Origin of the sequence: Vineibacter terrae (assembly GCF_008039615.1) — a bacterium.
GTDB classification, from domain to species: Bacteria; Pseudomonadota; Alphaproteobacteria; order Reyranellales; family Reyranellaceae; genus Vineibacter; species Vineibacter terrae.
Genome location: NZ_VDUZ01000035.1, coordinates 54,166 through 101,357, shown reverse-complemented (window position 1 = coordinate 101,357; position 47,192 = coordinate 54,166). Strand labels below are relative to the sequence as shown.

43 protein-coding genes (1 of these 43 running past the window's edge) are annotated in these 47,192 nt (G+C 68.2%); 26 read left to right on the top strand and 17 right to left on the bottom strand.

All coding sequences use genetic code 11. From position 1 onward, the window contains the following. Positions 1–116: 116 nt before the first annotated feature. Positions 117–1,208 carry a redoxin domain-containing protein gene (locus tag FHP25_RS26930; protein ID WP_147850071.1) on the bottom strand — a complete coding sequence of 364 codons (1,092 nt, stop codon included), beginning with the start codon at positions 1,206–1,208 and terminating at the stop codon, positions 117–119. Between the two features lie 23 nt (positions 1,209–1,231). Then, on the bottom strand, positions 1,232–1,660 hold the full coding sequence (locus FHP25_RS26925; protein WP_147850070.1) for an organic hydroperoxide resistance protein: 429 nt from the start codon (positions 1,658–1,660) through the stop codon (positions 1,232–1,234). Positions 1,661–1,883: 223 nt separating this feature from the next. Between FHP25_RS26925 and FHP25_RS26920 the strand changes: the two genes are divergently transcribed. The 6 genes from FHP25_RS26920 to FHP25_RS26895 all read left to right on the top strand — a co-directional run bounded on the left by FHP25_RS26920 (position 1,884) and on the right by FHP25_RS26895 (position 9,654). Beyond that, a complete protein-coding gene (locus FHP25_RS26920; protein ID WP_147850069.1) occupies positions 1,884–4,733 on the top strand; it encodes an ATP-binding protein in 2,850 nt (949 codons plus the stop codon). A gap of 165 nt (positions 4,734–4,898) precedes the next feature. Further along, complete coding sequence (locus FHP25_RS26915; protein WP_147850068.1) at positions 4,899–5,411, top strand: MaoC family dehydratase; 513 nt, start codon at positions 4,899–4,901, stop codon at positions 5,409–5,411. Further along, complete coding sequence (locus tag FHP25_RS26910) at positions 5,408–6,151, top strand: hypothetical protein (protein WP_147850067.1); 744 nt, start codon at positions 5,408–5,410, stop codon at positions 6,149–6,151. The genes FHP25_RS26915 and FHP25_RS26910 overlap by 4 nt, the downstream gene beginning before the upstream one ends. Positions 6,152–6,645: 494 nt before the next feature. Continuing rightward, positions 6,646–7,683, top strand: coding sequence for an alpha/beta fold hydrolase (locus FHP25_RS26905; protein WP_147850066.1), 1,038 nt, complete (start codon positions 6,646–6,648; stop codon positions 7,681–7,683). Between the two features lie 17 nt (positions 7,684–7,700). Beyond that, positions 7,701–8,171, top strand: coding sequence for a hypothetical protein (locus tag FHP25_RS26900; RefSeq protein ID WP_147850065.1), 471 nt, complete (start codon positions 7,701–7,703; stop codon positions 8,169–8,171). A 157-nt stretch (positions 8,172–8,328) separates the two neighbouring features. Continuing rightward, entirely contained in the window at positions 8,329–9,654 is a 1,326-nt protein-coding gene (locus tag FHP25_RS26895; protein WP_147850078.1) for an epoxide hydrolase family protein, read from the top strand. A gap of 42 nt (positions 9,655–9,696) precedes the next feature. Here FHP25_RS26895 and FHP25_RS26890 read toward each other — a convergent pair whose 3' ends face one another. The 4 genes from FHP25_RS26890 to FHP25_RS26875 form a co-directional block, all read right to left on the bottom strand. Next, entirely contained in the window at positions 9,697–10,500 is an 804-nt protein-coding gene (locus tag FHP25_RS26890) for an ABC transporter permease (protein ID WP_147850064.1), read from the bottom strand. Positions 10,501–10,693: 193 nt separating this feature from the next. Beyond that, complete coding sequence (locus tag FHP25_RS26885; RefSeq protein ID WP_147850063.1) at positions 10,694–11,482, bottom strand: ABC transporter ATP-binding protein; 789 nt, start codon at positions 11,480–11,482, stop codon at positions 10,694–10,696. Beyond that, complete coding sequence (locus FHP25_RS26880) at positions 11,479–12,444, bottom strand: PQQ-dependent catabolism-associated beta-propeller protein (RefSeq protein WP_147850062.1); 966 nt, start codon at positions 12,442–12,444, stop codon at positions 11,479–11,481. Before FHP25_RS26880 ends, FHP25_RS26885 begins: the two co-directional genes overlap by 4 nt. A 243-nt stretch (positions 12,445–12,687) precedes the next feature. Continuing rightward, positions 12,688–13,878: an ABC transporter substrate-binding protein gene (locus FHP25_RS26875; protein ID WP_408068551.1), complete on the bottom strand. Its 1,191-nt coding sequence runs from the start codon at positions 13,876–13,878 to the stop codon at positions 12,688–12,690. Positions 13,879–14,040: 162 nt separating this feature from the next. Between FHP25_RS26875 and FHP25_RS26870 the strand changes: the two genes are divergently transcribed. Both FHP25_RS26870 and FHP25_RS26865 read left to right on the top strand, forming a co-directional pair. Then, the gene (locus tag FHP25_RS26870; protein ID WP_147850060.1) at positions 14,041–15,057 is read left to right on the top strand and encodes an aldo/keto reductase; all 1,017 of its coding nucleotides are present in this window, start codon (positions 14,041–14,043) and stop codon (positions 15,055–15,057) included. Between the two features lie 209 nt (positions 15,058–15,266). After that, entirely contained in the window at positions 15,267–16,673 is a 1,407-nt protein-coding gene (locus FHP25_RS26865; RefSeq protein ID WP_147850059.1) for an adenylate/guanylate cyclase domain-containing protein, read from the top strand. 148 nt (positions 16,674–16,821) lie between these two features. Here FHP25_RS26865 and FHP25_RS26860 read toward each other — a convergent pair whose 3' ends face one another. The 6 genes from FHP25_RS26860 to FHP25_RS26835 all read right to left on the bottom strand — a co-directional run bounded on the left by FHP25_RS26860 (position 16,822) and on the right by FHP25_RS26835 (position 23,688). After that, complete coding sequence (locus tag FHP25_RS26860; RefSeq protein WP_147850058.1) at positions 16,822–17,952, bottom strand: glutathionylspermidine synthase family protein; 1,131 nt, start codon at positions 17,950–17,952, stop codon at positions 16,822–16,824. 10 nt (positions 17,953–17,962) lie between these two features. Next, positions 17,963–18,427 (bottom strand): hypothetical protein, encoded by a 465-nt coding sequence (locus FHP25_RS26855; RefSeq protein WP_147850057.1) that lies wholly within the window; start codon positions 18,425–18,427, stop codon positions 17,963–17,965. 9 nt (positions 18,428–18,436) lie between these two features. Next, the gene (locus FHP25_RS26850) at positions 18,437–18,850 is read right to left on the bottom strand and encodes a DUF350 domain-containing protein (protein WP_147850056.1); all 414 of its coding nucleotides are present in this window, start codon (positions 18,848–18,850) and stop codon (positions 18,437–18,439) included. Between the two features lie 245 nt (positions 18,851–19,095). Then, complete coding sequence (locus FHP25_RS26845; protein WP_147850055.1) at positions 19,096–19,908, bottom strand: enoyl-CoA hydratase/isomerase family protein; 813 nt, start codon at positions 19,906–19,908, stop codon at positions 19,096–19,098. Positions 19,909–20,041: 133 nt separating this feature from the next. After that, a complete protein-coding gene (gene trpE, locus FHP25_RS26840; RefSeq protein WP_147850054.1) occupies positions 20,042–21,550 on the bottom strand; it encodes an anthranilate synthase component I in 1,509 nt (502 codons plus the stop codon). 209 nt (positions 21,551–21,759) lie between these two features. Next, the gene (locus FHP25_RS26835) at positions 21,760–23,688 is read right to left on the bottom strand and encodes a peptidylprolyl isomerase (protein WP_147850053.1); all 1,929 of its coding nucleotides are present in this window, start codon (positions 23,686–23,688) and stop codon (positions 21,760–21,762) included. Positions 23,689–23,907: 219 nt separating this feature from the next. Between FHP25_RS26835 and tpiA the strand changes: the two genes are divergently transcribed. From tpiA to FHP25_RS26820, 3 genes are all read left to right on the top strand, one after another. Continuing rightward, positions 23,908–24,654: a triose-phosphate isomerase gene (gene tpiA, locus FHP25_RS26830; protein ID WP_147850052.1), complete on the top strand. Its 747-nt coding sequence runs from the start codon at positions 23,908–23,910 to the stop codon at positions 24,652–24,654. Between the two features lie 327 nt (positions 24,655–24,981). After that, positions 24,982–25,329 carry a preprotein translocase subunit SecG gene (secG, locus tag FHP25_RS26825; RefSeq protein WP_231712486.1) on the top strand — a complete coding sequence of 116 codons (348 nt, stop codon included), beginning with the start codon at positions 24,982–24,984 and terminating at the stop codon, positions 25,327–25,329. A gap of 151 nt (positions 25,330–25,480) precedes the next feature. Further along, positions 25,481–27,109: a CTP synthase gene (locus FHP25_RS26820; RefSeq protein ID WP_147850051.1), complete on the top strand. Its 1,629-nt coding sequence runs from the start codon at positions 25,481–25,483 to the stop codon at positions 27,107–27,109. Positions 27,110–27,592: 483 nt separating this feature from the next. On the opposite strand, the gene FHP25_RS26815 is transcribed toward FHP25_RS26820, so the two are convergent. Continuing rightward, a complete protein-coding gene (locus FHP25_RS26815; protein WP_147850050.1) occupies positions 27,593–28,081 on the bottom strand; it encodes a DUF6306 domain-containing protein in 489 nt (162 codons plus the stop codon). A 112-nt stretch (positions 28,082–28,193) separates the two neighbouring features. On the opposite strand from FHP25_RS26815, the gene kdsA reads away from it, so the two are divergent. The 3 genes from kdsA to FHP25_RS40935 all read left to right on the top strand — a co-directional run bounded on the left by kdsA (position 28,194) and on the right by FHP25_RS40935 (position 31,529). Further along, on the top strand, positions 28,194–29,048 hold the full coding sequence (gene kdsA / locus FHP25_RS26810) for a 3-deoxy-8-phosphooctulonate synthase (RefSeq protein WP_147850049.1): 855 nt from the start codon (positions 28,194–28,196) through the stop codon (positions 29,046–29,048). A 137-nt stretch (positions 29,049–29,185) separates the two neighbouring features. Next, on the top strand, positions 29,186–29,935 hold the full coding sequence (locus FHP25_RS26805) for a hypothetical protein (RefSeq protein WP_147850048.1): 750 nt from the start codon (positions 29,186–29,188) through the stop codon (positions 29,933–29,935). 7 nt (positions 29,936–29,942) lie between these two features. Next, positions 29,943–31,529 (top strand): hypothetical protein, encoded by a 1,587-nt coding sequence (locus tag FHP25_RS40935; protein ID WP_178133803.1) that lies wholly within the window; start codon positions 29,943–29,945, stop codon positions 31,527–31,529. Positions 31,530–31,685: 156 nt separating this feature from the next. Here the strand turns inward: FHP25_RS40935 and nthA are convergent, their stop codons facing one another. From nthA to FHP25_RS42490, 3 genes are read right to left on the bottom strand one after another with little or no spacing between them, the layout of a single operon-like run. Further along, the gene (gene nthA, locus FHP25_RS26795; protein ID WP_147850047.1) at positions 31,686–32,363 is read right to left on the bottom strand and encodes a nitrile hydratase subunit alpha; all 678 of its coding nucleotides are present in this window, start codon (positions 32,361–32,363) and stop codon (positions 31,686–31,688) included. Positions 32,364–32,376: 13 nt separating this feature from the next. Next, complete coding sequence (locus FHP25_RS42495) at positions 32,377–32,661, bottom strand: SH3-like domain-containing protein (RefSeq protein WP_178133802.1); 285 nt, start codon at positions 32,659–32,661, stop codon at positions 32,377–32,379. Beyond that, the gene (locus tag FHP25_RS42490) at positions 32,661–32,981 is read right to left on the bottom strand and encodes an SH3-like domain-containing protein (RefSeq protein WP_147850045.1); all 321 of its coding nucleotides are present in this window, start codon (positions 32,979–32,981) and stop codon (positions 32,661–32,663) included. The genes FHP25_RS42495 and FHP25_RS42490 overlap by 1 nt, the downstream gene beginning before the upstream one ends. A gap of 185 nt (positions 32,982–33,166) precedes the next feature. Here FHP25_RS42490 and eno point away from each other — a divergent pair, with 185 nt between their 5' ends. Further along, positions 33,167–34,450: a phosphopyruvate hydratase gene (gene eno / locus FHP25_RS26780; protein ID WP_147850044.1), complete on the top strand. Its 1,284-nt coding sequence runs from the start codon at positions 33,167–33,169 to the stop codon at positions 34,448–34,450. A gap of 94 nt (positions 34,451–34,544) precedes the next feature. Here the strand turns inward: eno and FHP25_RS26775 are convergent, their stop codons facing one another. Further along, complete coding sequence (locus FHP25_RS26775) at positions 34,545–35,060, bottom strand: cupin domain-containing protein (RefSeq protein WP_147850043.1); 516 nt, start codon at positions 35,058–35,060, stop codon at positions 34,545–34,547. 178 nt (positions 35,061–35,238) lie between these two features. Between FHP25_RS26775 and FHP25_RS26770 the strand changes: the two genes are divergently transcribed. The 11 genes from FHP25_RS26770 to lipA all read left to right on the top strand — a co-directional run. Further along, on the top strand, positions 35,239–35,535 hold the full coding sequence (locus FHP25_RS26770; protein ID WP_147850042.1) for an FtsB family cell division protein: 297 nt from the start codon (positions 35,239–35,241) through the stop codon (positions 35,533–35,535). Between the two features lie 223 nt (positions 35,536–35,758). After that, entirely contained in the window at positions 35,759–36,724 is a 966-nt protein-coding gene (locus FHP25_RS26765; protein ID WP_147850041.1) for a TAXI family TRAP transporter solute-binding subunit, read from the top strand. Positions 36,725–36,857: 133 nt separating this feature from the next. Further along, entirely contained in the window at positions 36,858–38,906 is a 2,049-nt protein-coding gene (locus FHP25_RS26760) for a TRAP transporter permease (RefSeq protein WP_147850040.1), read from the top strand. A gap of 199 nt (positions 38,907–39,105) precedes the next feature. After that, positions 39,106–40,155 carry a pyruvate dehydrogenase (acetyl-transferring) E1 component subunit alpha gene (pdhA, locus tag FHP25_RS26755; RefSeq protein ID WP_147850039.1) on the top strand — a complete coding sequence of 350 codons (1,050 nt, stop codon included), beginning with the start codon at positions 39,106–39,108 and terminating at the stop codon, positions 40,153–40,155. 56 nt (positions 40,156–40,211) lie between these two features. Then, complete coding sequence (locus FHP25_RS26750; RefSeq protein ID WP_147850038.1) at positions 40,212–41,615, top strand: pyruvate dehydrogenase complex E1 component subunit beta; 1,404 nt, start codon at positions 40,212–40,214, stop codon at positions 41,613–41,615. A gap of 22 nt (positions 41,616–41,637) precedes the next feature. Beyond that, on the top strand, positions 41,638–42,924 hold the full coding sequence (locus FHP25_RS26745; RefSeq protein WP_147850037.1) for a pyruvate dehydrogenase complex dihydrolipoamide acetyltransferase: 1,287 nt from the start codon (positions 41,638–41,640) through the stop codon (positions 42,922–42,924). 155 nt (positions 42,925–43,079) lie between these two features. Continuing rightward, entirely contained in the window at positions 43,080–44,492 is a 1,413-nt protein-coding gene (gene lpdA, locus FHP25_RS26740; protein WP_147850036.1) for a dihydrolipoyl dehydrogenase, read from the top strand. A 128-nt stretch (positions 44,493–44,620) separates the two neighbouring features. Further along, a complete protein-coding gene (locus tag FHP25_RS26735) occupies positions 44,621–45,109 on the top strand; it encodes a hypothetical protein (RefSeq protein ID WP_147850035.1) in 489 nt (162 codons plus the stop codon). A gap of 226 nt (positions 45,110–45,335) precedes the next feature. Continuing rightward, complete coding sequence (locus FHP25_RS26730; protein WP_147850034.1) at positions 45,336–45,575, top strand: FitA-like ribbon-helix-helix domain-containing protein; 240 nt, start codon at positions 45,336–45,338, stop codon at positions 45,573–45,575. Beyond that, positions 45,572–45,994, top strand: coding sequence for a type II toxin-antitoxin system VapC family toxin (locus FHP25_RS26725; protein ID WP_147850033.1), 423 nt, complete (start codon positions 45,572–45,574; stop codon positions 45,992–45,994). Before FHP25_RS26730 ends, FHP25_RS26725 begins: the two co-directional genes overlap by 4 nt. 338 nt (positions 45,995–46,332) lie before the next feature. Continuing rightward, positions 46,333–47,192, top strand: the 5' portion of a protein-coding gene (gene lipA / locus FHP25_RS26720; RefSeq protein WP_147850032.1) for a lipoyl synthase. The gene runs 106 nt beyond the window's last position; only the first 860 of its 966 coding nucleotides appear in the window; the start codon lies at positions 46,333–46,335; its stop codon lies off the right edge, out of view.

The following is a 47,192-nucleotide window of genomic DNA, read 5'->3' as shown; positions in this document are numbered from 1 at the left end:
CCGCCGGTGCCCTCGACCGCCAGCCCGAGCCCGCCATGTAGTGAAGACCTTTCACGAGCCGCCGTTGATTCGATTACACTTTCTGCCTTCGCTACTCGCCAGTAGGGAAAGTTGGGCTAGCCGAACGTGAAGGCATAGGCCCGGATGCCGGCATCGAGGAACGTGATCTCGAAGGTCCGGTCCGCGATCGCCCCGGACTGGCGCACGAGCTGATAGAGGCGCGGCTCCTGAGCCGTTCCCCATCCTTCGGCATCGACGTCCGAGCCGTGGTCCGCCTGCGGCGGCACGCCGTCGATCGTGACGCGGAAGCGGACGGGCCGGGCTTGCGCGCCCATCACGAGGTGAAGGTCGCGGGCGTGGAAGCGATAGGAGATCCGCCCCTCGGCCGCATCGAGCGCGGCAAGCCCGCCCTCGATCGTCCAATCGCCCGAAAGCGCCCAGTGATTGAGGGGCAGGCGTGGCGGCACCGTGTAGTGGCGGCTCCTGCCCAGGACCGCGCCGCCGGGAGACGCGAAATTTTCCGCCTGCTCGTAGCCCACGTAGGTCTCGAGGCTTTTCAGGTTGGCCCAATCGGCGGCCGCCTCGGCGCCGCGGCCAGCCACCGGAACCGCTTCCCGGGCGATGCCGCGCGCCCCGGCCTCTTCCAGCAGGCGCTGGATGACCAGCTCCGACTGCGCGTAGCCACCCTCGCCGAACTGATGATGGCGGATGCGTCCCAGCGCATCGACGATGTAGAACGCCGGCCAGTACTGGTTGTCGAACGCACGCCAGATCGCGTGGTCGCTGTCGACCGCGATCGGATAGCCGATCTGCATGTCGCGCGCGGCGCGCCGCACGTTGTCGATGTCGCCTTCGAACGGGAATTCGGGTGTATGGACGCCGACCACCACCAGGCCCTGGTCCTGGTATTTCTTGGACCAGGCGCGGACGTAAGGATGGGCCCGCAACCAGTTGATGCAGGTGTAGGTCCAGAACTGCACGAGGACGACCTTGCCGCGCAGGTCTGCCGGCGCCAGCGCAGCGCTGTTGATCCAGCCGGTGGCGCCGGTGAAAGGCGGCAGCCTGCCTTCGACAGGCAGGTCTGCCGGCCGCGTCCGCCCGGGCTGCTGCGCGTCGGCGGCCATGCCCAGCCCGCCGGCCAAGGTCCCGGCGGCCGCCGCGATGAAACGGCGCCGGTTGATCGGCGCGGGTGTCTCGACCGGAGCCATGGGAGTCTCCTTCGCCGATCCGGCTAGACCAGCCTGACGGTCACGTCGATATTGCCCCGCGTCGCCTTGGAATAGGGGCAGATCAGGTGCGCGTCGTCGACCAGGGCCTGCGCCACGTCGCGGTCGATCCCGGGGACGCTGACATTGAGGCGGGCGCGCAGGAAGTACGCGCCGTCGGCGATGTTGAGATCCACCTCGGCCTCGATCGCCGTGTCGGCCGGGAGCGCGATCTTCCTCTTCTGGGCGGCCACCGCCATGGCGCCTTCGAAGCAGGCTGACCAGCCGGCCGCGAAAAGCTGCTCCGGGTTGGTGCCCATGCCCGGCGTTCCGGGGCTCGAGAGCTTGACGTCCAGGCGGCCGTCGCTGCTGCGCGAGGCGCCGTCGCGGCCGCCTGTCGTGCGGGTCTTGGCGGTGTACAGCACCTTCTCACGCGCTGCCGTGGTCGTGGCCATGGTGGTTCTCCTCATGATCCCTGGTTGTGCCCAGCGCGTCGTGCGCTGCGAGCTGTCCCAATCTGGGCACAGGCGGCAGCCAGCGCCCGTTAGGTGTTGTGAGATGCTGTGAGCTGCTGCAGGACCGCGATCGGAAGCGATGTGGGGGAGCGGCCACCGCCATGTTGCCGGTCCGTTGCGTGGGCTATAGAGAGCTGGCACGCGGCGGAGAAAGGAGGGCGGCATGACGGCGCAGGCCAAGGACGTCATCTCGTTCGGCCCTTTCAGCTTGTCTGCACGCGGCAGGCTCCTGACCAAGGACGGCGCGCCGGTCGAGCTGGGCGCGCGCGCCCTCGATATCCTGATCGCGCTCGCGTCACGCCCCAACGAAACCGTCAGCAAGCGCGACCTGCTGGCCCGGGTGTGGCCCGATGTCACGGTGGAAGAAAGCAGCCTGCGCTTTCACATGGCGCGCCTGCGCAAGGCGCTCGGCGACGGCAGGAACGGCGCGCGCTACATCACCACGCTTGCCGGGCGCGGCTATTGCTTCGTCGCGCCGGTCTCGCGGTCCAGTGAAACGCCCGCCGCGCCGGCGGCCGACGCGGCCTATCTCCCGCACGCGAATCTGCCAGGCCGGCTGCTCCGCATGGTCGGGCGCGCCGATGATGTCCAAGCGGTCACGCGCCTGCTGACGGCGGAGCGGTTCGTCACCATCGTCGGCAGTGGCGGCGTCGGCAAGACCACCGTTGCGGTCGCGGTCGCGCACGACCTGATCGATGCCTTCGACGGGGCGGTTCTCTTCGTCGACCTTGGCACGCTGATCGCGGCCGATCTGACCGTCACGGCGGTGGCGTCCATGCTGGGCCTGCCGGTCCGGTCCGACGATGCGACTCCCAGCCTGCTCACCTACCTGCGGGACAAGCGGATCCTCCTGGTGCTCGATACCTGCGAGCACCTCATCGACACGGTGGCGCCGCTGGCGGCACGCATCTTCGCCGACGCGCCGCAGGTCCACATCCTGGCCACCAGCCGCGAGGCGCTGAGGGTCGAAGGCGAGCACGTCCACAAGCTCGAGCCGCTCACCTGTCCGCCCGACGATCCGGCGCAGACAGCGGCTTCCGTGCGCTCGTTCCCGGCGGTCCAGGTGTTCCTCGAGCGGGCGGCGGCGGGCGGCGCCCGGCTGGATTTCAGTGATGCGGATGCGGCGGTCGTGGCCGGCATCTGCCGCAAGCTCGATGGCGTGGCGCTGGCGATCGAGCTGGCCGCAGGCCGGGTTGGCGCCTATGGCCTGCAGCAGACGGCGGCCCTTCTCGACCAGCGCCTGATCCGGCTGTGGCCGGGGCAGCGCACCGCACCGCCGCGCCAGAAGACGCTGCAGGCTACGCTCGACTGGAGCTACGCGCTGCTGTCCGAGGTGGAAAGCAAGGTGCTTCGCCGGCTGGCCGTGTTCGTCGGGCATTTCACGATGGACGCTGCGCTTGCCGTCGTGACGAGCGACAGCATCCATGAGTCGCTCGTCTTCGGCGCCATCGACAGCCTGGTCGCCAAGTCGATGCTGGCGACGCGCCCGGCCGGAGCGATGATGCGCTACCGGCTCCTGGATGCGACGCGCGTCTACGCGCTCGACATCGACATTGACCGCGCCGAGCTCGCCGAGCTGGCGATGCGCCATGCGACCTACTACCGGGACTGGCTGAAGCAGGCCGGCGCTATGGCCCCGGCACTGTCGGCTGCGGCGGAACGCCTGCCGCTGCTGGCCAACCTCAACAATGTGCGCGCGGCGTTGGAGTGGTGTTTCGGGCCGAACGGCGATACGGGCATCGGTGTCGAGCTCGCCGCCGCGGCGGCGCCTGTGTTCCTGGCGATGTCGCTGCTGCCCGAGTGCCATCGCTGGTCGGCGCGGGCGATCGAGGCGCTGAGCGATGCCACGCGTGGCGGCGCCGAGGAGATGCGCCTTCAGTCCGCGCTGGGCATGGCCCTGATGTTCATCCACGCCAGCAGTGAGAAGGCGCAGCAGGCCCTGGACCGCGGCCTGATGATCGCGGAGGCGTGTGGCGATGCTCTGCACCGGCTCCAGGTCCTGGGCCCGCTGCACATGTTCCATCTGCGGATCGGGCATTTCAGGGATGCCCTGCACTACGCGCGGCAGGGCGTGGCCGCTGCCAGCGACGTCGAGGATCCGGCGGCCCGGACGCTGGCCCACGCTCTTGCCGGAATTTCGATGCACTTCCTCGGCGACCTCGGCGCCGCCCAGGTCGAGCTCGAGACGGCGCTGCGGCACAGCCGGGACTCGCAAGGGACGCGCGCGATCTATCTCGGCTTCGACGGCCAGACCCTGGCCGGCATCGTCCTGGCCCGGAATCTGTGGCTGCAGGGCCACCCGGCCAAGGGCCTGGAACTGTTGCACCAGACGGTCAGGGACGCGGAACGCCGCAATCATCCCGTCACGCTGGCGATCGCCCTGATCTACGCCATTTCCGTCCTGTTCTGGACTGGCGACCGCGACGGCGCGCAGAAGCATGTCGACCAGTTCGTCGCTCACGCTCAGCGCCACTCCCTGGCGCCCTATCTGGCCGTCGGACAGGGCTTCAAAGCCAGGCTGGCCCTGCTGCGAGGCGATGCCAAAGGCGGCGTGGAAAGCCTGCAGTCCTGCCTGGCGCAGTTCCACGCGACGCGCTACGAGCTCCTGGCGACACCGTTCAACGCAACGCTCGCCGAAGGGCTCGCCGCTCTGGGTCGGCACACCGACGCCGTCGCGCTCATGACCGACACCATCAGGTTGTGCGAGGCGAACGGCGATCTTGTCTACATGCCCGACCTGCTGCGCGTGAAAGGCTGCCTTCTGCTTGCCGATGCGCCGCCGAACGACGCGGACGCGGCGCGCTGCTTCAAACAGTCGCTGGACTGGAGCCGCCGCCAGGGCGCGCCGGCGTGGGAGCTGCGCACCGCGGTCGACTATGCGACGCTTCTGGCAGCGCGTGGCGAAGCCAATGGCGCCCGCGCGCTTCTGCACCCCATATTCGTGCAATTCGCCGAAGGCACGGAAACGGCGGACCTGAGATCTGCCGCGCGCCTGTTGGCGAGCTTGAGGTAGCGCCGCAGCCCATTCGGGACGGTCGGCCCGGCCCGCGCGCCGGGCGGGCTCGGGGCATGGTGGCGCTAACGCCCCTCACAACATCTAACAACGCCTCGCGGGCATTTTTCGGGTTTCTGCATCACCTTCCGCTGCAGACAACCAGGCAGGCAAGGGAGACACGCCATGCCGCGAGATCTGCCGGAGATCGAACAGACCGTGCCCGCATCGTCGGGTGTGCGTTACCTGGAGGACTTCGCGCCGGGGCAGACGTTCCGCTCGGGACGGCTGACTATCGATGCGGCACGCATCAAAAGCTTCGCGGCGGCATTCGATCCCCAGCCCTTCCATCTCGACGAGTCTGCCGCCCGCGACACCGTGTTTCGCGGCCTGGCGGCGAGTGGCTGGCATACCGCCGCGATGACGATGCGTTTGCTGGTCGAGGGCGAGCTCAAGCCCGCCGGCGGCATCGTCGGCATGGGCCTGGACGAGCTCAAGTGGCCAAGTCCCGTCCGGCCAGGCGATGAGCTGCGGGTCGAAAGCGAGATCCTGGATGTGCGACCGTCGAAATCGCGACCGGGGCAGGGCCTGATCAAGGTCCGCACGGTCACGCTCAACCAGAACGGCGATCCGGTTCAGGTGACGGTGGTCAACCTGCTGGTGCTGCGTCGTCTGGCCGGGGATGGAGGCGCACCGTGAACGCGCTGCTGGAGAGCATTCTGGAGGCCCATGGTGGCCTTGACCGCTGGAAACGCTACGCAAAGGTGGAGGCCAGCATCGTCAGCGGCGGCGGCCTGTTCGCGCTCAAGGGCCTGCCGCAGGATTCGACCCCGCGGCGCATGACCGTCTGGCTTCACGAAGAACGCGCCTCCGTCATGCCGTTCGGTGCACCCGACCAGCGCACCATGTTCACGCCGGAGCGTGTCGCCATCGAAAAGCTCGACGGCACCCTGGTGGCGGAACGCCACGCACCCCGTGATTCGTTCGCTGGCCATCAGATGAACACGCCCTGGGATCCGCTGCATCGCGCTTACTTCAATGGCGAGGCGCTCTGGACCTACCTCACCACGCCGTTCTTTCTGGCCATGGACAGCGTGCGCGTCGAGGAGACGCAGCCGTGGCGGGAAGGGGCAGAGACGTGGCGAGTCCTACGTGCCTACCTTCCGGGCACGATCGAGACGCATTGCCTCGTCCAGGACTTCTTCTTCGGCGAGGATCTGCTGCTGCGCCGGCACGACTACACGGTGACCGTCGCCGGCGGCTTCGCGGCGGCCCAGCTCGTCTCGGACTACACCGAGGCGAACGGCATCCGGCTGCCCACGCAGCGCCGCGCCTATGCACGGACGTCCGACCGGCAGCCGATCCGCGACCTGCTGATGGTCTCGATCGCCATCGATGACGTCAGGTTCGAACAAGAAGGCGACGGCACGAAGCGGTAGTTGAGGCCTGCGGCGTCGGGCATCGCCGCGTGTCGGTGCGTTGCTGTCCCCGGCACGCGCCAACAACGTCTCACAACACCTAACGGGCGGTTCGCCGCCTGCAGCCCCAATGTCCTCCCAGCACGCGGGCCGCATCGGCGGCCACGACAACCAGGAGACTCGCCAAATGCGCACGACTGCAACAACCGGCGTGGGAGGAGCCACGGCTCTTCAGCGCCGAGATCCGGGCCGCCTTCAGGCCCCTGCGCCAGTCGATATAGTACCGGCGATCGGTGGAAGGTGAGTCGCGACTATCATCCCGAGCGCCCCTTCGACAGGCTCAGGAGAGGGATCTCCTGCGAAGTGCGCAGCGTGCGTCCCATGCGGGAGATCCCTCGCTGCGCTCGGGATGACGGATGTATCAGCGACCTGCGATTCCCAGCACCAGGACAGGCAGACGCGCAGCGTGCCGTGGCCTTTCCGCGGCACGCAACACCACCCGAGGAGGTCCGACCATGTCTGATATCAATCCCCCGGACGCGATCGACAGGCAACGCCGCCGATTTCTGGGCGGCGCCGCGCTGGTGGCTGCGGCCGCCGGGTTCGGCACGATCGGCGCCGCGTGGGCGCAGTCGGCAAAGTCGGGCGGGGCGACATCATTTGCCGCGCTGAAGCAGATCGACGCCGGCGTCCTGAATGTCGGCTACGCCGAAGCTGGTCCGGCCGACGGTCCGCCCGTCTTGCTCCTGCATGGCTGGCCCTACGACATCCACACCTATGTCGAGGTCGCGCCGCTGCTGGCAGCGGCCGGCTACCGCGTGATCGTGCCGCATCTGCGCGGCTACGGCACGACGCGCTTCCTCTCGGACGCATCCATCCGCAACGGCCAGCCGTCGGCCATCGCCGCCGATATCGTCGCCTTGATGGACGCGCTCAAGATCCAGAAGGCGGTCGTCGCCGGCTGCGACTGGGGTGCGCGCACGGCCAACATCATGGCCGCGCTGTGGCCGGCGCGCGTCAAGGCCATGGTCTCGGTGAGCGGCTACCTGATCGGCAGCCAGGAGGCCGGCAGGATGCCGCTGCCGCCGAAAGCCGAGCTGCAATGGTGGTACCAGTTCTATTTCGCTACCGAACGCGGCCGCCTCGGCTACGAGAAGAACCGGCGCGAATTCGCCAGGCTCATCTGGCAGCTGGCCTCGCCCAAGTGGCGCTTCGACGACGCCACCTTCGATCGCAGCGCCGATGCGTTCGACAATGCGGACCACGCCGCGATCGTGATCCACAACTACCGCTGGCGGCTCGGCCTTGCCGAGGGCGAGGCGAAGTATGACGAGCTGGAAAAGCGGCTCGCCGCTGCACCCGTCATCACCGTGCCCACCATTACCCTCGAGGGCGATGCCAACGGCGCGCCGCATCCGGAGCCGAGCGCCTATGCCGGCAAATTCTCCGGCAGATACGCGCACCGGAACCTCAGCGGCGGCATCGGGCACAACCTGCCGCAGGAAGCGCCGCAGGCCTTCGCCCAGGCCGTCTCGGACGTCGACAAGTACTGACCCGGAAGGACATCAACATGCCTTCGACCTCGACGCGCCTCTTCCTCGGCTTCCTCGCCGGGTTCCTCTCGCACCTGATCTTCCAGGGCGGGTTCGGCAGCATTCTTTACGCCGTGCACGTGCTGCCGACATTGCCCTGGAGCCTCGCGCCGGTGCCGCCTCTGGGTGTGCCGAGGAGCCTCTCATTGGGCTTCTGGGCCGGGCTCTGGGGCGTGCTCTATGCCGTTCTCGAGCGGCGGTTCACGGCGCTGCATGCGTGGTGGTCGGGTGGGCTCATCTTCGGCTTCGCGCTGCCGCTGCTCGCGTACTGGTTCGTCGTCCTGCCGCTGAGAGGTGCCGGCATTGGTGGCGGCTTCCATGTCGCGATGGTGCCGATCGAGATCGGCTTTCACGCCGTCTTCGGCCTCGGCACGGCGATTCTCTTTCGGTCCGGCGTTGCCCTCATCCGTCGGCGTGGCAGGGCCTCACCAGAGGCTCTCCATGGCTGATCGCGGTTCTGCCGGCTCGTCTCGGCATGGTGTTCAACACATTGCCGTTTTTGGCGGGCGCTAACAATTCCTAGCAATACACAACGAGCGCTTCGCCAGCGGCCGCATTATTGTGGTGGTTGGATCGATCGACCCTTACGGCAAGGAGACTTTAACGATGCGCACGGCCACAAGCATCGACGTGGTCGACCACGATCGCCGCCGGCTATTGCGTGGTGCCCTGGCTATCACCGTCGCGGGCGCTGCCGGCCTGCTTCCGGCATATCCGGGTGTCGCGGCCGGCGGTGACGCTATTCGTCCCTTCCGCGTCAATGTCCCCGAAGAAGACCTCGCAGAGCTTCGCCGGCGTGTGTTGGCGACGCGCTGGCCCGACCGCGAGACGGTCAATGACCAGTCGCAGGGCATCCCGCTCGCGAAGATCAAGCCGCTCATCGCCTATTGGGGCACCGGCTACGACTGGCGAAAGGCGGAAGCGAAGCTGAACGCGCTGCCGCAGTTCATGACGGAGATCGACGGCGTCGACATCCACTTCATCCACGTCCGCTCGAAGCACCCCGATGCGCTGCCGGTGATCATCACCCATGGCTGGCCGGGTTCGGTGTTCGAGAATCTCAAGGTCATCGGTCCACTCACGGATCCGACCGCACATGGCGGACACGCCGAGGACGCGTTCGATGTGATCATTCCGTCGATGCCGGGCTATGGCTTCTCCGGCAAGCCGACGGACACGGGCTGGGGCCCCGATCGCATCGCGCGAGCCTGGGCGGAGCTGATGAAGCGCCTTGGCTACACCCGCTATGTTGCCCAGGGCGGCGACTGGGGCTCCCCCGTCTCGAGCGCCATGGCGCGCCTGGCGCCGGCCGGCCTGCTCGGCATCCATATCAACCTGCCGGCGATCGTGCCGCCCGAGATTGCCGCGGTGCTCGCGGTCGGCGGGCCGGCGCCGGCGGGCCTCTCCGAGAAGGAGCGCGCGACGTTCGACGCCTTCATCGCCGCCGCCAAGATGGGGAACAGGACCTATGCCGCGATGATGGGCAGCCGGCCGCAGACGATCGGCTACGCCATCACGGACTCGCCGGCCGGCCTCGCGGCGTGGATGCTTGGGCATCCAGGTTTCACGCATTGGACCTACGACAGCAGCGATCCCGAAAAGTCACCGGACGAGGTGCTCGACGACGTCACGTTGTACTGGCTGACGAACAGTGCGGTGTCATCGGCGCGGCTCTACTGGGAATATGACGGCGGCCGCAGTCCTGCCTTCGCGGCCGGCGAAAAGACTGCCGAGATCTCGCTGCCGGTGGCCATCACGGTGTTTCCGGGAGAAAGCTATCGAGCTCCCGAGACCTGGGCGCGGCGCGCCTATCGCAACCTGATGTACTTCCACGAGGTCGACAAGGGCGGTCACTTTGCGGCGTGGGAACAGCCGGAGCTTTTCAGCACCGAGTTGCGGGCAGCATTCAAGCCCCTGCGCGCGGCGAAGTGAGACACCGCAGGTTTCCTCGACCACCGCGATCCGGCGCGTCGCCTAACCCGGCGCGCCGCGCCGCTCCATCAGGCCGCGTGCCGGGTCGTAGCCGATGATGGCGCAGGCCAGGAACAGCACCAGGTAGCCGGCCAGGCCCAGGCAGGCGACGAGGTCGAACTGGCCGTAGAGCGCGAAGCGGATCAGCTCGACGGCCTGGGTGAACGGGTTGACGGCGCAGATGTCGGCCAGCAGGGGGCTCGACTCGCGCACCCGCCACAGCGGGTAGAGGGCGGAGGACGCGAAGAACATCGGGAAGATCACGAAGTTCATCACGCCGGCGAAGTTCTCGAGCTGCTTGATGAACGAGGACAGCAGCAGTCCCAGCGCCCCCAGCATCAGGCCCGACAGGATCAGCGCCGGCAGCACCGCGAGATAGCCCAGCAGGGGCGGCTGCACGCCCCAGAACCAGGCCACGGCCAGGAACACGTAGGCCTGCAGCACCGACACCGTGACGCCGGCCAGCAGCTTGCAGACCAGCAGGTACCAGCGCGGCAGCGGGCTGATCAGCAGCGTCTTCATGCTGCCCATCTCGCGGTCGTAGACGATCGACAGCGAGCTCTGCATGCCGTTGAAGAGCTGGATCATCGCCACCAGGCCGGGGACGATATAGACCTCGTACAGCACGTAGGTGTCGTAGGGCGGCATGACCGACACGCCCAGCACGGCCCGGAAGCCGGCCGCGAAGATGAACAGCCAGACCAGCGGGCGCACCAGCGCCGAGACGAAGCGCTCGCGCTGATGCACGAAGCGCAGCCCCTCGCGCACGATGATGCCCCGCAGGCAGTGCAGGTAAGCCGCGATCATGGCGTCGCTCCTGGCCGCGCAACCGTCCCCTCCGTCATCCCGAGCGCAGCGAGGGATCTCCTGCGGCAAGGCGCACAGTGCGCCATTCGCGGGAGATCCCTCGCTGCGCTCGGGATGACAGCGAGGGCATATGCGAATGCCCTGTGTCGCTCGGGATGACGGTCGCGCCCGAACGCGGGGGGAGGGAAGATCGTCATGGCTTGCCGCCTCCCGCGGTGCGCGGGCCGGTGGGGCCGGTCATGCGGGTGAAGGCGTCGCGCAAATTGTCGGCGCCGGACTGGCGCACGACGTCCTCGACCGTGCCGTCGGCGAGCACGCGGCCGCGATGCAGGATGATCACCTGGTCGCCGTCGGCGATCTCATCGATCAGGTGCGTGGCCCACAACAGGCCGATGCCTTCCTCGCGGCACAGCAGCCGGGCGTGGTCGAGGATGTCCTGGCGGCTGCCGATGTCCAGCCCGACGGTGGGCTCGTCGAGCAGCAGCAGCCGCGGCCGGTGGATCAGGGCGCGGGCGATCTCGACGCGGCGGATCTGCCCGCCGCTCAGGGTGCGGATCTTCTGCCTGGCCTTGTCGTCCAGGCCGGCGCGCGCCAGCGCCTCGGCGATGCGTGGCCGCGCCACGCCCGGCGCAATGCCGTGCAAGGCGGCGTGGTAGGAGAGGTTCTGCACCACGCTGAGGTCGAGGTCGAGCGTGCGCTGCTGGAAGACCACGCCCATCTGCGCCAGGGCGACGGACGGCTGCTGCCGCACGTCGGCGCCGTAGACCCGGATCGAGCCGGAGCGGTTGTTGTAGAGCCGCGTGATCAGGGAGAACAGCGTCGTCTTGCCGGCGCCGTTCTGGCCCAGCAGTGCCGCGAAGCGGCCGGCCGGCACGCTGAACGACACGCCGTCCAGCGCCTTGGCCTTGCCGAAGGCGTGGCTCAGGTCGCTGACGGCGAGGGCCGGCGCGCCGGCCGCCGGTTCGTTGGCGGGCGCGTTCACGGGCCTACCGCGACGCCCCAGGGCGCCTGGCCGACGGTGACTGACTTGACCACCTTCAGCGCCGGCACGTCGATGACGGAGATGTCGTTGGAGACGCCATTGGTGGTGTAGAGCCGCGTCTCGTCGGCGTTGAAGGCCAGCTGCCAGACGCGCTGGCCGACCAGCAGGTAGCTCTTCACCTCGAAGCTGTGGGCGTCGATCACGGCCACCCGGTTGGCCGGGCCCAGGGCCACAAAGGCCAGCTTGCCGTCGCGGCTGACGCGCACGCCGACCGGCTGGATCTGATCGCGCCGCACGCCGGGGATGTCGAAGGTGATACGCTTGATCACCTTGCGCGCCGCCGCGTCGATGACGCTGACGCTGGCGCCGATCTCGGCCGTGGCCCAGACCTGCTTGCCGTCGGCCGTGAAGATGGCGGCGCGCGGCCGGTTGTCGACCAGCACGTTGCCGACGATGTTGCGTCCGGTGGCATCGATGAAATGCACCATGCTGGTGGTCTCGGACGTCACCACCACGGTCTTGCCGTCGGGGCTGATCGCCATGCCCTCCGGCTCGACGCCGACCTTGACCTTGCCCAGCGCCGTCCCCTTGGCGACGTCGACGATCGTGACCGTGTTGTCGTCCTCGTTGGCGGCGTAGATCAGGCTGCCGTCGGGGCTGATCACGAACTGCTCGGGATCGGGGCCGGAAGCCAGGGTGCGCACGACCTGCTGCTTGGCGACATCCACGACCTTGATCGTGTGATCATCGCTGACGCAGACATAGAGCCACTTGCCGTCGGGGCTCAGCAGGATGCCGCGCGGCCGCTTGCCGACCGGGATGGTCTTGGTGACGTTCAGGCTCTGGCCGTCGACCACGCTGACGCTGTTGCCCTTCTCGTTGGAGACGTAGATCGTCTCGGCGGCCGCCGGCATCGCTAGCGCCAGCAGCACCGTGACGGCAGGCAGCAGACCGGTCCTCATAGTTGGTTCCTCCCGGGTGTGATTGTCCCTCTAACACCTCTCCCCGCGGGAGCGGGGAGAGGGAGGGGCCCGCGCGCAGCGCGGGAAGGTGAGGGGTACGAACGTCCAGCTTCGGTGCTCCGGGCCTGGCGGCAGTACGTCTTTCCCATGCGCATGCTTTGTCGTTCCTACCCCTCACCTTCCCATCGCTTCGCGATGGGCCCCTCCCTCTCCCCGCTCGCGCGGGGAGAGGGGATTAGGATGCTACCGCTTCAGCTTGCACTGGCTTTCCGGCTTGTCGAAGCCCAGCGTGTCGAGCTCGGTACGCTGGTGCAGGAAGCCTTCCTGCGGCGACACCGACACCAGGGTCCGCGCGGCGGCCAGCAGCACCGGCTGGCGCAGCTGGCCATCCCAGGGCCGGAACGACAGCTTCTGGCCCTTGAAGCCGGCGACGCCGAAATCGTCGCCGCGGATATAGGCCTCGAGGCTGGCGCGATCGGCTTTCATCGTGCGCGTCGCCGCCTCGCCGACCGCGCGCACCGCCAACCAGGCGGCGTAGTCGCGCTCGGTCATCGGCCGCTGCGCCAGCTTCTCGAACCGGTTCTGGAGCTGCGTGCCGCCCCATTGCTCGTGCGTGCGGTGCCAGGCGGTGGCGATCAGCCCCTGGGTGCCGACCACGGGCCGCGGCCGAAAGCTGCGATAGGGCAGGTACTCGCCGAACAGGTCGCTCTCGTCGGCGACCACCAGCACGTCGTAGTCGGCGCCCTGGGTCAGCACCGGCATCTGCTTCTGGATCAGCGCGTGGCCGGTATCGGTGCGCCGCGCCGTCGAGCCGCCGTCATAGCTGCGCTCCTCGACGATGCGGGCGCCGAACTTCCTGGCGGCACGCTTGACCGCCTCGGCATAGAGCGTGTCGCCCGCACCCTTGCCGGCGACGAGATACCAGCGCTTCCATTGCTTCCAGATCAGGTACTGCGCCAGCGCGTCGGTCAGCATCGCGCGGTTGGGAATCACGTGCAGCACGTTGGCCCGGCAGTCGGCGTTGCGCAGCGAATCCTCACGCGCCTGCACATTGAAGATCAACGTGTCCCTGGCCTCGGGCAGGTCGGCGATGGCCAGCAGCGCCGCCGCCGGCAGGTCGGCGACGAAGACAGTCTGGCCGGCCGCCATGAGCTTCTTGAAGGCGGCCGCGACATCCTCCCCCTGGGGCACCACGGCATCGGCCAGCGCGTATTCCTGCTGCATGAAGCTGCCGGTGGTGTTGTTCTCCTCGATCGCCAGCCGGGCGCCCAGCAGGCCCTCGTCGGCGGGAATTGAATCGAGCAGCGACAGCGGCGGTGCGCGCTCGACGACCTGCGTGATGTAGGCGATCCGCACCGTCATCGGTGCCGACGCGGTCTGGGCAAAGGCGGCGGCCGTGGCGAGCGACAGCAGCGCCGACAGCACCGAGATCAACAGGCCGCGTCCGCCCGATCGGCGGCTTTTGCAGTTCCCTCCCTTGTGCGGCATGGCTGAACGCAACGTGATTGGCTGTTAGGATCGAACACTATGTCAGTCAATGCTGACTGACAACGGGCCGCCACAGCATCGGGCGGGGCGCAGGGCAGGGAGGGCAGCATGCACTACCGTCGCGTGGGCCGCAGCGGGCTCAAGGTCTCGGAGATCTGCCTCGGCACCATGACCTTCGGCCGCGGCGCCGACGAGGCCGAGTCGGGACGCATGGTGGCGGCGGCGATGGATGCCGGCGTGAACTTCTTCGACACCGCCGACGGCTACAACAACGGCCTGGCTGAAACCATGCTGGGCAGCATCCTGGCCAACCGGCGACGCGAAGCCGTGATCGCTACCAAGTTCTTCAATCCCATGGGACATGGCCCCAACGACTCGGGCATGTCACGCCTGCACATCAAGCACGCGGTCGAGGACAGCCTGCAGCGCCTGAAGACCGACTATCTCGACCTCTACTACATCCACCACGTCGATACCCAGACGCCGCTGGAGGAGATGCTGCGGGCGCTGGACGATCTCGTGCGCCAGGGCAAGGTGCTCTACACGGCCTGCAGCAACTACGAGGCCTGGCGCCTGATGGAGGCGCTGTGGACCAGCGACAGCAAGGGCTGGACGCGCTTCGACTGCTACCAGCCGCAATACAGCCTCGTGGTGCGCGACATCGAGCAGGAGATCGTGCCGGTCTGCGAGCTGAAGGGGCTGGGCGTGGTGGTGTGGTCGCCGATGGGCGGCGGCTTCCTGGCCGGCAAGTACAAGCCCGGCCAGCGGCAGGTGCAGGGCGCGCGCTCGAGCGAGGGCTGGGCGCTGCCCGACCGCTTCTTCATCGGCAGCTGCGATGAGGTGCTCGAGACGGTCCTGGACGTGGCGCGCGAGCTCAACCGCTCGCCGGCGCAGGTCGCGCTGCGCTGGGTGCTCGACCGGCCATTCATCACGTCGGCCATTGTCGGCGCCCGCAACGCCGACCAGCTGCGCGAGACGCTGGCGACCGCCGGCTGGACGCTGCCTGACGACATGCGCGCCCGGCTGGATGCGGTGTCGGCCCTGCCGCACCGCTATCCCCGGTCGTTCGAGGAGAACATGCACGAACGGCGCAATGCGGCGGTGAAGATGCCGGGCGGCGGCTGATTCGCGGCTGCCGTCCTTTCCGTCATCCCGAGCGCCCCTTCGACAGGCTCAGGAGAGGGATCTCCTGCGCCAAGGCGCACGGTGCGCCATTCGCGGGAGATCCCTCGCTGCGCTCGGGATGACGGAAAGGGGAATTTGGTGACAATTGTCAGGATTTCCGCCGTCGCGTGCTTGGCGTATCTTCCCGGCCCAATCCCGAGGACCACACCATGAGCGACGCAGAAACCTTGTTCAGCGTTCTGCGGCAATCGGCCGACGGCGATGTCGTGTCGGCGATCGAGGCCCTGGTCCGCGATGCGCCGGACCATGCGCTTGCCCGCGTCAATACGCTGGATTTCGCGCACAGGCGCGGCCTGGGCGAGGAGCAGGTGATCGCGGCGTTCCTGCATGCGGCGCGGCTGGGCCTGTTCGAGATGTCGTGGAACGTGCTGTGCCCGAGCTGCGGCGGCGTGCTCGATGCGAACGCGACCCTGAAATCCGTGCGTTCGGCGGCCTATCACTGCGCCTTCTGTGCCATCAGCAGCGAGCCGACCCTGGACGACCTGGTCGAGGTGACGTTCATGGTCAACCCGCGCCTGCGGCGCATCGCGGCCCATGAGCCCGACACGCTGTCCTCCTTCGAATACCTGCGCCAGATCTTCTTCAGCTCGGGCGTCGACCTGCCCGACGACGCCGACGCGCGCTTCCAGGACATCACGTTCGATGCCGTCGAGCTGCCGCCGGGCGACAAGGCGATCCTGTCGCTGCACGTGCCGGAAGGCAGCCTGATCCTCTTCGATCCGGTGACGCACGCGACGCAATTCATGACCGTCACGGGCGAGCCGGTGCGGGAACGCCAGGGCCTGACCGTGATCTTCAACGATGTGCTGGCGGGCGCGGAGAACGTGACGCTGCAACCCGGGCCGCTGCGCCTCTCGTTCGAGAACCGCAGCAGCAAGCGCGTGCTGCCGCTGTTGCTGAAGGCCGATGAGCGGCTGCACCAGCTGCTGGACCCGCGACGGCCGGCGCTGACGGCCAAGCGCCTGCTGACCAACCAGACGTTCCGCGATGTCTACGGCACCGACACGCTGGATATCGAGCAGCGCCTGAAGATCACCAGCCTGACCTTCCTGTTCACCGACCTCAAGGAATCGACGTCGCTCTATGAACGGGTAGGCGACCTTGCCGCCTATGACCTGGTGCGGGCGCATTTCCAGGTCCTCAACGGCATCGTCGCCGCCGAATCGGGCGCCGTGGTCAAGACCATCGGGGATGCGGTGATGGCGACGTTCCCGACGCCCGAGCGTGCCGTTGCCGCCGCGATCCGCATGCGCGAGGCCATGCAGCGCCTGGGCGCCGAGCGCCAGCGCCAGGACCTCACCTTGAAGATCGGCATCCACGAAGGTCCGTGCCTGGCGGTGGTGCTGAACGACCGCCAGGACTATTTCGGGCAGACCGTGAACATCGCCTCGCGCGTGCAGGGGCTGGCGGAATCGCGTTCGATCTTCGCCAGCGGCACCGTGGTCGACAACCCGAGCACCACGGCGCTGCTCAAGGCCAGCGGGCTGGTGCCGACGCCGCAGCGCCGCTCGGTGCAGGGGCTGTCGGGCGAGCTCGCGGTGTACGAGATCCCGTGATGTCCACCTTCTCCCCGCGAAGGCGGGACAGAGCACCGTCATCCCGAGCGCAGCGAGGGATCTCCTGCGAAAGATGTACGGTGCGCCATTCGCGGGAGATCCCTCGCTGCGCTCGGGATGACGGCATGGATGGGGTGGAGGGCAAGCCTCAAAAATAGTGCGGCACGAAGCGGCTGAGGTTGTGGGTGATGGGCGTCGGGTCCTCGCGCACGCCGATGCCGGCAGGCTGGCCGGCGATCACCCAGGAGCCGATCACGGCGTGCTGCCCGTCGTTCACCGGCAGCGCGCTGTAGGCCTGATAGACATAGCCTTCTTCGCCGTAGCTGCCTTCCGTCTTCTGCCCCAGTCCCGGCCCGACGAGGCTCACATTGGCGCCTTCGCGGCTGTAGAGCGGCTTGCGCACATGGCGCAGGCCGAGGCCGGCCCCGTTCGCGTCGAAATAGGCCGGCAGCAGGTTGGGGTGGTCGGGAAAGAGCTGCCACAGGATCGGCAGTATGCCCTTGTTGGAAAGGATCATCTTCCAGGGCGGCTCGAGAAAGCCCGTCCGGTCGGCGAGGACGTGCTGGCCGAAGGCCTCGCGCACCATCCATTCCCAGGGATAGAGCTTGTGCAGGAAGTCGATGGGCTGCTCGTCGAGGTCGGTGAACACCGTGCCGTTCCAGCCGATATCCTCGACCCGCAGGGTCTTGGTGGCGAGGCCGGCCTGCACGCAGGTGTCGCGCAGGTACTCCGACGTCGCGAAATCCTCGGGATCGTCCTGCGAGCGCGCGAAATGCAGCGTGCTGCCCGCCGGCATGCGCGCGCCGAGCGCCTTCCAGGCGTCGATCAGCTTCTCGTGGGCGCTGTTGAACTGGTCGGCGCCGATGATGACGTCCTTCATCCAGAACCACTGCGCCACCGCCATCTCGAGCAGCGCCGTGGGCGTGTCGGCGTTGTATTCCAGCAGCTTCGGTGGGTTCCAGCCGTCATAGGCCAGGTCGAAGCGGCCGACCATCGTCGGATCGCTGCGCTTCCAGCTGGCGCTGACATAGTCGCCGAAGGCGGGCGGGATCGCGAGCCGGTCCCAGAGCTGGTTGGTCACCACGTGGTCGACGGCCTGCAGGCAGAGCTTGTGCAGCTCCTCCGTCGCCGCTTCCAGCGCGTCGATCTCGCTGACGCGGAAACGATAGCGCGTGTCCTCGGTCCAGTAGGGCAGGCCGTCGAGGTGGTGATAGGTGAGCCCGATCGATTCGAGCTTCTGCTGCCAGTCGGCGCGCGGCGGAGAGGCTTCGCGTTGCATGGGACGCGCGCTAGCTGCTCGACGAGCGCGAGCTGCCGGTACTGCCGAAGCCGCCGCGGCTGCTGGTCGAGGTCGACGTGCTGGTGGTGCCGGAGCTGCCGGAGGACGACGAGCGGCCGACGACCGTCGAGGGCGGGCTGCTGGACGACGTGCGCGGCGTGGTGGTGGTCGTGGTGTCGCGTCTGCCGCCGCCGCCCCACCACCACCAGCCGGTGCTGGGCGAGGTGCGCGAGCCGCCGCTGCTGGTGCTGCTGCGGGAGCTCGAGCTGCAGCGGTCGGGATGCCACAGGCCGGTCTTGGGATCCTGGCGGCAGACCGAGGAGCCGGTGTGACGCAGCTGGCAGGCTTCGACGGTGGGGTAGGAATAGCCGGCGCAGCGCGGCGAGCCGCCGCCGGTGCCGGTCATGGCCACCGCGCCGGCCCCCAGCGCGCCGACACCCAGCACCGATAGGGCAATCCGCGAGGTGGCGCGCATGGCGGGGCCTCAGTAGGTGAGGCAGGCGGCGTTCAGCACGCCGATCCCCAGCGCCAGCCCGCCGCTGAGCGCGCCGGCGGCGACGTTGGCGTCCTGCTCGATCAGGCGCACCAGTCCGGGGATCAGGAACCGGCAGGCGAAGTGGACCAGCACCTGCACGACCAGGGCGACGATGGCCCAGATCACGACATCGAGGATGCTGATGCTGTGCGCGATGGTGCTGGCCAGCGGGGCGCAAAAGCCGAGGAACGCGCCCGACATGCTGAGCGCCGCCGCCATGTTGCCTTTGCGGACCAGCTCGATCTCGTTGTAGGGCGTCACCCGCATGTAGGCGATGAGGAAGACCCCGGCCAATGCCAACGCCACCAGCAGGTAGGCGAGGAACTTGAAGATGCTGGCCGAGAAATGCGCGAACTCCTCCATCGACTTCCCCCTGACGCGGCCTGTGCCTGTTCTTGTTGTCGACTGTATAGCAGTGATCGCTCACAAAGTCCATTCATCGTCATCTTCCCCGCTTGCGGGGAAGGTGCCTGAATACGGCATATCGATGCTTCGCGTCGATATGCCGGGGATGGGGAGCCGACGTGGTCTTCGTTATACAGACCACGATGGCTCCCCTCCGCCCCTTCGGGGCACCTCCCCACGCTGAAGCGTGGGGAGGAAGATTCTCACAGCGGCGAGTGCGGCGGGAAGGTCGGCTTGCGCTTCTGCAGGTGCGAGGCCAGGCCCTCCTTCACCTCGGGGCCGAGGAAGCCCAGCATCTCCAGCGCCAGCGAGGTGTCGAAGTTGGGGCCCATCATGCGCAGCCAGTTGTTGAGCGCGTACTTGGTGAAGCGGATCGCGGTCTGGGCGCCTTCGGCCAGCTTGGTCGCGATCTCGACGGCCTTGGCTTCCAGCTCCTCGTCCTCGACGCACAGGCTCACCAGCCCGATGCGCTCGGCTTCCTCGCCGTTCACCGCCTCGCACAGCAGCAGGTAGTACTTGGCCTTGGCCAGGCCGCACAGCAGCGGCCAGACGATGACGGCGTGGTCGCCCGCGGCGACGCCCAGCCGCGTGTGGCCGTCGATGATGCGGGCCTTCTTCGAGGCGATCGAGACGTCGGCCAGGATGCCGGCGACCAGGCCGGCGCCGACGGCCGGGCCGCGCATGGCGCTGACGATCGGCTTGGAGCAGTTGATGACGTTGTAGACGATGTCCCGCGCTTCCTTCCAGACCTTCATCAGCTGGTTGAAGTCGGTCATGTTCTTTTCGATCAGGTCGAAATCGCCGCCGGCCGAGAACGCCTTGCCGCCGGCGCCTTGCAGGATGACGCTGTTGATCGTCTGGTCGGCATCGATGTCGCGCCAGACCTCGACCAGCTCGCGATGCATGGTCTCGTCGGTGGCGTTCAGCCGCTCCGGCCGGTTCATGGTGACGCGCAGCACGCGTTCATGCGGGCGGTCGAACGCGAGACGCTGATAGCGCTTTTGCCAGTCGGACATGTCGGACTCCCTATGGTTTCACGATGAAAGCGTAGGGGTTTGGACCGCGCGCGTCCACGCGCGCCTCGGCGCGTCAGCGCCGACATTTCGCGCTGCGCGCGAAGGCGCGCGTGGACGCGCGCGGTCCGAAAAACTACCGTCCGCTGGCGAAGCGGATCGCCTCCTCGGCGGCGCGCACCAGCGCGCGGGCCTTCTGCAGGCTTTCCTGGTACTCGGCCTCCAGGTCCGAGTCGGCGACCACGCCGACGCCGGACTGCACGTACATGGTGCCGTCCTTGACCAGGGCCGTGCGCAGCAGGATGCAGGTGTCCATCGAGCCGTTGGCCGCGAAATAGCCGCCGGCGCCGGCGTAGATGCCGCGGCGCACCGGCTCCAGCTCGTCGATGATCTCCATCGCCCGCACCTTGGGCGCGCCCGAGAGCGTGCCCGCCGGGAAGCCGGCGATCAACGCGTCCAGCGCCGACAGCCCGTCCTCGATCGTGCCGTCGACATGCGAGCTCAGGTGCTGCACGTGGCTGTACTTCTCGATGACGAACTGCTCGCGCACCTTGACGGATCCCAGCTTGGCGACGCGGCCGACATCGTTGCGCGCCAGGTCGAGCAGCATCAGGTGCTCGGCGCGCTCCTTGGGGTCGGACTGCAGCTCCTGGGCCAGCGCCTCGTCCTCCTCCGGCGTGGCGCCGCGCGGCTTGGTGCCGGCCAGCGGCCGCACCGTGACGACGTTGTCGCGCAGCCGCACCAGGATCTCGGGCGAGGAGCCGACGATGGAGAAGTCGCCGAAGTCGAAATAGATCAGGAACGGCGAGGGGTTGATGCGGCGCAGCGCCCGGTAGAGCGCGATCGGCGGCAGCCGGAACGGCACCGCGAAGCGCTGCGAGGGCACGATCTGGAAGGCATCGCCGGCATGGATGTACTCCTTGCAGCGCGCCACCATGTCCTGGAACGCGGCCTTGGACATGTTGGCCACCGGCTCGGGCGCGGCATGCGTCGCCGCCGTGGCCTCGCGGCGATAGGGCAGGGAGCGGTCGAGGTCGGCCACGACATCGCCCAGGCGCTCGCCGGCCAGCGCATAGGCCGCCGCCGCGTCCATGCCCGCGGCCGGCCATACCGGCGTCACCAGCGACACCATGTCGGCCAGCCGGTCGAAGATGCACACGATCGTGGGCCGCAGCATGATCGCTTCGGGCAGGTCGAGCGGATCGGGGTTCTTGTCGGGGATGCGCGGCTCCATCTGCCGCACCGTGTCGTAGCCCAGGAAGCCGAACAGCCCGGAGGCCATGGGCGGCAGCTCGGGCGGGATCGTCATCTGGCATTCCGCGATCAGGGCGCGCAGCGTGTCGAGCGGCTTGCCGTCCAGGGGCTGGAAGGTGTGGGCATCGACACGCGCATTGCGGTTGATCTCGGCCTTGCCGCTTATGCACCGCCAGATCAGGTCGGGCTTGAAGCCCAGGATCGAGTAGCGGCCGCGCACGGCGCCGCCCTCGACGGACTCGAGCAGGAAGGCGTTGGCGCGGCCATCGGCGAGCTTCAGCATCGCCGAGACAGGCGTCTCCAGGTCGGCCACGAGGCGGGTCCAGACAAGCTGCGGCTTGCCGGCGCGGTAGGTGGCGGCGAACGCGTCGAAGGCAGGAAAGACGGTCATGACACGGGTCTCATCGAAAGGCCGGGAACTCCGGCGTTGGCGTCAGGGGCGAGCGCACCACCGCCATCGATGAGGAAGGGTGTTGCCTTTTGGACCGCGCGCGTCCACGCGCGCACCGGCGCGCCAGCGCCGACACTTGCTCGCCCTGCGCTTCGCTGCGGGTGATGGCGCGCGTGGAGGCGCGCGGTCCGAAAGAATCGGCGTCGTCGTCACTGCTGCTGCTCGATGCGGAAGAGGGCGGCGAAGGCGTTGGCATCGCGCTGCACGCCGTAGCGCCGCTCCAGCGCGGCCACGAGCTGGCTCGCCAGGTCGTTGGCCGCAGCGGTGTCGAGCTCCTTGCCCAGCTTCTCGGCCTCGGCCGGCGCGGAAGCGGGGTCGGCGGGGATGATCTCGCGCAGGCGCACCACGGCGGCCCCGTCGTCGGTGGTGACCGCCGCCGACTTGCCCGGCTCGAGCTCGAACAGCTTGGTCACGAGCGGGCCCACGAGGCCCGAAGCGGCGTCCGACTGCAGGCGGGTGATCGGCTGCGAGGTCTTGACCTCGGAGCGCACGGTGCGGGCCAGCGCCGCCAGCTCGGCCACGGCGTTGGCACGGTCGGCGATCTCCTTGGCGCGCGTCACCGCCACCTTGCGGCGCTCCACCTCGGTCCAGGCGGCCACGACGCGCTCCTTGGCCTCGTCCAGCGACGGCGTGCGGGCCGGCGTCACCTTGTCGGCGCGCACGACATAGAGGTGGCCGACCTTGGTCTCGCCGACATTGCTGGTCTCGCCGTCGCGCAGCCGGAAGGCGGCGGCCAGCATGTCCGCAGCCCAGGGGCCGTCGACCACCACCTTGCCGGTCGCATCGCGGCCTTCGGCATCGACACCCTCGACCTTGCGCACCTTGAGCTGGAGCTGCTCGGCGGCGGTGTCGAGGTTGTCGACCCGGGTCAACGTCTTCTCCAGGTCATCAATGCGCTTGACCAGCAGGTCGGGCGCCACCTGGGCACGGTAGTCCTGCTCCAGCCTGCCCTTGATGGCCTCGAAGGTCGCTGTCTCGCCGGGCTCGATCTTGTTGATCCGCACGACGTGCCAGCCCAGCCCGGTCTTGACCGGCGCCGCCAGGCCCGGCGCCTTGGGCTCGAACGCGGCAGTGGCGAGATCGCCCGGCAGGTCGCGCTGGGTCACGCTGCCCAGCTTGATGACGTCCTTGCCGGTGACCTCCTTGCCGGCGTCCTCGAACGATTTGCCGCCGCCCACCAGCTCGACGATCTTCTTGGCCTGCGCCTCGTCGTTGACGAGGAACTGGTCGATGTCGCGCCGCTCAGGCTTGTCGAACTCGGCCTTGCGGTCGTTGAACATGCTGCGCAGCTGCTCGTCGGTGACCTGCACGTCGGCGGCCACGTCCTCCGGCGTCAGCGCGATGAACGACAGCGAGCGCCGCTCGGGCAGATCGAAGCGCTTGGCGTTGGCGTCATAGTAGGCCTTCACCTGCTCGTCGGTGGGGGCCGGCACGTCGGTCATCCTGGCCCCCTGGACCTGCACCACCTCGGCGATCCGCTGCTCGCGCCGATAGCGGAAGAGCGCATCGCGCATGACCGTGGGCAGCGAGACCCCGCTGGTCATGCCCAGCATCTGGCCCAGCGCGATGTCGCGCCGCAGGTCGGCAATGTACTGGGCCTCGGTGATGCGCAGGTTCTGCAGCACGCCCTGGTACTGGGCCGGGCTGAACTTGCCGTCCGGCCCGTGGAAGGCGGCCGTCTCGGCGATGGCCTGGCGGACCTGGTCGTCGGAGACGACGATGCCGAGGTCGGCGATCGCATGGTCGAGCAGGATGCGCTGCTCCAGGTTGCGCAGCGCCCGGGTCGGCAGACCCAGCATGATCGCCTGGTCGTTGGTCAGCCGCGTGCTCGAGCGGGAATTGATCTGCTCCAGCTCACGGCTGAACTGGTCGCGCAGCTCGCGTCCCTTGATCGTGGTGCCGCCGATCGTGATCGGCCCCAGGTGCCAGCCGCCGATGCGGGAGACGACCGGATCGGCGCCGGCCAGGCGCAGCGAGCCGCCGACGCCGGCGATGTCGCCCAGCACGAAGGCCAGCAGAATCACGCCAAGGATGAGGGCCAGCACGATCGAACCGGCGATTTTCCTGAACCTGTTCATGAGTCTCCAAATGCGCCCGTCTCGACCGGGGTCCGCCTGCCTGCCCGAAGGGGCCTGATTAGCATCGGCCCGCCACAGCCGGCAACGCAGAATCACTGCGCCATTTCAAGGCTTTCCCCGACAACGCCATGATCGTGGCGAAATGCGGGCCGCGGTTGGAGCCACCCTCGCGCCGTGATAGGGGAGACGCCTGCAGTCGACCACACGAGAGGACGCAAGATGGCCCGCCGCACACTGATCGCCGGCAACTGGAAGATGAACGGCCTGGGCGCCGATGGCGTGGCCCTGGCGCGCGACGTCGCGGCGGGGGCATCCAAGGTCGCCGCCGAGCTGCTGGTCTGTCCGCCGGCGACGCTGCTGGCCCGGGTTGCCGCGGCCCTGGCCGGCTCGGCCGTCAACGCCGGAGGCCAGGACTGCCACGGCAAGGCCGGCGGCGCGCACACCGGCGATGTCAGCGCCGAGATGCTGGCCGATGCCGGCGCCACCTACGTGATCCTGGGGCACTCGGAGCGGCGCACGGACCATGGCGAGAGCGATGCCATGGTGCGCGCCAAGGCCGAGGCGGCATGGCGGGCCGGCCTCGCGGCGATCGTGTGCATCGGCGAGACGTTGGCAGAGCGCGAGGCGGGCCGCACGCTGGGCGTGCTCGAGACGCAGCTCAAGGGCAGCGTGCCGGCGGGTGCCACGGCCGCCAGGCTGGTGATCGCTTACGAGCCGGTGTGGGCGATCGGCACGGGCAAGACACCGACGACGGCCGAGGTCGACGCGGCGCACCGTCATATCCGCAGCGTGCTGGGCGGGCTGATGCCGGGGGCCGATGCCGTGCGGATCCTTTACGGCGGCTCGATGAAGCCGTCGAACGCCGGCGAGCTGCTGGCGATCGCCGATGTCGACGGCGGCCTGATCGGCGGCGCCAGCCTGAAGGCCGCCGACTTCCTTGCGATCGCGGCGGCTGCGCAGCGATAGCGCAACCGGGCTTGCCGGAGCGGGCCGGTGCCGAGCGCAGCAAGGATCTCTTCACGCAGCGCGTGGCGTGTCGTTCGGAAGATCCTCGCTGCGCTCGAATGTCAGCTTCGATCCATGGCGATCACGAAGCGTGACGAGCTGTGGTCCATCTGCAACAGTCCGTGATCGCTGCTGTGGCATTTCGACAACACTTTTCCGAAACGGTCTCGAAAAGCAGCGAAACGTCACGATCATGCTGGCATCGCGCCATCAAACGGCCTAGAACCCGGCCCACAATGAATCATCGCCGAGGAACAGGTGCGTTCGGCGTGATTCGAGGATCCGGGCATGTTGGCAATTCAGAATGTCGTGCTGGCGATCCACGTGCTGATCGCCGTGAGCTTGGTCGTCGTGGTGCTGCTGCAGCGTAGTGAAGGTGGCGGTCTTGGCATGGGCCGCTCCGACTCGTTCATGAGCACGCGTGGCCAGGCCAACCTGCTGACGCGCACGACCGCGATCCTTGCCGGCACCTTCTTCGCCACCAGCATCGCGCTCGCGATCCTTGCCGGCACGCACGGCAAGCCGTCCTCGATCATGGACCAGGGCAAGCCGCCGGCCGGGCAGAGCGCGCCTGCGGGCACGCCGTCAACCGGAGCTCCGGCGGCGCCGGCTGCGCCCAGCACGCCGACCCGCTGAACCCCGACCAGTCCCGCAAAAGGCGAACGCCGAGGGGTGTTCGCCTTTCGCTTTTTTGGGCACCCGGCCGGTGCTGCGACCGTTTTCCACAGTAGCCCGGTGGCGGAAAGAGCGTGACCGGGGCACCCAACCCGTAGTAGGTAGAAAGTCCATGGCACGCTTTATATTTATTACGGGCGGCGTGGTTTCCTCGTTGGGGAAGGGGCTGTCATCGGCAGCGCTGGGCGCGCTGCTCCAGGCCCGCGGCTACCGGGTGCGGCTGCGCAAGCTCGATCCATACCTGAACGTCGATCCGGGCACGATGAGCCCGTATCAGCATGGCGAGGTCTTCGTCACCGACGATGGCGCCGAGACCGATCTCGACCTCGGACACTATGAGCGCTTCACCGGCGTCGATGCCCGGCAGAGCGACAACATCACCACCGGCCGCATCTACTCGACGGTGATCGCGCGCGAGCGCCGCGGCGATTATCTCGGCGCCACGGTGCAGGTGATCCCGCACATCACCGACGCGATCAAGGAGTTCATCGTCGCCGACACCGACAAGGAGGATTTCGTCCTGGTCGAGATCGGCGGCACCGTGGGCGACATCGAAGGCCTGCCGTTCCTCGAGGCGATCCGCCAGCTCGGCAACGAGCTGGGGCGCGAGCGCACGATGTACGTGCATCTCACCCTGCTGCCCTGGGTGTCGACCGCCGGCGAGCTGAAGACCAAGCCGACACAGCACTCGGTCAAGGAGCTGCTCAGCGTCGGCATCCAGCCTGACCTGCTGCTGTGCCGCAGCGACCGCGAGATCCCGCCCAACGAGCGGCGCAAGATCGCGCTGTTCTGCAACGTGCGCCCCGAATGCGTGATCGAGGCGCGCGATGTCGACACCATCTACCAGGTTCCGATTGCCTATCATGCGCAGGGCTACGATCGCGAGGTCTGCCGCCATTTCGGCCTGCCGCATGACGGCAAGCCCAGCCTCGAGCATTGGCGTGGCCTGGTGCGCCGCATCCGCGAGCCCGAGGGCGAGGTCAGCATCGCGGTGGTCGGCAAGTACACCGTGCTGCTCGACGCCTACAAGTCGCTGGGCGAGGCGCTGACGCATGGCGGCATCGCCAACAACGTCAAGGTGCGGCTGGAGTGGATCGACTCGGAGATCTTCGAGCGTGAGGACGCGGTCGTTCACCTGGAGAACGTGCATGGCATCCTGGTGCCGGGCGGCTTCGGCGAGCGCGGCGCCGAGGGCAAGATCCAGGCGGCGCGCTTCGCGCGCGAGCGCCGCGTGCCGTATTTCGGCATCTGCTTCGGCATGCAGATGGCGGTGATCGAGGCGACGCGAAACCTGCTGGGCATCGAGGGCGCGTCGTCGACCGAGTTCGGGCCGTGCCAGGAGGCCGTGGTCGGCCTCATGACGGAGTGGATGAAGGGCAACGAGCTGGAGAAGCGCAGCGCCCTGGGCGACCTTGGCGGCACCATGCGGCTGGGCGCCTACGATGCCGTGCTGGAGCGCGGCAGCCAGGTGCACGCCATCTACGGCAGCGAGCGCATCCAGGAGCGCCATCGCCACCGCTACGAGGTCAACATCAACTACAAGGACCGCCTCGAGACGGTGGGCCTGAAGTTCTCCGGCATGTCGCCGGACGGCCTGCTGCCGGAGATCGTCGAGATCCCGACGCATCCCTGGTTCATCGGCGTGCAGTACCATCCCGAGCTGAAGTCGCGGCCATTGGCGCCGCACCCGCTGTTCAGGTCGTTCATCGGCGCCGCCAAGACGCAGAGCCGGCTGGTGTAATTATCTTCACCTCTCCCGCAAGCGGGAGAGGTCGACGCGCGATAGCGCGGCGGGTAAGGGCCCCAGGACGAGGCGCTGCATCTGCAGTCCCTCACCCTCCCATCGCGCTGCGCGCGACGGGCCCCTCCCTCTCCCGCACGCGGGCGAGAGGTCAAGCGGCGCGGCGTCTTCACCTCTCCCGCGCGCGGGAGAGGTCGACGCGCGCGACAAGCGCGCGGCGGGTGAGGGGCCCAGGACGAGGCGTCGCATCTGCGATCCCTCACCCTCCCATCGCGCTGCGCGCGATGGGCCCCTCCCTCTCCCGCACGCGGGCGAGGGGTCAGGCAGCGCGGCGTCTTCACCTCTCCCGCGCGCGGGAGAGGTCGACGCGCGCGACAAGCGCGCGTCGGGTGAGGGACCAGGGACGAGGCGCCGCGACTGCAGTCCCTCACCCATCGCGCTGCGCGCGACGGGCCCCTCCCTCTCCCGCAAGCGGGCGAGGGGTCAGACCGCGCAGAGCTTCAGGTTGTGCTCGTGGCGCTCCAGCATCTCCTGCAGGAAGGCCTTGAGCGCCGTGTCCTCGATCCGCGGCAGCTTGTCGCGGATCTCGCGCGCCACCCAGCTCTGGCCCTTGTCCAGGAACCGCAGCCGGTCCGGCCAGGCGGCGATGGTCATGGCCTTGTCGTAGAACCGCCCGGTGACATGCGACGGCTCGGCGCCCAGCCGCGTCAGGTGCTCGGTCAGCCCGGCGCAGTAGCGGGCCTCGTCGTCGCGGACCGCAGCCAGCGTGTCGGCCCCGACCCCGGCGTCCGGACCGGCCTCGTGGCACCAGCGCGCCAGCACGCGCGCGCCGGCCCGCTCGCTTTCGAGCAGGACATTGAGGAAGCCGGCGAGCTCGGCGGCCGGCAGCGGCGCCGGCCGGTTGTAGTCCTCGAATTCCTGGGCGTAGCAGACCGGCGAGGAAACCTCGATCGGCTCATCGGGCTCTGTCATGGCGATCCTCCTCGACACTATGTATGTGGGCAGCAGCCTGAGGGCCAGGGTCATGGCTTGGCAATGCGGCGCAATGCGCCTATCACCCAGGCCCAGCACGGAGCACGCCCCCATGTCGAGCACGTCGAGCATTGCGCAACGCACGGTCCGGGTCGGTCCGGTCGAGATCGCCAACGACAAGCCCCTGGTGGTGATCGCCGGCCCCTGCGCCCTGGAAAGCCGGGCGCATGCGCTGGAGGTCAGCGCGGCGCTCAAGGAGATCGCGGCCGGGCTGGGCCTCGGCCTGATCTACAAGACGTCGTTCGACAAGGCAAACCGCACCGCGGCCAACAGCCCGCGCGGGATCGGCATGGAGCTGGGCCTGCCAATCATGGCCGAGGTGCGCGAGGCCACCGGCCTGCCGGTGCTGACCGACGTCCACGACGCCGGCCAGTGCAAGCCGGTGGGCGAGGTGGTCGACGTGCTGCAGATCCCGGCCTTCCTGTCGCGCCAGACCGACCTGCTGCTGGCCGCCGGCGAGACCGGCCGCGCTGTCAACGTCAAGAAGGGGCAGTTCCTGGCTCCCTGGGACATGAAGAACGTGGTCGCCAAGATCGCTTCGACCGGCAACCACAATGTCCTGCAATGCGAGCGCGGCGCCAGCTTCGGCTACAACACCCTGGTCAGCGACATGCGGGCGCTGCCGATCATGGCCGCCAACGGCTACCCCGTGGTGTTCGACGCGACGCATTCCGTGCAGCAGCCGGGCGGGCAGGGCACGACCTCGGGCGGCGAGCGCCAATACGTGCCGGTGCTGGCCCGGGCTGCGGTCGCGGTCGGTGTCGCGGCCGTGTTCATCGAGACCCATCCCGACCCCGACAAGGCGCCCTCCGACGGGCCGAACATGGTGCCGCTGCGGCAATTGCCGGCCCTGCTGGCCGAGCTGATGGAATTCGACCGGCTGGCCAAGGCGCGCCCGGTCGCCTGACCGGCGCGCCATCCCCGATCACCGCTTGGTTCCCTGGGCGCCGCGCCTGGTCGGGCGGACGGAGCATCCTGCCTTTCGTTGACAGCTACTGGTCGCGGCTCGACAATCAGGCAAGAACTGATTGAGCGAGTGATGCGATGCGCAGGTTGTTGGGAACAATGGGACTGGTGCTGCTGGCCGGCATCGTGGCGATCGGCCCGGCCGCGGCGCAGATCGTCAACGAGGGCGATCCGGTGTTCCTGCGCTTTCCGGACCTGCGCAAGCGCTATTTCGAGAGCTCCGAGACCAAGGTGGCGATGCACAAGTTCATCGCCATGCCGATGCCCAAGCAGTGCGCCTACTTCTACGTCGACGTCTACTCCAAGCCGAGCATGAGCGACCGCGACACGCGCGAGGACGCGTTGCGCAACTGCCGCAACAACCTGCAGAAGTATGGTCCGCTGGGCGAGAACTACGCGGTGCCGTGCGACTGCCGCATCGTGATCGGCCGCGACAAGTACCGGCTCGATCCGCATGAGCTGCCGACCATGGGCTACGCGCCGCTGTCGCTGTTCTACCGTGACTCCGCCGGCCGCCAGACGCGGCTGCACGGCTACACGGAGTTCGGCCTGCAGTTCCGGCGCGGCGAGAGCGGGGCGCTGACAGTCTACACGCCAACCGGCAATCAGGTGTGCACCGGCAGCATCACCATTCCCGGCGCGTTCTCCGGCAATTTCAGCCTCAACTGCCCGGCCGCGCGCTTCACGGCCTCGGGGCAGCTTCAGTTCGTCCAGGGGCAGCCCAAGGACCACACCATCGGGCGTGGCGCGACGCCCAATGGCGGCTCGGTGACGATGGTCGTCGGCTTGCCGTCCGGCGCGGCGCAGGCACGTTATGGAACACAGTAGCTCCGGCATGACCCGCCTCGGCGTCCTGGCGCTGGCCGCCTGGCTGTCGGCGGCCATGATGCCGTGGCCGCCGGCGGCCCAGGCCCAGACCGCGCCTGACCTGGAATGTGCCTGGAAGGGCACATGCCCGTCCCGGCCGGCGCCACGCCCGCAGCCGCCGCCCCAGGCCCGTCCGCAGCCCCCGCCGCCGGCCCCGCCGCGTCCGACGCCGCCGAGTCCGCCGCCCGGCCCGGTGACGGGCAAGGATATCCCGGGCAACACCGGCCCCGGGCCAGCCACAGGACCCGGCACGGGGCCGACACCGCCGGGCCCTGTCGCCACGCCGCCGGCGACGCCCCCGGGGCCGCCGCCAGTGCCCGTGGCCGTGGTCACGCGGCTGCACGAGCTGGCCGATGGCGATCCCCAGGATGTGCTGCTGTTCTTCAACGAGACCCCGGACGCGCCCAACGGCACGCGCAGCCCGCAAGGGCAGGTGAGCTTCCGGGACGGACGTGTCGCGCCTTGCGCCGCCCTGGGCTGGACCGGCGGCCCTGAGGTGAGCGCCGCCGTGCGCGCGGTGCTGGAGCGGCACGGGGCGACGCGGGTGGTCACCGACGTCGCCACGCCGTGTCCGGAAAGCCGCCGGCCATTCGATATCGTGGCCGTGGAGCGCCGCCTGTTCCAGGCGCTGCCGCCGGAAATCTTGCGCGGCCTGGTGACGGACATCGTCGAGCGTCGCCTGACGCCGCTGACGACGGTCACGGCCGCCGACATCGCCACGGCGCGCCAGCACCTGCAGCGCGAGCGCGACGTCACCGCCGGCCTGCGCGACGGCACGCTGCAGGGCATGGGGCTGCTGCTGCTGGGCGGCAGCAGCGCACGGCGGATCTGCGCCGCCGGGGTTGACGACGAGCTGCAGCCGGCCGTCGCCGCCGCGATCCAGGGCTGGAGCGCCAACCTGCCGCCGCACCTGGCCGCCGGCGGGCCCGACGTGGCGGCCTTCGACCGCAACGGTGCCCTGGCCGCGGCGCAGCGCGGCGAATGCGGTGCGATCTTCGGCGATGCCGCGACGCTGCGTGACATCGAGGCGGCATTGCGCCGCGACGGGCAGCCGGTGACGCCGGCCGGCGTGTGGCTGACGCCACCCGAATGGCAGGCGCTGCTGCAGCGCACGGGCGTGCCGCGCACCACCGCGGAGCGGCGCCGGGTGCTGGCGGCCAAGGTCAATCCGCTGGCCGAGCGGCTGGTCGCCGACCTGCAGCGCTATATCGCCGACGGCGGGACCGGGCCGGCAGGCGCCGATTTCACCGCTTTCGCGCAGTGGCATGCGCAGCTCAAATCCGCCAGCTGGGCGCTGGCCGCGCAGCGCTATGAAATCGACGACTACGGCGATGCGGCATGGTCGGGCGGCAGCCTGCCGGCGGCATCGGTGATCGTCTATTTCTCTCTGACCGCGGCCGGCAAGCCTGCGCCCGAGACCAATTGCATGATCTTCGCTTGGCTCGACGATGCCGCCGCCGGCGCCCGCCGCGAGCCCGCTGCCTTCCGCTGCGATGCGCTCTCCGACGTCGAGCGCTGGAAGCGGCAGCGCGCGCTGAAGAGCCGGTGGAGCTAGCACCGGGGATCGCTGGTCGCTGACACATCTGTCATCCCGAGCGCAGCGAGGGATCTCCTGCGGCACGGCGCACGGTGCGCCATTCGCGGGAGATCCCTCGCTGCGCTCGGGATGACAGCCGGACCGTGGGCGAGGACGCCCGCGGTCCGAAAGCCGTTAAGGCGCCTTCACGGTCGTGACGCCGATCATGGAGTCGCGTGAGACCAGGGCGGCGAGCTGCGCCTCGCTCCAGCCCTCGGTGCTGGCCGGCCGCATCGGCAGCACGAGATAGCGCATGTCGGCCGTCGAATCGTGGACCCGCACCGCGACGCTGTCGGGCAGCTCGGTGCCGAACTCGCGCAGCACCGACCGCGGCTCGCGCACCGCGCGGCTGCGATAGGCGCGGCTCTTGTACCAGTCCGGCGGCAGGCCCAGCACCATGCGCGGATAGCAGGAGCACAGCGTGCAGACCACGAGGTTGTGCGCCTCGGGCGTGTTCTCGACCACGATCAGGCGCGTCGATTGGTCGAACGTGATGCCGGCTTCCTGGCAGGCGGCCGAGCCGTCGGCCAGCAGCCGTGCCTTGAAGGCAGGGTCGGTCCACGCCTTGGCCACCACGGCAGCGCCGAGATGCGGACCGCGCGCATCCATCCGCTCGACCGCCCCGCGGATCTCGTCGCGGGTCAGGTGGCCCTTCTCGACCAGCAGCTCGCGCACCGCGATCTCGAGCTGACGGCAATAGGTCAGCGTGTCGTCGGCATCCGGCCGGTGCGGGTGGTGGTCGGCGCCCCCATGGACGTGCGGGTGATCGTGGTCGTGATCGTGGTGATGGCCGTGGGCATCGTCGTGCGGCATGGCACGGTCTCCGTCAGGGTGTGGGCTCGAGCCAGTGCTCGTAGAGCTCGATATCGATCGTGTCGCCGGCCGGGCCGGCATAGTCCGGCCATATGTCCTTCTGGCCGAACCGCACGCGGTACAGCACCTGCTTGGGCTCGCCGTTGCGGCCGTAGGCCAGCTCCTCCGGATTGCGGAACTCGCCGCAGATGCGTTCCACGACGCCGTGCTTGCCGCGGATGTAGAAGGGGGTGCGCAGGTGGCCCGGCGGGTTGCCGCGCCTGACGGCGACCGGATCGCCGGTGGCGAAGCGCGTCATCACGCCTTCTCCCCGGCCGTCTCGGGCGGCCGTTTCTCGATGTCGGCCAGCTTGGCGCGGACTTCGTCGATGGAGATCACGCCACGGTGGATGAGCGCGCTGGTGATCGATGAGATCCAGCGCTCGTAATAGCTCATGCGGTCGTAGGCATCCGGCGGCAGCGACTCGATGCCTTTGCGCAGCTCATCGACGGTGAACATCTTCTTGGAAGAGCACAGCACCATCAGCGCATCGACGCGCTTTTCCCAAAGCTGGTAGTCGTGCTCGCCGGCCTCGACCGGCCCGGCCGGCAGCCCGCCCATATCGTGATGACTGCGCATCGGTCATGTTCTCCGCGTAGGCCTGAAATCTAGTATCCGAAGCGGCAGCTGTCATCCCCGGGACTCTGTCATCCCGCGCGTAGCGAGGGATGACACCCCCAGATTGCCACGGCGCCGTGGCTTGCGTGGGGCAGGGGGCATGGCTACAACGCGGCGCCCCGTCCACCCGGCTCAAGAGGCTGCGCATGACTGCCATCATCGACATCCACGGTCGCGAGATCCTCGACAGCCGCGGCAATCCCACCATCGAGGTCGAGGTGTTGCTGGAAAGCGGCGCCGCCGGCCGCGCCGCGGTGCCGTCCGGCGCGTCGACCGGCGCCCATGAGGCTGTCGAGCTGCGCGACGGCGACAAGGCCCGCTACGGCGGCAAGGGCGTGCTGAAGGCGGTCGCCAACGTCAACGGCGAGATCTTCGACCTGCTGTCGGGGCTGGATGCGCGCGACCAGATCAAGGTCGACCGGGCGATGATCGAGCTCGACGGCACGCCCAACAAGAGCCGGCTGGGCGCCAATGCCATCCTGGGCGTGAGCCTGGCCGTGGCGCGCGCCGCCGCCGTCGATGCCGAGCTGCCGCTCTACAAGTATGTCGGCGGCAGCCAGGCGCACATCCTGCCGGTGCCGCTGATGAACATCATCAACGGCGGCGCCCACGCCGACAACCCGATCGACATCCAGGAATTCATGATCATGCCGGTCAAGGCGGCAAGCTTCGCCGATGGCCTGCGCATGGGCGCCGAGACGTTCCAGGCGCTGAAGAAGCAGCTCAAGGATGCCGGCCACAACACCAATGTCGGCGACGAGGGCGGCTTCGCGCCCAACCTGGCGACGGCCGACGAGGCGCTCGGCTTCATCATGAAATCGATCGAGCAGGCCGGCTACAAGCCCGGCGAGGACATCGTGCTGGCGCTGGACCCGGCATCGAGCGAGTACTTCAAGGGCGGCAAGTACGTCATGGAAGGCGAGGGCAAGACCCTGGGTCCGGCCGAGATGGCGCGCTGGTACGAGGCGCTGTGCAAGCGCTTCCCGATCGTCTCGATCGAGGACGGCATGGCCGAGGACGACTGGGAAGGCTGGAAGGCCCTGACCGAGGCCGTCGGCGGCACGGTGCAGCTGGTGGGCGACGACCTCTTCGTCACCAACGTGAAGCGGCTGGCCGAGGGCATCGACAAGGGCGTCGCCAACTCGATCCTGGTCAAGGTGAACCAGATCGGCTCGCTGACCGAGACCATGGACACCGTGTCGATGGCGCATCGCGCCGCCTACACGGCGGTGATGTCGCACCGTTCGGGCGAGACCGAGGACTCGACCATCGCCGACCTCGCCGTCGCCACCAACTGCGGCCAGATCAAGACCGGCTCGCTGTCACGGTCGGACCGGCTGGCGAAGTACAACCAGCTGCTGCGCATCGAGGAACAGCTCGGCACCCAGGCGCGCTACGCCGGCACCTCGGTGATCCGCGGCAAGCGGTGAACGCCATTCTTCGGACCGCGCGCGTCCACGCGCGCTCATGACGCGGCGCTGGCGCGCCGGTGCGCGCGTAGACGCGCGCGGTCCGAAGGAATGATCAGCGCGTCGGCTCGTCCTTGTGCGGATGGGCGTGCGTGTGCCCGTGATCGTGCGGGTGCGGGTGGGTCGGGTCGACCCAGTAGACCGACTCGGGATTCTCGACCGGCTTGATGTCGAGGTTGATGGCCACCGCCTCGTTGTCGCTGCGCACCAGCACGCACTCCAGCGGCTCGTCGTCGCTGGCGTTGATCTCCTGGTGCGGCACATAGGGCGGCACGTAGATGAAGTCGCCGGGACCGGCCTCGGCGATGAACTCGAGCTTCTCGCCCCAGCGCATCCGGGCGCGGCCCTTCACGACGTAGATCACGCTCTCGAGGTGGCCGTGGTGATGCGCGCCGGTCTTGGCCTTGGCGTGGATCGTCACCGTGCCGGCCCAGATCTTCTGGGCGCCGACGCGCGCGAAGTTGATCGCCGCGGCGCGGTTCATGCCCGGTGTCTGGGCCGTGTTGGGGTCCAGCGTGTGCGCGGGGATCACCCGCACGCCGTCGTTGCGCCAGTCGGTATGCTCGCTCATGACACTGTCCTCTACGCGGGGGCGATCCTGGCCCGCACCATAGCGCCGGCGCCCGGCGAAGTCGCGTCCTCTCGGCAGGCCGGCGGCAGGGGCTGGCCGGGATGAAAATCGATCCGTAACTCCTTAGACGACCTGAAGTTTCTTGTCGGCGTCACGAAATCGTGGTTAAGCTCCGGCGATGCTGCGGATCCGCAACCTGCTGACGCCCGTCGCCTTCGCGGTGGTGTTCGCCTATTTCGGCTACCACCTCATGAACGGCGATCGTGGCGTGCTCGCCTTGCTGCAGCTGCGGCAGGAGGTGGCGCGCGCCGAGGCGACCCTGGCCGAGACCAAGGCCACGCGCGACATCTGGGATCGGCGCGTCACCGTGCTGCGCAACCAGAGCCTCGACCCCGACATGATCGACGAGCGCGCCCGCGCGCTGCTGCATGTCGCCTGGCCGGACGACATCATCGTCTTCACGCCGACACGCTGAGCATTGGCACGTCCGCGCCGCCTGCTGTCATCCCGAGCGCAGCGAGGGATCTCCCGCGAATGGCGCACTGTGCGTCCTCCCGCGGGAGATCCCCCGCTGCGCTCGGGATGACAGCAGGGGCATATCCTTCGCCTTGAAGGCGGACGTGCCTACCGTATATACGCTGAGCTGCAAGGATCTCCGGTAGAAAGGTGCCGGGGCAATGTTGGGAGGATTGATCGCGATGTTCCGTAGAGTCTTGATGGCCGCCTCGGCGGCTGTCGCGCTCGGCGCCGCCGGCGCGGCGCTGGCGCAGCCGAAGCCGATGACGCTCGGCACCGCCTCGATCGGGGGCACGTACTTCATCTATGGCGGCGTGCTGGCCAAGCTGCTGACGGACAAGCTGGGGGTCAACGTCTCGACGCAGCAGACCCAGGGGCCGAACCAGAACATCCTGCTGGTCGACGACAAGAAGGTCGAGCTCGGCATGACCACGATGGGCGTGGCGCTGCAGGCCTGGACCGGCAAGGGCGACTGGACCAAGGGCAAGAAGTTCGAGAACATCCGGGCGCTCTTCCCGATGTACGACACGCCGTTCCAGTGCGTGGCCCTGAAGAAGTCGGGCGTCACCGCCTTCAAGCAGCTCGATGGCAAGACGGTGGGTGTCGGGCCCAAGGCCGGGACGCCGGGCACCTACATGCCGCTCATCTTCCAGGCGCTGGGCATGAAGGCGACGATCCGCAACGGCCAGGGATCGGACATGGCCGGCCAGCTCAGCGACGGCATCCTCGACGCCTTCTGTTTCGGCGCCGGCCTGCCGATCGCCGCATTCTCGCAGCTCGACGCCGAGAAGGAGGTGGTGTTCTTCACCTGGACGAACGACGAGATCGCCAAGATCAAGGCGGCGATGCCGGAATGGTCCGACTCGGTCATTCCCAAAGGCACCTACAAGCAGCAGACGGCCGATGAGAGGACGGTCGGCGTCTACAACTTCGCCATCGCCCACAAGGACCTGCCGGACGACGTCGCCTACGCGATCGTCAAGGCGGTGCTCGAGAACAATGGCGCCATGGTGCAGGGCCACGAGGCGGCCAAGGAAACCGTGCCGGCGAATGCCGTCCGCAACGCGTTCCTGCCGTTCCATCCGGGCGCCGTGAAGTACTACAAGGAGAAGAACATTCCGCTCGATCCGAAGGCGATCCTGAAGTGACGGCAGGGTTCAGCCTGTAGGCCGCGACGCCCGCTCCCCACGGAGCGGGCGTTCTGCCGTCAGGATGGCACCGCAGCAGGCCGAACCGGCGGCATGATCGGCGGACGGCGACAGGGAGGGAGGCACGGCGTAGATGGCGAACGTTCAGCAGCGGGCCGATCCGCAGGACGAGGTCGGCCAGGTCGACGTCGATGAGCTGGAGCATGCGGCCAGCAAGCGCGCCCACCGGCGCTGGGAGCGCGTGCTGTTCTACTGGCTGTGCGCCGGCTTCACCGCGTTCCATCTGATCATCCTGACCGGCCCCGTGATCCTGCGCACGATCGACGACGCGATCGGCACCGGCCTCTATCGTTTCTTCCCGATCAACATCGACCAGGAGCTGTTCCGCGCCATCCACCTGGCGTGGGGCGCCGTCCTGGGCTTCGGATTTTTCGCCATCGCCAGGGGAAGGGGCAGGGACGGCGTTCCCTGGTACGACTGGCTGTTCATCGCCGGCGCCACAGCCTGCGCGGTCTACATGTGGCGCAACCTCGACGACCTGCAGATGAACCAGGGCGCGGTCTACGAGACGCCCGATCTGCTCTACAGCCTCGTCGGCCTGGCCGTCGTCTTCGAGTTCACGCGGCGCACGGCGGGCAACGCGCTCACCATCATCGCGACGGTGTTCATGCTGTACGCGGTGCTGGGCCACTGGCTGCCCGAGCCGCTCCACCACGACAAGTCGCTGAAGGACCTGTGGTTCGCCTTCCCCTACATCTATTCGAACCTCGGCATCTTCGGTCCGACGCTCGAGGTGTCCTCGACATTCATCATCATGTTCACCGCCTTCGCGGCCTTCCTCACCCGGTCCAAGGCGGGCGACTACTTCAACGACCTGGCCGTCGCGCTGGTCGGCTGGGCGCGCGGCGGGCCGGCCAAGGTCGCGGTCCTGTCGGGCGTGATGTTCGGGTCGATCAGCGGCTCGTCGGTGGCCAACGTCGTGGCCTCGGGCTCGGTCACCATCCCGATGATGCGACGCGTCGGCTACGATCGGGCGACCGCCGGCGCCATCGAGGCAACCTCGTCGACCGGCGGCCAGATCACACCGCCGGTGCTCGGCGCGGCCGCCTTCCTGATGGCCGAGGCGACCGGCATCAAGTACGCGGAGATCGCCTTCGCGGCGATCATCCCGTGCTTCCTGTTCTATGTCGCCTGCTACATGCATTGCGACCTGCATGCGGCCAAGAGAGGGCTGCGCGGACTGCCGATGGCCGAGCTGCCGCGGCTGGGCCCGATGATGGCGCGGTTCTACATGCTGGCACCGATCGTGGTCCTGGTGTGGGCCTTCACTGAGGGCTACTCGGCGTTCCTCGCCGCCGGCCTGGGCATGCTCGCCTGCATCGTCGTGAGCTGGTTCAACGGCATCGCGCGGGACGACGACGGCAGATGGCGCTGGCGGCGCAGCGATGCGGTCATGGGATGGCGGGCCGTGATCGATGCGCTCGAGCTCGGCGCCAAGGACAGCATCCAGCTTGTCGCGGTATGCGCCGCCGCCGGCATCGTCGTCGGCGTGATCGCGCTCACGGGCATCGGTGGCCGGTTCGCCTACATCATGCAGTCGATTGCCGGCAACTCGCAGCTTCTGGCGATGTTCTTCACGATGATCGTCGTGACCATCCTCGGCATGGGCATGCCGACGACGGCGGCCTACGCGATCGCCGCCGCGGTCGTGGCGCCGGGACTGGTGCAGATCGGCGTGCCCAAGCTCACCGCCCACATGTTCATCTTCTACTACGCCGTGCTGTCCGCGATCACGCCGCCGGTGGCTGTGGCCTCGATCGCGGCCGCGGGCATGGCTAAGGCTGATGCGTGGAAGACGTCGTGGATCGCCGTCAAGCTCGGGTTGGCAACGTTCATCGTGCCGTTCATGTTCTTCTACAGCCCGACATTGCTGGGGCAGGGCGACTGGCTGGAGATCGCGCAGCCGCTTCTCAGCGCAACCGTCGGTGTCTGCCTGCTCGCCTGCGCGACCGAAGGCTGGCTCGGTGGAGCACTGGCGCTGCCGCTGCGCGTCGTCCTGTTCGTGGGGGCGCTCTGCCTCATCGCGCCGGAGCCGATCAGCGACGGCGTCGGCCTGGCGATCGGCCTCGGCGTCTGGGCGCTGCAGAAGTTCCGGCCGCCCGTGGTTCCGCGAAAGGCCTGATTGTGGTCAGGCGGGCTGGTGCGCAACAATCTTTCTGGCATTGCGACGATGCCCGAAAGATTGCGAGCCTGGGCTTGAATGTTCGCCGAAAGTAGCGAATTTCCTAGGCGGAACAACAGCTTTGCGCCAAGTTGGCTCGTCGGATGTGGGGCGCGGCGTCATGGTGCGCGCTGCGTGTTTCGAGCCTGGGAGGAGATCGATGGCGAAGTCCGCTGCGAAGCCAAAGGCCGGAGAGCCGGCGTCCCGCTCTTCGCGTACCGGCGACAACAGCGCCACCGCCGAGGAGCTCAAGCAGTACTACCATGACATGCTGCTGATCCGCCGCTTCGAGGAGCGCGCCGGACAGCTTTACGGCATGGGCCTGATCGGCGGCTTCTGCCACCTCTACATCGGGCAGGAGGCGGTGGTGGTGGGCATGCAGGCCACCATCGACAGCACCAAGGATGCCGTCATCACCTCCTACCGCGACCACGGCCACATGCTGGCCACGGGCATGGATCCGCGCGGCGTGATGGCCGAGCTCACGGGGCGCGCCACCGGCTATTCCAAGGGCAAGGGCGGCTCGATGCACATGTTCAGCCGCGAGCGCAATTTCTACGGCGGCCACGGCATCGTCGGCGCCCAGGTACCGATCGGCACCGGGCTTGCGTTCGCGCGCAAGTATGACGGCAGCAACAGCGTGTCGCTGACCTATTTCGGCGACGGCAGCGCCAACCAGGGCCAGGTCTACGAAGCCATGAACATGGCGGCGCTGTGGAAGCTGCCGGTGGTCTACGTCATCGAGAACAACAAGTACGGCATGGGCACCTCCGTCGAGCGCGCCTCCGCCGTCGCCGACCTGTACCGGCATGGCGAGGCCTTCGGCATCCCCGGCGAGCAGGTCGACGGCATGGACGTGCTGGCCGTCAAGGCCGCGGGCGAGAAGGCGGTCGAGCACGCGCGCTCGGGCAAGGGGCCGTACATCCTGGAGATGCTGACCTACCGCTACCGCGGCCACTCGATGAGCGACCCCGGCAAGTACCGCTCCAAGGAGGAAGTCGACAGGATGCGCACCGAGCGCGACCCGATCGAGCGCTTGAAGAAGATGATGTCCGACAAGGGCGTGCTCGACGAGGCGCACCTGAAGGCGCTCGACGCCGAGGTGCGCAAGGTCGTGGCCGATGCCGCCGAGTTCGCGACCAACAGCCCCGAGCCGGATCCCGCCGAGCTGTGGACCGACGTGCTGGTCGAGTCGCGTCCGTCAACGTGACGACGTGACGTGACGCCTGCGCTGACGACATCGACCCCACGAGCGGAACACCGACCATGTCCATTCAAATTCTGATGCCGGCGCTGTCGCCGACGATGACCGAGGGCAAGCTCGCTAAATGGCACGTCAAGGAGGGCGACAAGGTCTCGTCCGGCCAGGTCATTTGCGAGATCGAGACCGACAAGGCGACAATGGAAGTGGAAGCGGTCGACGAAGGCATTGTCGGCCGCATTCTCATTCCGGAGGGCACCGAGGCGGTTCAGGTCAACACCCCGATCGCCATGCTGGTCGAGGAGGGCGAGGCCATTCCGGACGCGCCGGCCGCCGCATCGCAGCCACAGCCGCAGCCTCAGGCGCAACGGGACGGCGACGCCGCGCGGCCTGAGCCGGCACCGGCCTCGCAGCCGCCGGCGCTGACGCAGCCGGCCGCCGTGACGCAGCTTGCCGCGGTGCCGGCCGAGCCCGAGTGGACGGGCCCGACGGTGAAGGTCACGGTGCGCGAGGCGCTGCGCGATGCGATGGCCGAGGAGATGCGGCGCGATCCCACCGTGTTCCTGATGGGCGAGGAGGTCGCCGAATACCAGGGCGCCTACAAGGTGAGCCAGGGCCTGCTCGAGGAGTTCGGCGCCAGGCGCGTGATCGACACGCCCATCACCGAGCACGGCTTCGCCGGCCTGGGCGTGGGCGCCGCCTTCGGCGGGCTGCGGCCGATCGTCGAGTTCATGACCTTCAACTTCGCCATGCAGGCGATCGACCAGATCATCAACTCGGCCGCCAAGACGCTCTACATGTCGGGCGGCCAGATGGGGTGCCCGATCGTGTTCCGCGGCCCCAACGGCGCCGCCTCGCGTGTCGCGGCCCAGCATTCGCAGTGCTACGCCAGCTGGTACGGCCATGTCCCCGGCCTGAAGGTGGTGGCGCCGTGGAGCGCGGCCGACGCCAAGGGCCTGCTGAAGGCCGCCATCCGCGACCCCAACCCGGTGATCTTCCTCGAGAACGAGCTGCTCTACGGCCAGTCGTTCGAGGTGCCGCAGGCCGACGATTTCGTGCTGCCCATCGGCCGCGCCAAGATCGAGCGGCCGGGCAAGGACGTCACCATCGCGGCGTTCTCGATCATGGTCGGCAAGGCGCTGCATGCGGCCGAGGAGCTGGCCAAGGAAGGCATCGACGCCGAGGTGATCAACTTGCGCAGCATCCGGCCGCTGGACACCGAGACGGTCGTCAATTCCGTCAAGAAGACCAACCGGCTGGTCTCGGTCGAGGAGGGCTGGCCGTTCGCCGGCATCGGCGCGGAGCTGTCGGCGCTGATGATGGACCAGGCGTTCGACTGGCTCGACGCGCCCGTGAAGCGGGTCGCCGGGCTCGACATCCCGCTGCCCTACGCAGCCAACCTCGAGAAGATGGCCTTGCCGCAGGCGCCCGACATCGTCGCCGCCGCCAAGGCGGTCTGCTACCGCTGATCGCCGCGCGGGGAGAAGGCACATGGCCATCAACATCCTGATGCCGGCGCTGTCGCCGACCATGACCGAGGGCAAGCTCGCCAAGTGGCACGTGAAGGAGGGCGACAAGATCACCTCCGGCCAGGTCATCTGCGAGATCGAGACCGACAAGGCGACCATGGAGGTCGAGGCTGTCGATGAAGGCATCATCGGCAAGCTCCTCGTCGCCGAAGGGACGGAGGCGGTGGCGGTCAACGCACCGATCGCGATCCTGGTCGAAGAGGGCGAGGCGGTGCCGGCCGCGAAACCGGCGCCACAACCGGCGGCACCAGCTGCCCCGCCGCCGGCGGCACCGTCGCCCGCGCCGGCACAGTCAGCGCCGGCAGTACCCCCGCGACCGGCCGCAGCGCCGGCGCCGGCGGCGCGTGCCGACGGTCAGCGCATCTTCGCCTCGCCGCTGGCCAGGCGCATCGCGGCCGATGCCCGGATCGATCTGGCGAGGGTCAGCGGCAGCGGCCCGCATGGCCGCATCGTCAAGGCCGATGTCGAGGCGGCGCGCAGCGCCGGCACCGCCGCGGCAGCGCCAAAGCCCGCGGCAGCGGCGCCGGCACCGGCTGCGCCGCAACCGGTGTACCCGGCCGGCGAGACGCGCAAGGTGCCGCACAACAGCATCCGCAAGGTGATCGCCAAGCGGCTGACGGAAGCCAAGCAGCAGATCCCGCACATCTACCTGACGGTCGACTACGAGATCGACGCGCTGCTGGCGGCGCGCCAGGCGATCAATGCCGTGGGCGAGAAGGCCAGGATCAAGGTGTCGGTCAACGACATGGTGATCAAGGCCTGCGCCCAGGCGCTGCGCGATCATCCCGAGGTCAACGCCTCGTGGACCGACACCGACATGATCCTGAACGGCACGGTCGACATCTCCGTCGCCGTGGCCACGGACCGCGGCCTGATCACGCCGATCGTGCGCAATGCCGACCTCAAGGGCGTCGGCCGCATCGCCACCGAGATGAAGGACCTCGCCGCGCGCGCCCGCGAGGGCAAGCTGAAGCTCGATGAGTTCCAGGGCGGCGGCTTCACCATCTCCAACATGGGCATGTACGGCATCAAGGACTTCGCCGCCGTCATCAACCCGCCGCAGGCCTGCATCCTGGCGGTCGGCGCCGGCGAGCAGCGGGTTGTGGTGCGCGACGGCCAGATGGTGATCCGCACCATCATGAGCTGCACGCTCTCGGCCGACCATCGCATCGTCGACGGCTCCGTCGGCGCGCAGTTCCTGCAGACGCTGAAGGGCTACATCGAGCAGCCGGCGGCGATGCTGCTGTAGAGATCAGTATCCTCCCCAGCTTTGCTGGGGAGGTGCCCCGAAGGGGAGGAGGGGAGCCGTGGTGATCTTGGTAGTAGAGACCACGTCGGCTCCCCCTCCGGCCTTCGGCCACCTCCCCCAACTGTGTTGGGGGAGGAAAGAAGAGGCAGACCCACATGGCTGACACCAGTTTCGACCTCATCGTGATCGGCACCGGGCCGGGCGGCTACGTCGCGGCGATCCGCGCCTCGCAGCTGGGCATGAAGACGGCGGTGGTCGAGCGCGACCATCTCGGCGGCATCTGCCTGAACTGGGGCTGCATCCCGACCAAGGCATTGCTGCGCTCGGCCGAGGTGTTCCACCTGATGAAGCATGCCGACGCCTACGGCCTGTCGGCGAAGGAGGTCGGGTTCGACGCCAGGAAGGTCGTCGAGCGCTCGCGCAAGGTGGCCGGCCAGCTCAATGCCGGCGTCAAGCACCTGATGCGCAAGAACAAGATCACCGTGTTCGACGGTGCTGGCCGGCTCGACGGCGTCGCCGGCGGCCTGCGCAAGGTGGCGGTGACCGACAAGGACAAGAAGACCACGGCGCTCACCGCCAAGAACGTGATTCTGGCCACCGGCGCGCGGGCCCGCCAGCTGCCGGGCCTTGAGTCGGACGGCAAGCTGGTGTGGACCTACAAGGAAGCGATGGTGCCGCCCTCGATTCCCAAGTCGCTGCTGGTGATCGGCTCGGGCGCCATCGGCATCGAGTTCGCGAGCTTCTTCCGCACCTTCGGATCGGAGGTCACGGTCGTGGAGGTGCTCGAGCGCGTGCTGCCGGTCGAGGACGAGGAGATCTCGGCCTTCGCGCGCAAGGCGTTCGAGAAGCAGGGCATGAAGATCCTGACCGGCGCGACGGTGAAGGCGCTGAAGAAGGCGGCCGACAGCGTCACTGCCACGGTCGAGTCGGGCGGCAAGACGCAGGAGCTGACGGTCGAGCGCGTGATCTCGGCGGTGGGCATCGTCGGCAATGTCGAGAATATCGGGCTGGAAGGCACCAAGGTGAAGGTCGACCGCACGCATGTGGTGATCGACCAGTGGGGCTTCACCGGCGAGCCCAACGTCTACGCCATCGGCGATCTCTGCGGTCCGCCATGGCTGGCGCACAAGGCGAGCCACGAGGGCGTGATCGCGGTCGAGCACATCGCCGGCCTGAAGGGCCTGCATCCGCTGGATGTCACCAAGGTGCCGGGCTGCACCTACTGCCAGCCTCAGGTGGCGAGCGTCGGCTTCACCGAGAAGGCGGCCAAGGACAAGGGCTACCAGGTCAAGGTCGGCCGCTTCCCCTTCATCGGCAACGGCAAGGCGATCGCGCTGGGCGAGGCCGACGGCATGGTGAAGACGGTGTTCGACGCCAAGACCGGCGAACTCTTGGGCGCGCACATGATCGGCGCCGAGGTCACCGAGCTGATCCAGGGCTACACCATCGCCCGCACCGCCGAGAGCACCGAGGCGGAGCTGATGCACACCGTCTTCCCGCATCCGACATTGTCGGAGATGATGCACGAGGCCGTGCTCGCCGCGTACGGGCGGGTGATCCACATCTGATGCGCTGTCTTTCTTCGGACCGCGCGCGTCCACGCGCGCATTGGCGCGTAGCGCCAGCTGCTTCGCCTTCCGCTTTCGCTACAGGCGAGTGCGCGCGTGGACGCGCGCGGTCCGAAAGCTGACCTGACATGCGCACCGCACACGACATCCACGAGCTGATCGCCCGCGCGCTGCACGAGAAGGAGCTGCAGCGTCAGCGCGAGGCCCGGCTCCTGGCCGAGGAGGTCGAGGCCCGGCGCGTGTTCCTGCAGGCGGCGCGGGCCGTGTTCACGCATGTCATCATGCCTGAGATGGAGCGCTTCGGCGGCATCCTGCACCAGGCCCGCATGCGGCCGACCGTGTCGGACACCGGCGCCTTCTATCTGCCGGGCTCCAGCGATGCCAGCCTGGTCGCCAAGTTCGCCCTGCCGCTGCTGCGGGACACCGTGTCGCTGCCGCTCAGCGTGTCGTTCGAAGCGGTGTTTCCGGTCGGCATGGCCATCTACTACGGCGACGCCGAAGCGGCGCATGCCGGCGACAAGGCGGCGATCGAGGAGGTGCCCCTGGAGGACGTGACCCGCGACCTGGTAGAGGACCACCTCGTGCGTGTCCTGGAAAACCACCTGCACGAGCTGTAGCCGCGACTGTCTGAGCCTCCTGTCATCCCGAGCGCAGCGAGGGATCTCCCGCGAATGGCGCACCGTGCGTCCTTCGCGGGAGATCCCTCGCTGCGCTCGGGATGACGGTGTGTCACCGACCCGCGTAGGCTGGAGGAGCATATCTCGTCCCTCGCATGAGCCGCTTTGCTATCAGATGGAAAAAATGATATCAACGTGATGTGATTCCTTTGGGAGTGATATCACAATGGCCGCCATCACCGTTCGAAACCTCTCCGAAGCGACGCACCGCGCGCTCAAGCGGCGCGCAGCGCAGCACGGACGCAGCACGGAGGCGGAAGTGCGGATCATTCTGGAAGAGGCCGTGCATCCCAAGGATCGGATCAAGATCGGCTCGGAGCTCGCGGCCTTCGGCCGTCGGTTCGGCGGCGTCGATCTCGATATCGAGCGTGACCAGACGCCGCCCGAGCCGGGGACGTTTGAATGATCGTCCTGGACACCAATGTTGTTTCCGAGCCGATGAAGCGCGAGGGGCATGCAGGCGTCCTGGCGTGGTTGGATCAGCAGGCTGCGGAAACGCTCTACCTGACGACGACCAGTCTCGCAGAGCTGCTGGTCGGAATTGAAATTCTGCCCCGGGGCAAGCGCAAGCAGGGGCTCGACGCAGCTCTGTCCGAATTGCTTTTCCGGTTGTTTGGGGAGCGAATCCTGGCCTTCGATCAGAAAGCGGCGACCGTCTATGCGCCGCTGATCGGCCGCGCCCGGAAGGCAGGCCACGCAATCTCGATGGCGGATGGCCAGATCGCCGCGATCGCCGTCGCGCATGGTTTTGCCGTGGCGACTCGCGACCATGCACCCTTCAAGGCCGCCGGCGTGAGGACCATCAACCCATGGCTCGTTGCGTAGCGGAGCTGTGGTGCCGGCCATCGGTTACAGGTGAGTCGTGACTGTCATCCCGAGCGCCCCTTCGACAGGCTCAGGAGAGGGATCTCCCGCGAATGGCGCACTGTGCGTCTCTCGCAGGAGATCCCTCTCCTGAGCCTGTCGAAGGGGCGCTCGGGATGACGGGTGTATCAGCGTCCACCGCTTCCAGGTACCAGCTTTCGGGCCGCGCGCGTCCATGCGCGCTCACGGTCGCCCTCCGCTTGCGCTCAGGGCGATTGCGGGCGTGGACGCCCGCGGTCCAAAAAGGGCGAGCCAAAGGCGACTTGACGCCCGTGCGGCGAAGGCTCACCTCTACGATCATGGACACCACCCTCGACAAGCCGGTGCTGGCGCGGGCCGAGCGCCATCCCGAGAAGGCGCACCGGCCGGACAACCCGGTGGCGCGCAAGCCCGACTGGATCCGCGTCAAGGCGCCCAATTCGCCGGAATACGCCGAGACCAAGCGCCTGATGCGCCAGTATGGTCTTTCGACCGTCTGCGAGGAGGCGGCCTGCCCCAATATCGGCGAGTGCTGGAAGCTCAAGCACGCCACCTTCATGATCATGGGCGACACCTGCACGCGGGCCTGCGCCTTCTGCAACGTCAAGACCGGCCTGCCCGGGGCATTGAACCCGCATGAGCCGGGCAACGTCGCCGAGGCCGTGCAGAAGCTCGGGCTGCACCACGTGGTGGTGACCTCGGTCGACCGGGACGACCTCGATGACGGCGGCGCGGCGCATTTCGCGGCCGTCATCACGGCGATCCACGGCGCCGCGCCGGGCACCACGGTCGAGATCCTGACCCCCGACTTCCTGCGCAAGCCGGGCGCCATCGAGACCGTCGTGGCGGCCAGCCCCGATGTCTTCAACCACAATCTCGAGACGGTGCCGCGGCTCTATCCCACCATCCGGCCGGGCGCCCGCTATTTCACCTCCCTGCAGCTGCTGGCACGGGTGAAGGAGATCGACCCGTCGAGCTTCACCAAGTCCGGCCTCATGGTGGGGCTGGGCGAGACGCGGGCGGAGATCGGCCAGGTGATGGACGACCTGCGCGCCGCCGATGTCGATTTCCTCACCATCGGCCAATACCTGCAGCCAACCCCCAAGCATGCCGCCGTCGACCGCTTCTGGACGCCCGACGAGTTTGCCCAGCTCGCTGCGATGGCGCGCGGCAAGGGCTT

Bases quoted from the DNA above. Each gene is read 5' to 3' on its own strand.
- FHP25_RS26765 (WP_147850041.1), top strand. From the start codon at position 35,759: ATGTTCCGTAGAGTCTTGATGGCCGCCTCGGCGGCTGTCGCGCTCGGC.
- FHP25_RS26835 (WP_147850053.1), bottom strand. From the start codon at position 23,688: ATGAACAGGTTCAGGAAAATCGCCGGTTCGATCGTGCTGGCCCTCATC.
- FHP25_RS26880 (WP_147850062.1), bottom strand. From the start codon at position 12,444: ATGAGGACCGGTCTGCTGCCTGCCGTCACGGTGCTGCTGGCGCTAGCG.
- FHP25_RS26930 (WP_147850071.1), bottom strand. From the start codon at position 1,208: ATGGCTCCGGTCGAGACACCCGCGCCGATCAACCGGCGCCGTTTCATC.
- FHP25_RS26805 (WP_147850048.1), top strand. From the start codon at position 29,186: ATGCGCAGGTTGTTGGGAACAATGGGACTGGTGCTGCTGGCCGGCATC.
- FHP25_RS26895 (WP_147850078.1), top strand. From the start codon at position 8,329: ATGCGCACGGCCACAAGCATCGACGTGGTCGACCACGATCGCCGCCGG.
- FHP25_RS26870 (WP_147850060.1), top strand. From the start codon at position 14,041: ATGCACTACCGTCGCGTGGGCCGCAGCGGGCTCAAGGTCTCGGAGATC.
- FHP25_RS26850 (WP_147850056.1), bottom strand. From the start codon at position 18,850: ATGGAGGAGTTCGCGCATTTCTCGGCCAGCATCTTCAAGTTCCTCGCC.
- FHP25_RS26900 (WP_147850065.1), top strand. From the start codon at position 7,701: ATGCCTTCGACCTCGACGCGCCTCTTCCTCGGCTTCCTCGCCGGGTTC.
- FHP25_RS26865 (WP_147850059.1), top strand. From the start codon at position 15,267: ATGAGCGACGCAGAAACCTTGTTCAGCGTTCTGCGGCAATCGGCCGAC.
- FHP25_RS26760 (WP_147850040.1), top strand. From the start codon at position 36,858: ATGGCGAACGTTCAGCAGCGGGCCGATCCGCAGGACGAGGTCGGCCAG.
- FHP25_RS26925 (WP_147850070.1), bottom strand. From the start codon at position 1,660: ATGGCCACGACCACGGCAGCGCGTGAGAAGGTGCTGTACACCGCCAAG.
- secG (WP_231712486.1), top strand. From the start codon at position 24,982: ATGTTGGCAATTCAGAATGTCGTGCTGGCGATCCACGTGCTGATCGCC.
- FHP25_RS26905 (WP_147850066.1), top strand. From the start codon at position 6,646: ATGTCTGATATCAATCCCCCGGACGCGATCGACAGGCAACGCCGCCGA.
- FHP25_RS26915 (WP_147850068.1), top strand. From the start codon at position 4,899: ATGCCGCGAGATCTGCCGGAGATCGAACAGACCGTGCCCGCATCGTCG.
- tpiA (WP_147850052.1), top strand. From the start codon at position 23,908: ATGGCCCGCCGCACACTGATCGCCGGCAACTGGAAGATGAACGGCCTG.
- FHP25_RS26735 (WP_147850035.1), top strand. From the start codon at position 44,621: ATGCGCACCGCACACGACATCCACGAGCTGATCGCCCGCGCGCTGCAC.
- kdsA (WP_147850049.1), top strand. From the start codon at position 28,194: ATGTCGAGCACGTCGAGCATTGCGCAACGCACGGTCCGGGTCGGTCCG.
- FHP25_RS26855 (WP_147850057.1), bottom strand. From the start codon at position 18,427: ATGCGCGCCACCTCGCGGATTGCCCTATCGGTGCTGGGTGTCGGCGCG.
- eno (WP_147850044.1), top strand. From the start codon at position 33,167: ATGACTGCCATCATCGACATCCACGGTCGCGAGATCCTCGACAGCCGC.
- FHP25_RS26725 (WP_147850033.1), top strand. From the start codon at position 45,572: ATGATCGTCCTGGACACCAATGTTGTTTCCGAGCCGATGAAGCGCGAG.
- FHP25_RS26845 (WP_147850055.1), bottom strand. From the start codon at position 19,908: ATGTCCGACTGGCAAAAGCGCTATCAGCGTCTCGCGTTCGACCGCCCG.
- FHP25_RS40935 (WP_178133803.1), top strand. From the start codon at position 29,943: ATGACCCGCCTCGGCGTCCTGGCGCTGGCCGCCTGGCTGTCGGCGGCC.
- FHP25_RS26770 (WP_147850042.1), top strand. From the start codon at position 35,239: ATGCTGCGGATCCGCAACCTGCTGACGCCCGTCGCCTTCGCGGTGGTG.
- FHP25_RS26730 (WP_147850034.1), top strand. From the start codon at position 45,336: ATGGCCGCCATCACCGTTCGAAACCTCTCCGAAGCGACGCACCGCGCG.
- FHP25_RS42495 (WP_178133802.1), bottom strand. From the start codon at position 32,661: ATGACGCGCTTCGCCACCGGCGATCCGGTCGCCGTCAGGCGCGGCAAC.
- FHP25_RS26920 (WP_147850069.1), top strand. From the start codon at position 1,884: ATGACGGCGCAGGCCAAGGACGTCATCTCGTTCGGCCCTTTCAGCTTG.
- FHP25_RS26890 (WP_147850064.1), bottom strand. From the start codon at position 10,500: ATGATCGCGGCTTACCTGCACTGCCTGCGGGGCATCATCGTGCGCGAG.
- FHP25_RS26820 (WP_147850051.1), top strand. From the start codon at position 25,481: ATGGCACGCTTTATATTTATTACGGGCGGCGTGGTTTCCTCGTTGGGG.
- FHP25_RS26860 (WP_147850058.1), bottom strand. From the start codon at position 17,952: ATGCAACGCGAAGCCTCTCCGCCGCGCGCCGACTGGCAGCAGAAGCTC.
- pdhA (WP_147850039.1), top strand. From the start codon at position 39,106: ATGGCGAAGTCCGCTGCGAAGCCAAAGGCCGGAGAGCCGGCGTCCCGC.
- FHP25_RS26750 (WP_147850038.1), top strand. From the start codon at position 40,212: ATGTCCATTCAAATTCTGATGCCGGCGCTGTCGCCGACGATGACCGAG.
- nthA (WP_147850047.1), bottom strand. From the start codon at position 32,363: ATGCCGCACGACGATGCCCACGGCCATCACCACGATCACGACCACGAT.
- lpdA (WP_147850036.1), top strand. From the start codon at position 43,080: ATGGCTGACACCAGTTTCGACCTCATCGTGATCGGCACCGGGCCGGGC.
- FHP25_RS26775 (WP_147850043.1), bottom strand. From the start codon at position 35,060: ATGAGCGAGCATACCGACTGGCGCAACGACGGCGTGCGGGTGATCCCC.
- trpE (WP_147850054.1), bottom strand. From the start codon at position 21,550: ATGACCGTCTTTCCTGCCTTCGACGCGTTCGCCGCCACCTACCGCGCC.
- FHP25_RS26745 (WP_147850037.1), top strand. From the start codon at position 41,638: ATGGCCATCAACATCCTGATGCCGGCGCTGTCGCCGACCATGACCGAG.
- FHP25_RS26815 (WP_147850050.1), bottom strand. From the start codon at position 28,081: ATGACAGAGCCCGATGAGCCGATCGAGGTTTCCTCGCCGGTCTGCTAC.
- FHP25_RS42490 (WP_147850045.1), bottom strand. From the start codon at position 32,981: ATGCGCAGTCATCACGATATGGGCGGGCTGCCGGCCGGGCCGGTCGAG.